We start from the raw sequence: 54,454 nt of genomic DNA, 5'->3' as shown, positions 1-54,454 counted from the left end.
TTGCCGCGTGAAGGGGACGAGCTTGCAGATGCGTTCGATGTCGGGAATGAAACCCATGTCGAGCATGCGGTCGGCTTCGTCGATCACCAGCAGCTCGACGCCGGTGAGCAGCAATCCGCCGCGTTCGGTGTGGTCGAGCAGGCGGCCGGGCGTTGCGATCAGGACGTCGACGCCACGCATCAGCTTGGAGTCCTGGTCGCCGAACGAGACGCCGCCGATCAGCAGCGCCACGTTCAATTTCTGACCGGCGCCGTATTTGTCGAACTGCTCCTTGACCTGCGCGGCAAGCTCGCGGGTCGGCTCGAGGATCAGGGTGCGGGGCATCCGTGCCCGCGCGCGGCCCTTCTCGAGCAGAGTGAGCATCGGGAGAACGAAGGCAGCGGTCTTGCCGGTGCCGGTCTGGGCAATGCCGAGGACGTCGCGCCGGGCGAGGACGTGCGGGATTGCCTGTTCCTGGATGGGAGTGGGGGTGGTGTAACCGGTGGCCGCAACTGCGGCGAGGACCTTATCGGACAGGCCTAGATTGGAAAAAGACATTGAGCCTCTGGTCGAAACCGCCGTTCGGAATCGAAGGTAAAAGGCTGTCGCGTTCGGCCCCGAAACGGCTCGCTTTTCTATAAAGCTCGGGGGCTCTGACTAACGCTGACGGACGGCAAACCTGACGAATCGCGTTTCGATCCGAGGGCCGCGTTGCCTCGCAACATAGGGGCGAAACCGGTAAAGTCAATCTTGGAACCGGCCGGATAGCCCAAAAAGCTTAACGTTTTGACTGAAATAAGCGTCTTTTTCGTCATTTGGCGGTCAAATGAATCACGACCCTCGCCCCGGACGGCGAAGCCGCCGCGGGGGCTTCCACGCTGTTTTTCATCCTGAATTCGCCGGGCGTCAGGCCTTCGGATGCGCCGAATATCCGGTAGAAGGTGGCAAGGCTGCCGAACCCGCAGGTGAGGGCGATGTCGGCGATCGGCCGCGGCGGCTTCTGGCAAAGCAGCCTTCGGCTCTCGCGCAGGCGCTGGGCGGTGACGGTCTGCGAAAAGCTCGTCCCGGTCGCTTCGAACAAAACGTGCAGGTAGCGCACCGAGACGCCGAGCATCTCGGCGACCATGCTTGGCGACAGCGCCGGCTTTGCCAGGTGACGCGTGATCAGGCGGCGCGCGAGGCTGAGCCGGCCGACGCGCAGCGCCTGCTGCGCGCGGCGGCTGCCCGGCCTGATCGCGCCGCGCTCGATCAGCGCAAGGTCCGCCACGATCTTGACCAGCGCAGGAATGCGCGCGGTACCACCGGCCTCTGTCGCTTCCTTGAAGTCGGCGAGGCAGGCTTCGAGCAGCGGCGCCCAGCCGCGATTACCGGTCGCCGGTGATCCCTGACGGCCAGGCCCAGATGCCGGGATTTGATCCGCCCGCAGGTCCGCGGCATCGAGAGGAATGCGCGTCGCGCCTGTAGCTGGCGTTTCCTGGCTGTGATCCCCGTGCTTACCGCGCATCGTGACTGATCCCTCGCTCTGCATGAGAGCGCGCGTCGCCGGTAAGGAAATTTGCGGTGCCGAACCCGGACGAAGCGCCGCAGTGGTTCTGGCGAAATGGCCGGAAAATATCTTCTCAATGCGCGCAGGCTGATCACTTCGGTTCAGCGAAGGTCGGATCGCGCGGCGGTGTGAAGTTCAAGACGGTGAAGGGGGCGCGGCCAAGCTTCGGCAAATTGCGAGCGCGGTGTCCCGGCCAGTCCGGACGGGCGCTCAGGCCGTTTGCGCGCGGTAGTCGCCCGGCGTCATGGACTCGGATGCATTGAACAGGCGGTAGAAGGTCGCAAGGCTCTCGAAGCCGCAGGCAAAGGCGACCTCGGCGATCGTTTGCCTCGGCTGCTCGCGGAGCAGGCGGCGGCTTTGTTCGAGCCGGAGCGTGGTGACGGTCTCCGAGAAGCTCATCTCGGTCTCCTCGAACAGGATGTGCAGGTGACGGACCGAGATGCCGAGCAGGCCAGCAATCAGGGTTGGCGACAGCGCCGCACGCGCCAGATGGCGCCGGATCAGGCGGCGGGCCAGCGACAAATGGGCGGTTCGCAAGGCCTGCTGCGCGAGCCGGCTCTTCGGCCGCATGATGCCGCGCTCGATCAGCGCGATATGGGCAAGCGCCTGCACCATTGGAGCCGTGCCCGCCGCCGCAGCATCGCCGCCTTCGATGAGGTCACGGAAGCATGATTCCAGCAGGGTCCGCAGCGCGGTCTCATCCTGCATGGGCCTGGGGACGAGTTCGCCGAGCTCGGCGCCCGGCGGGACGATGTTCGTCACCGGGACCTTGATGATGCGCAGGTGGAAGCCGTCATCGTGCAGCGGGACAGTGCGATAGGGCAGGTCCGAATAGCTGGTCGCGAACATGCCGTCGCGAACGGCGAATTCATCGAGCCGCGCGCCGCCGAACCAGCCGCCGCCGCCGAGCTGCTGGTAGATGCACAGGCTGTCGCTGGCCGCGTCGGCGATGTCGCCCGTGCGCCGCTCGACGCGGTACGGCGAGGCGCGCAACTCGACCAGCCCGGCATCGCCGAGCTTGCGCAGCGAGAATTCGCCGAAGAAGTCGCGGCGCCGGTCGGCTTCCAGCTCGGCGGTGACGCCGAACAGCCCCTTGGCGCGGACCTCGCGCCAATAGTCGAAGCGATCCTTGGGATCGACTTGATCAGTAGACCATGTGTGCACGGAAAAGCCGTTGCGACGTGCGGAGAGCTCGAGCCGGATGAAAGCACGAATCTATCACGCGGGCCGTAAAAAGAAACTTGACCTAAGACAAATCGGACCCCTCATTTCGGCCTGGCGTGGCCGGCCGGAACGGCCGCCCGCGGTCGGCCTTGAACCGGCCAAACGGCTGCTCCGACTATTAGGCGGCGGTCGTATGGGCGGCGTACTTGTGGTGCAGGCGGGAAAACGGGATGAAGAGTTGGCTTTCGAGAGTTTCGGCGATCCTTTGGGCAGTTGCATTTGTCGCATTGGCCGCGCCCGCCCAGGCCGAAAAGCGCGTCGCGCTCGTGATCGGCAACAATGACTACAGGAACGTGCCCAGGCTGCAGAAGGCGGTCAACGACGCCCGCGCCATGGGCGATACGCTGAAGCAGCTCGGCTTCAGCGTCATGGTGGCCGAGAACCTCAACCGGCAGGCGTTCTCCGAGACGCTGCTCGCGTTCGACCGCGCCGTGGAACCCGGCGACACCGCGTTCTTCTTCTATGCCGGCCACGGCTTCGAGATCGCCGGCCAGAATTTCCTGCTGCCGACCGACGTCCCGGCCGCCACCGAAGGGCAGGAGGAATTGGTGCGCGACGCCTCCGTTCTCGCCGACCGCATCGTCGAGCGTTTGCAGAACAAGAAGGCGCGGACCTCGATCCTGGTGTTCGACGCCTGCCGCAACAATCCGTTCGAGCGCGCCGGCACACGCGCGGTCGCCGGCGGCGGTGGCCTCGCGCCAATGACGCAGCTGCCGGAGGGCGTGTTCTCGGTGTTCTCGGCGGGGCCGCGCCAGACCGCGCTCGATCGTCTTTCGAACGACGACGCCAATCCCAATTCGGTGTTCACGCGGACCTTCGCCAAGGAGTTGCTGCAGCCCGGCGAGAATCTCGTGCAGGTCGCGCAGCGCACGCGGCGCCTGGTCAGCGAGATGGCCGAGACCGTGAAGCACAAGCAGATCCCGGTCTATTTCGACCAGATGGTCGACGACGTCTTCCTGAACGGGATCGCCAAGGGGCAGGCCGAGGCGGCCAAGCCGTCCGCGCCGCCGCAGCAGGTGGCCGCGCTGCCGCCGGTCGCGGTGCCGAAGCTGCCGAAGGAGGATTCGATCAACGCGCCGATCGCGAGCTTCTCGCGGCACAATGGCGGCTGGACCGTGGTGTTCTCGATCGCCGATCCGACGCTCGGGATTTCCTGGCGGATCGGCGATAGCGGCGATTTCCGCGAAACCGGCTTCATCGACACGCTCGATCCGCGCACGCGCAAGCGGATGCCCAATCCGTCGGTCGAGCTGCCGGCCGATGCGCCGGCCGCCACGATCGAGATACGCTATGTCGATACCCAAGGCGTGATGCAGGGGCCGTTCCCGATCAAGTTCGATCCCGACGCCGCGCTGATCCGCGACCAGCGCAAGATCCTCGACATGACCGCGACCAGCTGGCTGTCATTCCGCGAGTTCAACGGGCTGCTGGTCTACTATACGCACCTGATGTCGTATCGCTGCGCGATCCGCGAGGTGCGCATCGGCATCGACACCGCGGTGCCGGACAAGGTCCTGAAGATGCCATCCTGCAATTCGCGCGATCCCAGCGCGATCCCGTCCGACGCGCAGCCCTATCTGAAGCTTGCGCCGCAGACCAAGGCGGTCTCGGTCGAGCTGACCTATCGCGACGGCAGCGTGTCGGAAATCAAGACCTTCAGGCGTTAGCCTTGCATCCTTGCCGCCCGATCCGCGTTACAATCGGGTCCTGAAGGGCGAGGCAGCGGTGAGGACAGCATCATGGACGCAGGCAATCCGGCAGGGCCGAACACGCGTCAGATCAGGGTCCGCTGCTGCGTGGTCGGCGGCGGGCCGGCCGGCATGATGCTTGGCTATCTGCTCGGACGTGCCGGGGTCGATGTCGTGGTGCTGGAGAAGCACGCCGACTTCTTCCGCGATTTCCGCGGCGACACCGTGCATCCGTCGACCCTGCAGGTGATGGACGAACTCGGCCTGATCGACGGCTTCCTGAAGCTGCCGCATCAGGACATTCAGACGCTCGACGGCATGTTCGGCGGCACCTCGGTGCGGATCGCCGACCTCCGCCGCCTCAGCGTCAAATACCCCTTCATCGCGATGATGCCGCAGTGGGACTTCCTCAATTTCCTGCGCGAGAGCGGCAGGCGCTTCCCTTCGCTGAAGGTGCTGATGAAGGCCGAGGCGACCGATCTGATCCGGCGCGGCGACGCTGTCGCGGGCGTGCTTGCAAACACGCCCGATGGCCCGGTTGAGATCGAAGCGGATCTCACCATCGGCTGCGACGGACGTCATTCGATCGTGCGCGAGCGCGCCGGGCTCGACGTCGAGGAGATCGGCGCGCCGATGGACGTCTTGTGGTTTCGCGTCGGGCGGCGTCCGGATGAAACCGAGAATCTGTTCGCGCGCGTCGAGCACGGCAAGATGATGGTGACGTTCGATCGCGGCGACTACTGGCAATGCGCCTATGTGATCGCCAAGGGCCAATATGAGGCCGTGAAGGCGAGGGGATTGCCGGCGCTGCTCGACGACGTGCTGCGGCTGGCGCCGATCCTCAAGGCCGGCATTGCCGACGTGAAGAGCTTTGACGACGTCAAGCTGCTCACGGTCGCGATCAATCGCCTGACGCGCTGGACCCGTCCCGGCCTGCTCTGCATCGGCGACGCCGCGCATGCGATGTCGCCGATCGGCGGCGTCGGCGTCAACCTCGCGGTGCAGGACGCCGTCGCGACCGCCAACATCCTGGCGGCGAAGCTCGTTCACGGCGTGCCGTCGGAAGACGAACTCGATGCGGTGCGGCGGCGCCGCGAACTCCCGGTGCGCGTGACGCAGCGCATGCAGGTGATTGCGCAGAACAACATCATCAGCGCGGCGCTGAAGGCCGGCGATCAGCCGGTGCCGTTGCCGCTGCGGTTGATCACGGCAATGCCCTGGCTGCAGGGTCTCACCGCGCGTCTGGTCGCCATCGGGGTGCGGCCGGAGCACGTGCATTCGCCGGCCGCGGGCTGAAACGCGCGTCGCGCGACCGGAAGAGAGCTCGTCTTTTTCAGGCCATCACCGAATAGCCGCCGTCGACGGGGATCGCGGTGCCGGTGACGAAGTCCGACGCCGGCGAGGCCAGGAACACGGCGATGCCGGCGAAGTCGTCGATCGCGCCCCAGCGTGCCGCCGGCGTGCGCGCAAGCACACGCTCGTGCAGCCCGGCCACCTGCTGGCGCGCGCCCTTGGTCAGGTCGGTATCGATCCAGCCGGGCAGGATGGCGTTGACCTGGACGTTGTCGGGAGCCCAGGCATTGGCGCAGGCGCGGGTGTACTGCACGATGCCGCCCTTGCTCGCGGCATAGGCGGCGGCGAAGCTCGCACCGAATATCGACATCATCGAGCCGATATTGATGATCTTGCCGTGGCCCGACGCCTTGAGCGCCGGATAGGCCGCCTTCGAGCACAGGAATGCGCTGGTGAGGTTGGTGTCGATCACCTTGCTCCATTCCTCGAGCTCGAGCTCGTGCGGAGGCTTGCGGATGCTCATGCCGGCGTTGTTGACGAGGATGTCGATCCGACCGAGCTCACGAACGACCCGTTCGACCATTGCGGCGACGGCGGCCCTGTCGGTCACGTCGGTTGTCACCGCGATCGCCTTGGCGCCGCGCTTGCCGAGATCCTCGACGGCGGCCTTCGACTTCGCCTCGTTGCGGCCGACCACGGCAACCGCCGCGCCGGCGTCCGCCAGGCCGCGCGCCATGCCAAGCCCGATGCCGCCATTGCCGCCGGTGACGATGGCGACCCGGCCCGAGAGATCAAACTGTCCGTTTTTCATTGTTGTTGTCCGCTGAGGTTTGAACCGGGCGCGAGAGTGCCCGATCATCACGGCGCTGACCAGATCGGCCACAGCCGGTCCGCCCTGCGCCGGCGGGCGCGCAGGCCTGTTCGCGAAGCTGTTCGGGCAACAAAAAAGCCCCGGACAATGCCGGGGCTTTTGGTCTGCTATCTCAGCAGGGATCAGTACGCAGCTCAGTACTTGGCGACAACCGGACCGGTCCAGTTGAAGCGGTAGACCAGCGAGGTGCTGATGGTCTGGACAAGCGGCTTGAAGGTGATGTCGCGGCCGTTCGAGATGTTGGTGCCGTCGACCAGCTCGGAGATGTTCTTGTTGTCGTAGTAAGCGGCGCGATATTCGGTCTTCATGAACCAGCCCGGCGCGGTGATGCCGAAGATGTTCAGGTTGTTCTCGACGCCGCCGCCGACGAACCAGCCGCCGCGATCGAAGTCGTTGGTGTGCAGACCCGAGGGAAGCGCGGTCGCGGTGTTGAACAGCGTGGTGCCCTTCCAGTGCGAGCTGGAGTAACCGGCGTTGACGTAGGACAGGACGTTCGGCGCGATCAGGTAGCCGAGGCGCGCACCAGCGGCCCAGCTGTAGTCGTTCTTGATGTTGCCGGCGACGAACGGACCCTGATCCTGGATCGTGCCTTTCAGGCTGCCGAACTGACCGTCGGCGAACACGCCGATGACCCAGCTGTTGGCGGTCTGCCAGTCGTAACCGGCGCCGACGGTGCCGTACCAGCCATCGCCGCCCTGGCGCTGGTTGAAGCCGAGGATCGGCGCGCCCGTGACGGTCGACTGAACGCCGGTGTCAGCGTCCCAGACGCCGCCACCGCCACCGCCGAAGATGTAGAAGCCGGTCCAGCTCGGAGCGACCGGGAGCGGGGCAGGAGCCTTGGTGTAGGGGCGGGCGGCCAGGTCGGCAGCCGACGCCGAGGCCGTCATCGCAGCAACCGCGGTCAGAGCGAGCAAAATCTTCTTCATATCCAAATCCTCGACTTAGCGTTCGATCAGGTCGCTCAGGGGAGTGCGCTGGCACCGATTCCCGAAACTCATGGTCGGACTATACGTGGTTCCACCGGAAATGCTGTTGCTGGTGGGACACAACCGGCCGAAAACGAAGCCGCTGGGGCTCTCCGAACAGGCAAATGGCAACGGCCGCCCCCAATCTGGAAGCGGCCGGAAACTCATTTCAGATCAATGGGGTGGATCTAGACGTCGAGCAGATCGTCGCTGGCGAATTCGGCCTTGTCGGAGATGAAGGCAAAGCGCGCTTCGGCCTTGGTTCCCATCAGCCGTTCGACCGAGTCGGCGGTGCCCTCGCGATCGTCGGCCAGCAGCACCACGCGCAGCAGCGTGCGCTTGGCCGGATCCATCGTGGTTTCCTTCAGCTGCGCCGGCATCATCTCGCCGAGGCCTTTGAAGCGATTCACCTCGACCTTGGCATTGGCATTGAATTCGCTCTTCAGCAGCTCATCCTTGTGCGCGTCGTCGCGGGCGTAGATCGACTTGGTGCCGTGCTTCAGCTTGTAGAGCGGCGGAACCGCCAGATAGAGGTGGCCCTCGTCGATCAGCCGCGGCATCTGCCGGTAGAAGAAGGTGATCAGGAGCGATGCGATATGCGCGCCGTCGACGTCGGCGTCGGTCATGATGATGATGCGCTGGTAGCGCAGATCCTCTTCGCGGTAATGCGCGAGCGTGCCGCAACCGATCGCCTGCACGAGGTCGGAGAGCTGCGCGTTGGCGGTCAGCTTGTCCTTGCCGGCAGAGGCGACGTTGAGGATCTTGCCGCGCAGCGGCAGCACGGCCTGCGTCTTGCGGTCGCGCGCCTGCTTGGCGCTGCCGCCGGCCGAGTCACCTTCAACGATGAAGAGCTCAGAACCTTCGGTACCGGCATCGGAGCAATCGGCGAGCTTGCCGGGCAGACGCAGTTTCTTGCCGGCGGTCTTGCGCGCGGTTTCCTTTTCCTGGCGGCGGCGCAGCCGCTCCTCGGCGCGATCAATCACGAAATCGAGCAGCCGGTTGGCCTGGTTGGGATTGCCTGACAGCCAGTGGTCGAACGGGTCCTTCATCGCCTGTTCGACGATGCGCTGCGCTTCGGCAGTGGCGAGGCGGTCTTTCGTTTGGCCCTGGAATTCAGGCTCGCGCACGAACACCGAGAGCATGACGGCCGCGCCCACCATCACGTCTTCCGAGGTGATGGAGGCCGCACGCTTGCCCTGGCCCGCGCGTTCGGCGTGGTCCTTGAGGCCGCGCAGCAAAGCGCTGCGCAGGCCGGATTCATGCGTACCGCCGTCGGGTGTCGGCACCGTGTTGGTGTAGGACGACAGGAAGCCGTCGGCATCGGCCGTCCAGGCCACGGCCCATTCGCAGGCGCCATGCGCGCCGCTGCGGCCGGATTTGCCGGAGAAGATATCCTGATGCACCAGGGTGTCGGCGTGGATCGCAGCGGCCAGATAATCCTTCAGCCCGCCGGGGAAGTGGAATTTGGCTTCCGCCGGGACGTCTTCGACGCCCTTCAACAGTTCCTGGTCGCAGTGCCAGCGAATCTCGACGCCGCCGAACAGGTAGGCCTTCGAGCGCGTCATCTTGAACAGGCGTTGCGGCTTGAACGCCGCCTTGGCGCCGAAGATGTCGGTGTCCGGCTTGAAGCGAATGCGCGTGCCGCGGCGGTTGTTGACCTTGCCGAGGTCTTCGAGCTTGCCCTTGGGATGGCCGCGCTCGAAGGTCATGCGGTGCAATTGCCCGCTGCGCGCAACCTCGACCTCGAGTCGCGAGGAGAGGGCGTTGACCACGGAGACGCCGACGCCGTGCAGACCGCCCGAGGTCTCGTAGACCTTGGAGTCGAACTTGCCGCCCGAATGCAGCGTGCACATGATGACTTCGAGCGCCGACTTCTTCGGGAATTTCGGATGTGGGTCGACCGGAATGCCGCGGCCATTGTCGGTCACGGTCAGGAAGCCGTCGGCGGTCAGCTCCACGTCGATGAAGGTGGCGTGGCCCGCGAGCGCCTCATCCATGCAGTTGTCGATCACCTCGGCGAACAGGTGGTGCAGGGCCTTCTCGTCGGTGCCGCCGATATACATGCCGGGGCGCCGGCGGACCGGTTCCAGCCCCTCCAGCACCTCGATGTCAGCCGCCGTATAGCCGGCTTCCGCGCCTCCAGCGGATCGCGAAGCAGCCTTCGCCGGGGCGCGGCCCTTCGGCTCCGGGGCTTCGAACAGATCGTCGGCAGATTTGCTTTTGGCGTTCGATTTCAATGATTTGGCCATGGTTCTTCAAGTGGCGCGCCGGTCACGGCGCGGCGAATCGGTTGCTCTGACTATGCCACGGATGGGCTGCCAATGGGGACGGCCGCGCCCTGGAGCCCGGCCATCCCCATAGATAGGAGACCGCGATTACGCCTTCGAGGTACGGAACACAACGACCGTGAACAGGGCCATGGCGGCGACCACCAGCAGTGACCCGACAATCGGCGCGGCCTCGAACGAAGGGCCCTTGAGGAGGACCACGGACACTCCGGCCGGAAACAGGATTCCGCCGACGATATGCAGCCACCCCTGGATCCTGGCGAGCAGCATGCTGCCCGCTTCCGGCGCCAGCCGGTAGTAGAGGCCGAACAGGAACAGCAGCACGCCGCCGACCAGATTGAGATGCGCATGCGCCGGTCCCAACGTGAAGTCGTGCTGGATTCCCATGGCGATGCCCGCGAGCATTCCGAACAGCAGGACGAGAACGCTCACGCACATCATCAGTGACCCGATCATCCAGTATTTCCTTTTTCTTGTGAGGGAGATGCCAGCCAGCCCGGCGGCGGGGCCTTACGGGAAATCACGTTCGATCCCCGCCTTTGTGACTTGATGTCACGCAATCGGCTGGCTTACCTGTTCTTAGGCTGCGTGCCGCTAGAAAGGTTCATTCGAGGTTCAACGGAGCGGGAAGGCACACGACGAGATGGAAGACCTTGCGCGGGCCCTGGCCGAATTCGTGCGCCATCACCAGGCCTGGGCCGCTCCGATCGTCATGCTGCTGGCGTTCGCTGAATCGCTCGCCTTCATTTCATTGCTGGTTCCGGCCTGGGGCGCGCTGGTCGCGATCGGCGCCCTGATCGGCGTCAGCGGGATCAGCTTCTGGCCGATCTGGATCGCGGGCGGCGTCGGCGCTGCACTCGGCGACTGGGTCTCCTACTGGTTCGGCTATCGCTACAAGGAGCAGGTCGCGCAGATGTGGCCGCTGTCGCGCTACCCGGAGATCCTGCCGCGCGGCGAGGCCTTCGTGAAGAGCTGGGGCGTGCCCAGCATCTTCATCGGCCGCTTCTTCGGCCCACTGCGCGCCTCGGTGCCGCTTGCGGCCGGCATTTTCGAGATGTCGTACTGGCAATTCCAGATCGCCAATTTCGTTTCCGCGCTGGTCTGGTCGGCGGCGCTGCTGTTGTTCGGCGACGTCATTGCGCATGCCATCGAGTGGGTGTGGCGGGTGGTGTAGCAAGGTCTGGAATAAGACCAACCTGCAGGGGTTAGGCGGGAGGACAACCGCTCGCGCCGTCGTCATCGCGCGAGCATCGAAACGCTGATACAACCGCGCCCACCAGGCGCGAATTCATCGGGCGCAGCTTCACTGGGAGGACACCACATGGAATTGACACGACGTCATGCTCTCACCGGCGCTGCCGGCATCGCCGCTTCACCGTTGCTATCAGCCGTTCCTGCGGGTGCCGCAGCGCCCGCGGCCGACAAGCAGGCACCGAGCTTCTATCGCTACAAGGTCGGCGACATCCTCGTCACCGTGGTGTCCGACGGCAAGAACGTCTTCAAGCTGGAAGATTCGTTCATCCCCAATGCGAAGCGGGACGACGTCAACGCGGCGCTGGAGAAGGCGTTCATGCCGCGCGACATGATGACGATCTGGTTCGCACCGCTGGTGCTCAACACCGGCGGCAAGCTGGTGGTGATCGACACCGGCAATGGCGCGCTGGCGAAGGCCAGCACGAAGGGCGCCAATGGCCTGTTCGCCGACAATTTCGTCGCCGCCGGCTTCGATCCCAAGAATGTCGACATGGTCGTGATCTCGCACTTCCACGGCGACCACGTGAACGGCCTCTTGACCGCCGAAGGCACGCCGGCATTCCCGAATGCCGAGGTGCTGGTGCCGGCGACCGAGTGGAAGTTCTGGATGGACGACGGCGAGATGAGCCGGGCGCCGGCCGGCCGCATGCAGGGCCTGTTCAAGAACAACCGCAATATCTTCGAGGCCGGCCTGAAGAAGAAGGTCACGCCCTACGAGTGGGGCAAGGAGATCGCGCCGGGCCTGACCTCGGTTGAGACCGTCGGCCACACGCCGGGTCATACCTCCTACGTGCTGGCCTCCGGCTCGGACAAGGTCTTCATCCAGTCCGACGTCACCAACAATCCGAACCTGTTCGCGACCAACCCCGGCTGGCATGCGTTCTTCGACCAGGACGGCGACGTGGCGGAGAAGACCCGCCGCCGCATCTACGACATGGTGGTTGCCGAACGCCTCCAGGTGCAGGGCTTCCACTATCCGTTCCCGGGCCTCGGCCATGTGGTGAAGGACGGCAGCGGCTATCGCGTCGTGCCGGCACCGTGGAATCCGGCGATCTGAACGGTTTTTCTTGACGTCAAGGGGGCGCGGCCTTATAGCCGCGCCCATGATCAACGCCGCGACCATCATCATTGCCCGCCGCCGCCGCCGCATTATCGCGGTATGGGCGGTCGCTCGCGTTTAAGACCATCGCCTCTGCCGCCGGACCTGATCCTGCGGCGCTCTCCTGAAAAAGACACGCGGTTCGATCTGGCGGCTCCTTCGTCATGCAGGAGCTTTGACCATGTATACGCCACCGCCCTTCAAGCCTGACCGCGCCGCGAGCCTTGCCTTCGCGGAAGCGCGCGGTTTCGGCATCGCCTGCGCGTGGGATGGCGGCAAGCCGATCGCCTCCGCGCTCCCGTTCTATCTGACCTATGCCGCCGACGGCACACCGCAGGCGCTGTTTCATGTTGCCCGTCACAATCCGCTGGTAAAGCTGGCGGGTGGCACGTCCTGGCTGCTGGCCGTTACCGGCGCCGACGCCTATGTTTCGCCGGACTGGTACGTGTCACCCGATCAGGTGCCGACTTGTGCATCTGACCGGGCCGGTGCGGACGTTGTCGGATGACGAGCTTGCCGTTCAGATCGACGCACTGAGCGCCAAGTTCGAGGACCGGCTGCTGCCGAAAAAGCCGTGGGTGTCGGGCAAGATGACCGCCGCGAGGCTGGAAACCATGAAGAAGGCCATCGTGGGCCTCGAGATGATGGTGGAAGAGGTGGAGGGCAGCTTCAAGCTGAACCAGCACAAGTCTGAAACCGATTTCGCCGCGGTCGGCAACACGCTCGCTTTGCAGGCCGAAGCCGGTGCCCGGGACATCGCGGCCTTGATGCGCGAGGTGCGCCCGCAGGCTTTCGCGATGATAAAGACCGAGATGACTACGCTTCCGAGGAGCGAGCAATGACGAAGAAGAAAATCGGAATTTTGGGCGCGTCCGGCTACACCGGCGCCGACGCGGTGCGCCTGTTGGCGCGGCACCCGAATGCCGAAATCACCGCGCTTACCGCTAACACCCATGCCGGCAAGACGATGAGCGAGGTGTTTCCTCACTTCTTCATGCTCGACCTGCCAAAACTCGTGGAATGGGAAAAGGTCGACTGGACGCGGCTCGATGCCGTGTTCTGCGGACTGCCGCACGGGACGACGCAAGAGATCATCGCCGCGGTGCTCAAAGCCAATCCCGGAATCAAGATCCTCGATATGTCCGCGGATTTCCGGCTGCGCAACAAGGACAGCTATGCGCAATGGTACGGCCATGAGCACCGGGCGCTCGAATTGCAGGACGAGGCGGTCTATGGGCTGACCGAACTCTACCGGGAGGAGGTCACGGCCGCGCGGCTGGTAGCCTGTCCCGGCTGCTATCCGACGGCGGTGCTGCTGGCGCTTGTTCCGCTGGCGAAGGCAAAGCTGATTGACGTCGACGACATCATCATCGACGCAAAGTCGGGCGTCACCGGCGCCGGACGCGGACTGAAGCAGAACACGCTGTTCAGCGAGGCCGGCGAAGGGTTGTCGCCCTATTCGATCGGAAGCCATCGACACTCGGCGGAGATTGAGCAGGAGATTGGCGCGGCCGCTGGCTCGGCTGTGACGGTGAACTTCACCCCGCATCTCATTCCGATGGCGCGGGGTGAGTTCTGCACATCCTATGTCAAGCTCAACGGGGCTACGCCGGACGATTTGCGCGCCGAGCTGGAAAGGGCCTACGCCAACGAGCCGTTCGTATATGTGACGAAGAAGGATGTGCTGCCACAGACGCAGAACGTGCGTGGTTCGAATTATGTTCAGATCGGCGTCGTCGCCGACCGGATCAAGAACCGCGCCATCGTGCTCTCGACGCTCGATAATCTTGTGAAGGGTTCGGCCGGACAGGCGATCCAGAACATGAACCTGATGTTCGGCTTGCCCGAAACCACCGGACTGGAGCAGATCGCGCTGTTTCCATGAGCGGGGGTTGTTGTCGCTGGCGAGGGGCGCTCAATCTAGGGATAACTGCCCATCCCCGTTGGCGGCGCAGGCGCGGCCAGATGTGTTAAACGAAACGAACGAGCTCGAAAGGAACGTGCCATGACCCTCACCGACACCAACCAACCGAAAACCAAGAGCGGTGCGACCAAGGCCACCGTGTTCGTCGATGGCGCGTCCGGCACGACCGGCCTCGGTATCCAGGAGCGGCTGCTCTCGATCGGCGACGTCGCGGTGAAGCACATCGCCGAGGACAAGCGGAAGGACGCCGGTGCCAAGCGCGCGCTGATGGAGGAGGTGGATCTCGTGATCCTCTGCCTGCCTGACGAGGCTGCCAAGGAGACCGTGGCGCTGATCGACACGATGGGCAATGCCGCGCCGAAAGTGCTCGACGCCTCGACGGCCTATCGCGTTGCGCCCGACTGGGCCTATGGTTTCCCCGAGCTCGCGCCCGACCAGGCCGACAAGATCCGTAACGCGAAGAAGGTCTCCAATCCGGGTTGCTATCCGACCGGCGCGATCGCGCTGCTGCGGCCGATCGTCGACGCCGGCCTGCTACCGGCGGATTATCCCGTCACCGTCAACGCGGTGAGCGGCTATTCGGGCGGCGGCAAGTCGATGATCGCCAGCTTCGAGGACGGCTCCGCGCCGGCCTTCGAGCTTTACGGCCTCGGCTTCGAGCACAAGCATGTCCCGGAGATGCAGCTTTACTCGCATCTGACGCGGCGGCCGATCTTCATCCCGTCGGTCGGCAACTACCGGCAGGGCATGCTGGTCTCGGTGCCGCTGCAGCTCGACGCACTGCCGGGCAAGCCTGATGGTGCCGATCTGCAGGCGGTTCTGGCGAAATGGTACGCCGGCAGCAAATATGTCTCGGTGATGCCGCTGCAGAACGAAGCCGCCAAGGGCGGGCGGCTCGAGCCGGAAGCGCTCAACGAGACCAACCAGCTCGAGCTCTACGTGTTCGCCAGCGACAAGCACCGTCAGGCGGTGCTGGTCGCGCGGCTCGACAATCTGGGCAAGGGCGCCTCGGGTGCCGCGGTCCAGAACATGCGGCTGATGCTCGGGCTGGCCGACAGCTGACGGCGAAGCGGATCGTGGACGACGCCACGCTGCAATTCTATCGGCGCAATGCCGAGGCCTATGCCGGGTGGGCGAAAGCGCCGTCCACCCGGCTGATCGGCTTTCTGAAGCTGCTGCCGCCGGGCGGCGCGATCCTCGAACTCGGCTGCGGCGCGGGCAATCATGCCGCGGTCATGCTCGCCGAAGGCTTCGTGCTGCGTGCGACCGACGGGTCGCCCGAGATGGCCGAGGTCGCGGCGCGCCGCATCAATCACCCCGTCGAGGCGATGCTGTTCGATGAGCTCGAGGACCGCGAAGCCTATGACGGCGTCTGGGCCAGCGCCTGCCTGCTGCACGTGCCGCGCGACGAATTGACCGGCATCATCGGCCGGATCCATCGGGCGCTGAAACCCGGTGGCGTTTTCTACGCGAGCTACAAGATCGGCCATGGCGATGGCCGCGATAGCATCGGCCGTTACTACAATTATCCCGCGGCCGACTGGCTCGCCGCGACCTACGCCGCGTCAGGGGCGTGGACGCAAGTCTCGTCCGACACCAGCGAGATCAAGAGCTTTGACGAGGCGCCCGCGACGATGCTGCATATCGTGGTGCGCAAGAGCGGGTAGTTGGTGCCGCGCCGGCGCGGCTGTCGCCGCAACCGGCGGGAATATCTGGATCAGACGATCTTGAAGATCGCGAGCGCCAGCACCGCCTGGGCGAGGAAGCCGACCGTGAAAGCCAGGGTGCGGAACACCGGCAGACCGAGCGTGTACACGATCAGGTGGGCGACGCGGGCCCAGAAATAGACGGCGCAGGCCAGCACGGTCCATTTGGTGGAATAGTCGGCCGCATTGAGGATCAGGACCAGCGGCGCGAAGATCACGAGGTTCTCGACCGCGTTGTCATGGGCGAACATCAGCCGGTTGGCCCATTCCGCGTGCGGCTTGTCGTTGCGCGAGGGGTTACCCATGGCGCCGGAGAGGCCGCGCACCTGGCAGCGGTTGATGATGTAGGGGATCCACAAGAGCCCGGTCAGGATCACCGTCAGCGACAGCCAGAACAGTTCGCGCGTCATCGTCTCCCCCTCACGTGAATTCGATTCCCGACCGTCGGGACCGTCTGTTTATAGCTGAGCGGGAGACTTGGCGCTACGCGCGGACGCGGACATAGCTGCCCGGGGCGTCCTCGAGCACCTGCGTGCCGTTGGAGCCGACCATGCGCGCCGGGACCGTCTCCGGATCATGGCTTTCCAGCCAGCCGCGCCAGTCGGGCCACCACGAGCCCTTGTGCTCCTCGGCGGCCTTCAGCCAGTCGGCGAGCTTCATGTCCTTGATGTTGTCGTTGGTCCAGTACTGGTACTTCTTCGACGCGGGCGGATTGACCACGCCGGCGATATGGCCGGAGCCGGACAGCACATATCTCACCGGACCGCCGAAGAACTGCGAACCGTAGAGCACCGATTCCGCCGGCGCGATGTGATCCTCGCGGGCGGCGAGGTTGTAGACCGGCACCTTCACCTTCGACAGATCGAGCAGCGTGTTGTCCAGCACCATGGTGCCGGTCGACAGCCGGTTCTCCAGATAGCAGTTGCGCAGGTAGTAGGAGTGGTTCGACGACGGCATCCGCGTCGCATCCGAATTCCAGTGCAGCAGGTCGAACGAGGAGGGCGTCTGGCCCTTCAGATAATTGTTCACGACATACGACCAGATCAGGTCGTTCGAGCGCAGCATGTTGAAGGCCATCGCCATCTTGCTGCCCTCGAGCACGCCGGATTCCTGCATGTCGCGTTCGAGCGCCGAGATCTGGTCCTCGTCGACGAACACCAGCAGATCGCCGGCATGGGTGAAGTCGACCTGCGCGGCAAAGAACGTCGCCGATGTCACACGCTGGCGGCGCTTCTCGGCGAGATAGGCGAGCGTCGAGGCGAGCAGGGTGCCGCCGACGCAATAGCCGGCGGTGTGCACCTTCATCTCGCCGGTGACCTTCTCGATCACGTCCATCGCCGTCAGCGGGCCTTCGGTCATGTAGTCGGCCCAGGTCTTCTTGCCGAGCTCCTTGTCCGGATTGACCCAGGAGATCACGAACACCGTGATGCCCTGGTCGACGCACCATTTGATGTAGGATTTCTCGGGGCGCAGATCGAGGATGTAGAACTTGTTGATCCAGGGCGGCACGATCAGCAGCGGCGTGCGCAGCACGTTCTCGGTCGCCGGCGAATACTGGATCAGCTGCATCAGCTCGTTCTGGAAGATCACCTTGCCCGGCGTCGTCGCCATGTTGACGCCGACCTCGAGATTGCTCGAGTCGGACTGGCGGATCCGCAGCGTGCCGTGGCCGGCCTCGATATCCTCGGCCAGCATCTTCATGCCGCGCACCAGATTGTCGCCATTGGTCTCGACGGTGGCGCGCAGCACCTCCGGATTGGTCAGCACGAAGTTCGACGGCGCCAGCGCGTTGGTGATCTGCTGGACGTAGAATTCGGCCTTCTTGCGCGTGTGGGGATCGATCCCGTCGGCGTCATGGACCAGCTGCTGCGCCCATTTTGAGGTCAGCAGATAGAGCTGCAGGATGAAGTCGAAGAACTGGTTCGACTTCCATTCCGGATCCTGGAAGCGCTTGTCGCGCGGGGCCGGGGCGATCGCCGGCCTGGCATCGGCCTCGCCGGCCATGCGGCGCACCGCTGAGCCCCAGAGGTCGAGGTAGTCCTTGCCGAGCTGCATCTGCAGCGACGAGGCGCGCTCCTTGTCGGACAGCCAGTATTCGGCGATCACGCTGAAGGTCTTGATCACCTCACCGAGCTCATTCGGCGGCTTGTCGCGGACTTCTCCCGTCTGGCGCGGCTTGAGATAGGCTGCCAGCGCCTGGCCGCTGCTCTCCATCGCCCGCGCGATGTTCATGGCGAAGGCTTCCGCGTTGAATTTCGGGGTGGTCTGGGTGTCGATACTAACGTTGCTCATCTGCGGTACATTATCGCGTCGTTTGGAGGGCGTCATCGCGCGGTGCGGCAACGCAAATCAGTCAAAATCCAGCATTTCGCTCTGTTGCGGTGCGAGAAAAAATCTTTGTTCCGTCATATTGAAGCCTCAGGGGTCGCTTTTGGTGTTCCCGCTTTAAGCGTTTCGGGCGACAATGGTTTGAAACGCTAAAGTCGAAATTAACGCAGCGGGGACGCTGCAAGGCTCGTACCAGTGCGACCCGTGTCGGCAACGTGCGACGTGCGCGCTAGCTTGTTGGGGACAATTCGGCGCATGCCGATCGATCGAATGAACAGGGGGCTCGCGGCCGCAGTGCTGCTCGCGTCGTTGGTGGCGCTGAGCGGGTGCTCGAGCACGATCGCCGATATGACGATGCCGGCCGATGCGCCGGCGCGGGAAAAGGATGCCGGCGGCTACCTGCCGGTCCATGATCTTCCGCCCGACCGCGCCGATCCGACGATCAAGCCGGCGGACCAGGCCAAGATCGAGCAGGAGCTGATTGCCGCGCGCGCGCGCCAGGCCTCGACGGCCGCCCAAAGCGGGAAGTAGCGCCCGACAAACGGCCGATCAGCGCTGGCGCCGCCCGGTGTCCGTGCTAAAAGAAACCCAGTTCAACCGCAGATCCGGCCGCAGCCCCCAGATCGTGCGCCTGAATTCGCTCTAAGTCATTGATTCAGTGCGATTTCTGTCAGAGGCCGAGCCGGCTTCCGCAAACTGGACCAAGGGGGTCGATTCTGGCATCGCGGTTGTCGGAGCAAGGGTCCCATGGAAGATTTTTACCGCATTCGCCGTCTGCCGCCTTACGTCTTTGAGAAGGTCAACCAGGCCAAGGCGGCCGCGCGCAACGCCGGGGCCGACATCATCGACATGGGCATGGGGAACCCGGACCTGCCGACCCCGCCGCATGTGATCGAGAAGCTCAAGGAGACGCTGGGCAAGCCGCGGACCGACCGCTACTCGGCCTCGCGCGGCATCAACGGCCTGCGCAAGGCCCAGGCCGCCTATTATGCGCGCCGCTTCGGCGTCAAGCTCAACCCCGACACCCAGGTGGTTGCGACGCTCGGCTCGAAGGAGGGGTTTGCCAACGTCGCACAGGCGATCACGGCGCCCGGCGACGTCGTGCTGTGCCCCAATCCGAGCTACCCGATCCATGCGTTCGGCTTCCTGATGGCGGGCGGCGTGATCCGTTCGGTGCCCTCGGAGCCGACGCCGCAGTTCTTCGAGGCGGTCGAGCGGGCGATCATCCATTCGATCCCGAAGCCGATCGCGCTGATCGTCTGCTATCCGTCGAACCCGACCGCCTATGTCGCGGACCTCGACTTCTACAAGGACCTCGTCGCGTTCGCGAAGAAGCACGACATCTTCATCCTGTCCGATCTCGCCTACGCCGAGGTGTATTTCGACGAGAACAATCCGCCGCCATCGGTGCTGCAGGTGCCAGGTGCGATCGACGTCACCGTCGAGTTCACCTCGATGTCGAAGACGTTCTCGATGGCCGGCTGGCGCATGGGCTTTGCGGTCGGCAATGAGCGGATCATCGCGGCGCTGGCGCGGGTCAAATCCTATCTCGATTACGGTGCCTTCACACCGGTCCAGGTGGCGGCGACCGCGGCGCTGAACGGTCCCGACGACTGCATCCGCGAGATGCGCGACACCTACCGCAAGCGCCGCGATGCGCTGGTCGAGTCATTCGGCCGCGCCGGCTGGGACATTCCGCCGCCGCAGGCCTCGATGTTCGCTTGGGCGCCGCTGCCCAAGGCGTTCGAGGCGGTCGGCAGCATGCAGTTCGCGACCCTGATGGTGGAGAAATCCGGCGTCGTGGTGTCGCCCGGCGTGGCGTTCGGCGAGCATGGCGAGGGCTATGTCCGCATTGCGATGGTGGAGAACGAGCAGCGCATCCGGCAGGCCGCGCGCGGCGTGCGCCGCTTCCTTGAAAGCGGCATCGAAACGTTGCACAACGTCGTTCCTCTCGCCAACCGACGCTAATCCTTCCAGGTTGCTTAATCTCCAGGTCCCTTAAATCCATGGTCGCACCCCTGAACGTGGGCATAGCGGGGCTCGGCACCGTCGGTGCCGATGTCGTCCGCCTCATCGAAACGCAAGGACGGGCGCTGTCCGAGCGCAGCGGCCGCGGCGTTCGCGTCGTCGCGGTCACGGCGCGCTCGAAAGCCAAGAAGCGCGGCCTCGACCTGCGCGGCATCGCCTGGGCGAAGAGCCCCGAGGCGCTCGCCGAAGATCCCAATATCGACTGCTTCGTCGAATTGATGGGCGGCGCCGGCGATCCCGCGCTGTCCGCGATCGAGACCGCGCTGAAGGCCGGCAAGTCGGTCGTGACAGCCAACAAGGCGCTGATCGCCAAGCATGGATTGCGTCTCGCCGCGGCGGCCGAGAAGCACGGCGGCGCGCTGAATTTCGAGGCGGCGGTCGGTGCGGCGATCCCGGTCATCAAGACACTGCGCGAGGGCCTCGCCGGCACCAGTGTCAACCGCGTCTACGGCATCCTCAACGGCACCTGCAACTACATCCTGACCCGGATGGAGCAGGAGGGCCTGTCGTTCGAGGAGTGTCTGAAGGACGCCCAGCGTCTCGGCTATGCCGAAGCCAACCCGTCGTTCGACGTCGATGGTCACGACACCGCGCAGAAGCTCGCAATCCTGGCGAGCCTCGCCTTCGGAACCAAGGTCGCTGAAAGCGCGGTTTATGTCGAAGGCATCTCCTCGATCACGCCGGAAGACCTCAAGGCCGCCGCGGAACTCGGTTACCGCGTCAAGCTGCTCGGCGTCGCAGTGCGCACGGCAAAGGGCATTGAGCAGCGCGTGCATCCGACCATGGTGCCGAAATCATCCTCGATTGCGCAGGTGATGGGCGTCACCAATGCGGTCGCGATCGACGGCGAGGGGATTCCGCCGATTACGCTGGTGGGACCCGGCGCCGGCGGCGGCGCGACGGCTTCGGCCGTGGTCGCCGACATCGCCGATGTCGCCCGCGGTATCCGTGCCAAGCCGTTCGGACGGCCGGTGGAGCGGTTGCGCGACACCACCAAGGCGCCGATGGAACGCCATGAGGGTGGCTATTATATCCGCCTGATGGCGCGCGATCTTGCAGGCACTGCCGCAACAATCGCCACCCGGCTGGCGGAACAGAAGATATCTCTGGAATCCATCGTGCAACGGCACCCGGATGGCGTCGATGTGAACGGTGCGGCCAAAAAACCTTCACCGGTCCCGGTCATTCTGATTACCTATGCGACCAGCGAGGATGCCGTGCATCGCGCGTTGGCCGCAGTGCAGCGCGATAAGGTCATCAGCGGCCGGCCGCAGGTGATCCGGATCGAGAAAAACTAGCGCATGGCCTGAACGGGTCGGGCGTGAGACGATTGATGCGGGCAGGCTGGCCTGTCCCCGAGGCTTAAGGAGTACGCCGATGTCGACCCATATTTCCGTTCCGCCGCAGATGCTGCTCGAGCGCATCCTGACGCTCGAAATCGTGCGCGTGACGGAGCGCGCGGCGGTGTCGGCCGCGCGGCTGCGCGGCCACGGCCAGGAGAAGGCCGCCGACAAGGCCGCGGTCGATGCGATGCGGCGCGAGCTCAACAAGCTGCCGATCGAGGGGACGGTCGTGATCGGCGAGGGCGAGCGCGACGAGGCGCCGATGCTGTTCATCGGCGAGAAGGTCGGCCTCAATGCGGGCCCCAAGGTCGACATCGCAGTCGACCCGCTCGAAGGCACCACGCTGTGCGCCAAGAACATGCCGGGCTCGATCGCCACCATGGCGATGGCCGATGGCGGCACGCTGCTGCACGCGCCTGACGTCTACATGCAGAAGATCGCGATCGGTCCCGGCTTCGCCAAGAACGTGATCGAGCTCGACGCGCCGCCCGCCGACAACGTCCGCCGGCTCGCCAAGGCCAAGGGCGTTGCCCCGACCGCCATCAACGTGCTGGTGCTCGACCGTCCGCGCCATGCCGACATCATCAACAGCGTGCGTTCGACCGGCGCTGCCGTGCAGCTGATCACCGACGGCGACGTCGCCGGCGTCATTCACTGTGCCAAGCCCGATGAGACCGGCGTCGACATGTATATCGGCACCGGCGGCGCGCCCGAGGGCGTGCTCGCGGCGGTGGCGCTGCGCTGCATCGGCGGCCAGATGCAGTGCCGCCTGATCCTCGATACCGAGGAGAAGCGCGAGCGCGCGCACAAGATGGGCGTCACCGATCCGAAGATGATCTACGGCATCGAGGACATGGCCAAGGGCGACTGTCTGTTCGCCGCCACCGGCGTCACCACCGGCTCGCTGCTGACCGGCGTGAAGTTCAAGAAGGACGTGATCGAGACCGAGACGGTCGTGATGCGCTCGGTCACCGGTACCGTGCGCTACATCAAGGCCGAGCATCGGCAGCTCGAGAAATTCCACCTCGACTAAGACATGCGGGCGTTTCAGGGGCTTCCTTCGGACGCCCCTGAATCTCGAGATTCCGGGTTCGCGCTCACGCGCGCCCCGGAATGACAAACCAACAAGAACAACAATGGGAGATGCGCATGTCCGATCTGTCCGGGGTCAAGGCGCTGGTATTCGACGTGTTCGGGACCGTCGTCGACTGGCGCACCAGCCTGATCAACGACTTCACCAGATGGGGCGAGACGCGCGGTATCAAGGCCGATTGGACCGCGCTGGTCGACGGCTGGCGCGCGGTCTATGCGGCCTCGATGGACGAGGTGCGCAAGAACCCGCAGAACGGCTACGTCATCCTGGACCTATTGCACCGCCGCTCGCTGGAAAAACTCGTCGCGCAGTTCGACGTCAAGGGGCTGACCGAGGCCGACCTGCAGCATCTGACGCTGGGCTGGCATCGCCTGCACGCCTGGCCCGACAGCGTCGCCGGCCTGACCCGGCTGAAGACCAAGTACATCATCTCGCCGCTCTCCAACGGCAACGTCGCGCTGCTCACCAATATGGCGAAGTTCGCAGGCCTGCCCTGGGACCTCGTGATGTCGGCCGAGTTGTTCGAGCACTACAAGCCCGACCCTGAAACCTATCTCGGCGCCGCGAAGCTGCTCTGCCTGCCGCCGGAGCAGGTGATGATGGTCGCCGCGCACAATTACGACCTGAAGCACGCGCAGAAGCTCGGCCTGAAGACCGCCTTCGTGGCGCGTCCGACCGAATACGGCCCGCTGCAAAAGGTCGATTTCGAGGCCACCGGCGAGTGGGACATCGTGGCCAAGGATTTCGGGGAAATCGCCGGCCGGATGGGCTGCTAGAACTGGTCCACAAATCATCGAGGCGTTACGATTCCTGCCTGATTGGGAAAGGATCATGACGCTGCACGCATCCGCACTGCCCGTTGAGGCGCCACAGGCGTTCCTCGGTGTGACGCGGTCGCTGACCGGAAAACTCTGGCGCGACCGGCTGGATGCGCGCGGGGCGGCGCGGGCGCTCGCGATCGTGCAGCGTCACAACCTGCCGGAAATGCTGGCTCGCGTTCTGGCGGGGCGCGACGTCGGGATCGACGAGGTCGCCGACTTCCTCGATCCGACCATCCGCAAGCTGATGCCGGACCCCCACACGGTCACCGAGATGGAGCACGCGGCCAAGCGCATCGCGGACGCTGCAATACGCGGCGAGAAGGTCGCGATCTTCGGCGACTATGACGTCGACGGCGCGACCTCGGCCGCGCTCTTGACCTGGCATCTGCGCCATTGCGGGCTGGACCCGCTGATCCACATTCCCGATCGCATTTTCGAGGGCTATGGGCCGAACGTCGACGCCGTGCGCGCGCTGGCGGCGAAGGGCGCGACGCTGCTCGTCACGGTCGATTGCGGCACCACCAGCATCGAGCCGCTGGCGGAAGCCAGGAAGCTCGGGATGTCGGTCGTCGTGATCGATCATCACCAGACCGGCGATGTGTTGCCCGAGGTCGACGCACTGGTGAATCCGAACCGGCCCGACGATCTCTCGGGGCTCGGCCATCTCGCAGCGGTCGGCCTCGTGCTGGTGACCTTGGTCGCGGTGAATCGCGAACTGCGCCAGCGCGGCTTCTGGACCGGCGAGATGCCGGAGCCGGACCTGCTCAGCGTGCTGCATCACGTCGCGCTCGGCACCGTGGCCGACGTCGCGCCGCTGATCGGGCTCAACCGGGCCTTCGTCGCCAAGGGCCTGATCGCGATGCGCCGCCGCGACCATGTCGGCCACACCGCGCTGATGGATGTCGCGCGCCTCAACGGCCCGCCGGAGGCCTGGCATCTCGGCTTCATGCTGGGACCGCGCATCAATGCCGGCGGGCGTATCGGGCGCGCCGATCTCGGCGTGCGGTTGTTGCTCGAAGGCGACGTCTCCGAAGCTGCGCGGATCGCGGCCGAACTCGATCGCCTCAATGCCGAGCGGCGCGTCATCGAGCAGGCCGCCGAGGCACAGGCCGAGGCCGAGGCGCTGGCCTCGCTCGGGCTCGAGGACAAGGGCGCTGTCATCGTCACCGCGGCGGAAGGCTGGCATCCCGGCGTGGTCGGGCTGGTCGCGGCGCGGCTGAAGGAGAAGTTCGCGCGTCCCGCGTTTGCGATCGCGCTGGAGCCCGGCGGCATCGGCACCGGATCGGGCCGCTCGATCGGCGGCGTCGATCTCGGCAAGGCGGTTCGGCAGGCGGTGCATGACGGCCTGTTGATGAAGGGCGGCGGGCACGCGATGGCGGCCGGCGTCACCCTGCGCAAGGAGAAGCTCGCCGAATTCCGCGCCTACATGGAGAGCGCGCTGGCGGCCGACGTCGCCAATTCGCGTCACGAGAACGAGCTGTTGATCGACGGCGCCGTGACCGCGCGCGCGGTGACGCCGGAATTCGCGGCGACGCTCAATCGCGCGGGCCCGTTCGGCAGTGCCAATCCGGAGCCGGTGATCGCGCTGCCGTCGCATCAGCTGGTCTATGCCGACGAAGTCGGGCAGGCGCATCTGCGGCTGCGCTTCAAGTCCGGCGACGGCTCGATCGTCAACGGTATCGCATTCCGTTCCGTCGGACAGAAGCTCGGCAGCGCCTTGACGCAAAATCGCGGGCAACAATTGCACGTGGCGGGCTCTCTTGCGGTCGACCGTTGGCAAGGCACCGAACGTGTGCAATTCCGTGTCCTCGACGTCGCGGTGCCGGATCAGGGCCCGACGGTGATCCGATAAGAAACGTTGGGAGAGGACATGTCAGGACAGGTTGAAGGCAAGGTCGCACTGGTGACCGGCGGCGCATCAGGCATTGGCGAGGCCATCGTTGAATTGCTCGCGCAGGAAGGCGCGACCGTTGTTGCCACCGATATCGATGAGTTGAGGGGACCGGAGCTCGCAGCGCGGCTGAAGAAGGCTGGTCGCGACGTGGTCTTTCTGCCGCAGGATGTCACCAGCGAGGAGCGCTGGATCGAGGTTGTCGCTGATATCGGCAAGCGCTATGGCCGCCTGGATATCATGGTCTCGAACGCCGGTATCGGCATCGGGGCGCCTTCGATTGTCGAGATGTCGCTCGCCGACTGGCGCCGCCAGACCGCCATCAATATCGACGGCGTGTTCCTGTCGGTGAAGCATTCGCTGCCGCTGATGCGTAAAACTGGCGGCGGCTCCATCATCATGATGTCCTCGCTCGCGGGCCTGCGCGGTGCAGCGACGCTCTCCGGCTACAGCGCGACCAAGGGCGCGGTCCGGCTGTTGGCCAAGTCGATCGCGATGGAGTGCGCGCAGATCGGCGACGGCATCCGCGTCAACTCGGTGCATCCCGGCATCATCGACACGCCGATCTGGGGCAAGATCCCGACCGGCGCGACCGGCGCCGGCCAGAACGCGCCGATCGATCCGGAGGAGCGCGCGAGATTCGCCACGCCGCTGGGCCGCGCCGGCCAGGCCATCGAGATCGCGCAAGGCGTGCTCTATCTCGCTTCGGACGCCTCGCGCTACGTCACCGGCAGCGAGCTCGTGATCGACGGCGGCATGAACGCCGGCGGCGTCGTGCGGCAGCCTCCGAGCGGCTAGCAGCAAACTGTCGTAGCCCGCATGAGCGGAGCGACATGCGGGAAATGCGTCCCCGGGTATCGCTTTCGCTCACCCGGGCTACGCAGATCGCGATGACGGTTGTTAGCCGCCTTGCCGTAACCGCGCCAGCACCTTGAGCCCGCCATAACCATCGGCGGGCAACAGGCCCATCTTGATCTGAAAATCCTTGATCGCCTTCATGGTGTCGTTGCCGACGCGGCCGTCGGTGCCGCCGGTGTCGAAGCCGGCCTTGGTCAGCCGCGTTTGCATCTCCTGCACCTCGGCGAGTGTCAGCGCGCGCTCCGAGCCCGGGAAGGGCTGGATGAAGGGCGGCCCGCCGAGGCAGCGATCGCCGAGATGGCAGATCGCCAGTGCGTAGTTCATCGACGGGTTGTAGCTCTTCACCGAATTGAAGTTCGGACCGAGCAGGAAGGCCGGACCACCTGCGACCGGGATCCACAGTTGCGCTGATGCGTTCGGCTGCGGAAACGGCTGGCCGTCGGCGCGCGTCACGCCGGCGCTGGCCCAGGCCGCATAGGTGCGGCTGCCGCTGGCGCCGCCGCCGGGCGCGCGGACCTCGTAGCCCCAATGCTCGCCGCGGTGCCATTTGCCGCGATTGACGAGATATTTCGCGGTCGAGCCCAGCGCGTCGTCGGGCCGGCCGAACGGCGAGACCTTACCGTCGCCGTCATAATCGAAGCCGACATTGAGCCAGACTTCCGGCATCCACTGCGAATGCCCCATCGCGCCGGCCCAGGAGCCGTTCATCTCTTGAGGCGTGCTCCAGCCGCGCTGCACGATCTTCATCGCGTTGATCAGTTCGGTCTCCCAATAGGCCTTGCGGCGCGGCTCGTTCCAGGCGAGCGCCGCCAGCGAGGGAAACACCGGCGTCATGTGGTTCTGCTGCACCAGCGGATCGCCATAGGCGGACTCGACGCCCCACAGCGCGAGCAGCGTGCCGCGCTCGACGCCGAAGTCGCGCTCGATCCGGCCGAACAGCGCCTCGTTCTTCTTCAGTGCCTCCCGGCCGTGGATGATCCGCCAGTCGGAGACGCGGCGGTTGATGTACTGCCAGATCTGCTCGTGGAATTCAGGCTGGTTGCGCATCTGCCTGAACACGCTCATGTCGGGCTCGACCTGTCCCATGCAGCGAGTCCAGGTCGCCTCCGAAATGCCTTTTGCCAGCGCGCGGGCGCGAAAATTGTCGCGCCACTGGTCGAAGCCGGGAGGGGCGGCCGCGAGCGCGTCGATCGGATTGACGAGCACCGCGCCGGCCGCGAGCCCGGCCTTCAGGACGGCGCGGCGGGCAGGGGATTTCGGAGAATCAGGCTGTTTCATCGGGCCAGTGTAGCGGCGCCGATCGGGCGAGCCAAAAGCCACGCCGCCGCAGGAGCCATTGTTTTGAGCATGACCTCCGCGCAAACGCGTTCCGCGTTTGTCGCGAGGGAAAACCGGTTCCCACTTTTCCGGGTCATGCTCTAGCTATCCTGCAAATCTGTGGCGATTTTTGACAGCCACCGGCGCACCACCTGTTCCGACCTGGCATCGAGGCCGGCGGCGAGCCGGCGTTCATGGGCCTGGGCGAACTGCCGGCATTTCTCCAGCAGCGCGGTTCCATGGCCGGTCAGGGTCCATTGCAGCACGCGGCCACGGACGGGGTGCGGCGTCTTGCCGATTGCGCCGTCGCGCTCGAGGTTGCGGATGATCACGCTCACGGTCTGCGGCGTCAGCAGCGCGACGCGAGCCAGATCGGCGCCCGAGAGCCCCGGATAGGCTTTCAGCATCGTCAGCACGACGAATTGCGGCGAGGTGACGCCGAGCCGTCCCAGTTGGCGCTCCATCGACAGCCGCGAGGCCGCGTGGGCCTGGCGCAGCAGATAGGCGAGATAGCCCTGCTCGCCGCGCTTGCCTTCGCCCGGCGCCGGGACGGAAGGGGCGAGCAGGACGTCGCCTGCGGTCGATCCCGCATTCGCTGCGGCCCTTCGGCCGGCGGCCTTTCCGACCGGACGCCGCTCGGCGGTGCCGGATTTGCCTCGTTTCTGCATTGCCGCCATGTCGCCTGCCGTCGCCTTCGCCGATGTCCGCATCTTGCCGATGATATCAGAGCTCTGATAATATATCAGTACACTGATAACATGAGGCCAGGCCAATGTCACATGCCCGCAAGGAATACACCGACTTCGAGAAGCTCGCGCCCGACGTCTTCGCCGCCGTGCGCGCGCTCGGCCAGTTCGCGGCGAAGGCCGGCCTCGACAAGCAGCTGCTCGAGCTGGTCAAGCTGCGCGCCTCGCAGATCAACGGCTGTGCGTTTTGCGTGCAGTATCACATCCTGCAGGGCGAGAGCCTCGGCGTGCCCACCGACAAGCTGAACCTCGTCGTGGTGTGGCGCGAGGCGCCGCAGTTCTCGCCGCGCGAGCGCGCTGCGCTGGCCTGGACCGAAGCGTTGACCACCTTGCCGAACGGCGTCAGCGACGAGGTCTATGCGCAGGCCACCGCCGAATTCTCCGAGCAGGAGCTGACTTACCTGACCTCGGCGATCGCTTCGATCAATGTCTGGAACCGGTTCGGCGCGGCCTATCGCTGGACGCCGCCGCCGCGCCGGTAGCGTGCGGACGCGGCTTCGTAACGTCGAGACGGATCAAACGGCAACTGACAGGGAGAAAAACAATGACCTCGATGGCAATGACTCCATCTCTTTCATTCGCGCGGCCGCCGCGGCCGGTCGCGCTGGCCGTGATCGCGGGGCTGGCCTCCGCCTTCGTGATCGGCAAGGCACTGCCGACCCCGATGGACGCGATCTCCTCCGTCATCGCGCCGCTGTGCGCCAGCGCCAATGCGGCGTCGCCGCTCGACAAGGTCGAGGTCATCACCTCCCACGCGCTACCCAATGTGGCGGGCAAGCGCGTCACGGTGGTGCGCGTGTTCTATGGTCCCGGCGGCTTCACGCCGCCGCACCGCCATTCCGGTTCGGTGACTGCCTACATCACCAAGGGTGAAATCCGCTCCCAGCTTGGCGGCGGGCCGGTCGAAACCTTCAAGGTCGGGCAGTCCTTCTTCGAGCCGCCGGGCTCGACCCACATGGTCTCGGCCAATGCGAGCACCACGGAGCCGGCGGAGCTGATCGCGGTGTTTGTGGCTGATGAGGGCGCGCAGCTGACCACGATGCTCGAATAACGACCGGCCGGAAGCACTGGACCAGTTTGGTGCCCAGTTCGCGTGAAACTGGACCTTGCGCGCGACGGGGCGGGTGGATTGATTGCGCGGCAGGTTACGGCGACAGCCGCCGACGAGGGACGAACCAATGATCAGTCTGAAGGGGCTCTCTGCCTTCCCGATAACGCCTTCGAACCGGGATGGACGGGTCGATGCGGGGGCGCTCCGCGCCTTGCTCGACCCCTTGATTGCGGCGAAGGTGGATTCGGTCGGGCTGCTCGGCAGTACCGGCTCATATCCGTATTTCAGCCGCGATGAGCGGCGGCGCGCCGTGCAGGCGGCCACCGCCTTGGCAGATGGCAACACACCAATACTGGTTGGCATTGGCGCACTGCGCACCGACGATGCGGTGCGGCTGGCCCAGGATGCGCGCGATGCGGGCGCGACGGCAGGCCTGTTGGCGGCGGTTTCCTATACGCCGCTGACCGATGACGAGGTCTTTGAGCATTTTCAAACCGTGGCCCGCGAGAGCGGGTTGCCGATCTGCATCTATGACAATCCCGGAACGACCCATTTTCAATTCACGCCGGCGCTCATCGGCCGGTTGGGTCGTGTGGACGGAATCGTCGCGGTAAAAAGTCCGGTGCTGGATGCTTCGACGGTGGCGGGCCATCTCAGGGAATTGCGGGCTGTCGTTCCGGACAGCGTTGCGTTGGGTTACAGCGCCGACTGGAATTGCACCGAGGCGCTGCTGGCGGGCGCAGATACGTGGTACAGCGTTGTCGCAGGAATCTTCCCGAAGGTCTGCGTTGACATCGTTCGCGCCGCGACCAGCGGCGATGCGGCCCGGGCGCGAGAGCTCAACGCGCGTCTGCAGCCGCTTTGGGATCTGTTCAGGACATATTCCAGTCTGCGCGTCGTCTACGCACTTGCCAATCTCAGAGGGATCTGTGCGGCTGAGCCTCCACGTCCGATATTGCCGCTCCCCGCGGACGCTCAGAGGCGGGTCAAGGAGACGTTGGCTGCGATCGAGATCGATTGATCGCAACCGCGGCGCAAGACGCTAGATGCCGGCGCGCGCCAGTGGGTCGCGGCCGAACCGGTTGTCCCCCTTCGATCCCGGCAGCACGCTCAGCGTTGCGACGAGCGCCAGATAGGGGATCCAATATTTGACGTGCAGCGCGGCGGCGAGGTGAGGAATGGCGAGGATCGTCAGCGCCCACCAGCCCGAGACGTTGAGGTCGTGCAGCCGCTTCACCAGGATCGCGGCGAATGGCCACAATGACAGCATGAGCAGCAAGCGCAGGACGGACAGTTCGTCGGCGGGCGGGCTGCTGTCGTAGTACCGTGGACCAGGGTCGAGCCTCACGCCGATGCGAATGACGAGCATGTCGACCAGCACGAGGCCGAAAAATCCCAGGCCGAATTCCTGCCGGCTGATGCGGCCTTTCACCGAAAGAAAGAACCAGCTGAAGGTCGAGAGCATGCTTGGTTATGGTCCAGCCTGAATGGGCATCTGATAGAGACTTGCGTCCGATGGTCAAAGCGGGACAGGTTCCCGCGGATTGCTGCTTCCATCATGATCATTCAAGCTGGCAATTGTCGCCGCGACATGGCGCGCATCGATGCGATTCCGAATGGAACCTGCGGTGGGCGTTTGCACAATTTCGGAATAATGGAATAGTGCCGCTGATTTGCCCGACGTGTCAAGTTGTCGTGTCGAACGACGGCAGCCGCCGGCTACTTTGCATGGGGTTGTTTTCGATATTTTGGCAGTGCGCCCCGAACCGGTGTCCACTTCGCTCGACAACGCGCTAATTGCCGCCACCCTCCTGGGTGTCGATGCGATGCAAGACGTCGTCGGGCAGGGCATGGGCCACGGCGGCCGCAGGTCCAGGCTCCGGTCCGATCTCGCGGCCGCGGCCGCGGATCAGCCGCTCATAGGCCGACACCAGCGTGGTGTAGGGATTGACCCACAGCCAGCCGTCGCGCGTGAACACCTGAACGTCGAAATGCAGATGCCGCGAGGTGCCGTTGGGATGGTCGAGATAGTTCGATACCACGCCGATCTTCTCGCCCTCGCTGACGCGGCGTCCGTTGAGCAGGCCGTCGCCATCCATCACTGACGGGTTCATGTGCATGTAGCGGAAGCGGACGTGCTCGGTGCGGGTGTTGACCTGCAATGTCGCGGCCTGCTGCTGCGGCGAGCGGATCACGATGCTGTCGCGCACCGCAACGACCGCCTGCTGTTTGGGGTCGCAACCATCCTTGCTGTCGACAGGACATGCGCCGGGGCGGATGTCCTGGCCCTGATGGCCGTAGCCGCTCGCGCATTGGCCGACCTCGAAGCTGCGCGCCTCGCAGAAATTGTCCTGCCAGGGATACACGTCGACGGCCGCGCCGGGCTTGCGCCTGGCGAAGGATTGCGAGTGCGCGAAGGCCGGCGCCTTCTCGAGCGGAAAGCGGATCTGCGAATAGACGGTGAAGTCGGCGTGGCCGCCTTGTTGCCTGCGGCCGCCGCTGCCCGCGACGATGTCGCCGCTCGGGTGGTAGGTGAAGTCGGCGGATTGCGCGGCGGGCCGCTCGGCGATGTCGGAGGGGACGTCACTGCGCGGCCGTGACGGCTGGCCGCCGGCGATGCGCAAAGCCTTCAGAAAGCGCTCGACGACCGGATAGGCCTCGCGGCAGGCCAGCCGCTTCGGCCGCGGCGCGCTGTCGAGGCACTGGATCGACACGACATAGGGAATCCCGAAGCGGGTGAAGGCGTAGCGGACATAGCCCTCGCGAATGAAGCGGCGCAGGTCCGGAAACTGCGCGGCCAGCGTCTTGACCGGATCGCCCTTGCCGCCGAGCCGGTCGGCGAGGTCGTAGACCAGGTTCGAGCCGGAAATCTGCACCTCGACCGGCTTCGCAAATGTTCGCGGCGGCATGCCGTCACCGGCGCCGGGGTCGAGCGAGAACACGGCATCGTAGCCCGACGCACCGGCATGGAAGAAATCGACCGGGCGGAAGTCGGCCTGGTAGCGCGCGATCGACAGGCTGTCCGGCGCACCGTTTTGCCGCGCGTCGAGATAGCTGGCGGGATCGAACGGCAGCAGCACCGGGATCGGGCTCTGCGCGATGCCGGGAAACAGCGGCGACGTCACCGCGTTCAACTGCACCAGCGCAGGCGTCGCCCGCGGATCGGTGGAAGGAACGCGGCGTTGTCCGGCGAAAGTGAAGCCGGCGGAGACGGCCGGGCGGCTGCCGATCTCCTGCCGCAACTGGTCGAGCACGGCACGCCATTCGACCCGCATGGCCGAGATCGATGGCGTTCGGAATTCGTCGGCATGGGCGCCGTGAAGAGGCGAGAGCAGGGCTGCCAGCCAGCAACTGACGAAGCTGACCACCTTCCTGTTCACTGTACTCCCCGGGCTCATGTCTGATCGCCCGAGAGACTAAAGCAAGTTCCGGAAAAGTGTGTAGCGGTTTTCGGTAAAGTTGATGCTTAACCAACAAGTTGAGGCGCGGTGACGATTCATTTCAAATCCCACCGCGCCTCAAGCGCTCAGTCCTTGGCGCGTTCGACGTAGGAACCGTCCTCGGTCATGACCACGATGCGCGTGCCGGTGGAAACGTGCGGCGGCACGCCGGTGCGGATGCCGTTGGAGAGCATCGCGGGCTTGTAGGACGAGGAGGCGGTCTGGCCCTTGGTCACGGGCTCGGTCTCGACCACTTCCAGCGTCACGCGCTGCGGCAGCTGGATCGCGACCGGGTTGCCCTCGTGCATCGAGAGCTTAACGGTCATGTTCTCCTGCAGATACGGCGCAGACGAGCCGACGATTTCCTTGGAGACCTGGACCTGGTCGTAGTTGTCGTTATTCATGAAGTGGAAGCCGTCGCCATCTTCATAGAGGTAGTTGTAGTTGTGGTCCTCGACGGTGGCCTTCTCGACCTGGTCGGTGGTCTTGTAGCGCTCCGAGACCTTCACGCCGTCGCCGATGCGGCGCATTTCGATCTGGCTGACCGGGGTGCCCTTGCCGGGATGAATGTTCTCGGCGGAAAGGACCACATAGAGCTTGCCGTCCTGCTCGATGACGTTGCCCTTGCGGATGGAACTGGCGATGACTTTCAAAGGTGTTTTCCTGAATTTGAGAGCCTAAGGGCGCCAACCGGATCGGCAGCGCCTCGGCCATGGCGGCGATTTCGGGCTGCAACATACTGATTTGTCCCTGAGATGCCAGTCTTTTGCGGCCGAATTCGCAAGGTTGCCAACCGTCCCGGCCGCGCCGATCGGCCCTATTTTCGGGCCGGATCGGGCGTTTTCAGTGCGGTCCGGTTGTGCTTGGCAAAGCTTGCAGGAACCGAGAATGTCCCGGTTATCAGATCGTAAAGGCAGCGCCAGTCCTCGGCCCAAGGGAAAGGCGTTCCTCTCCTTGGATGTCGAGCCGTCGTTCAGGTTCAGCCAGGCGCGCAGATGGACAAGGTGCGCGTCTTTCGACAAGAAGGGACCAGCCTCGCCGCGTTCCGCGAAGGCCGGGGGCTGTGCGGGCTTATGAATTTGTTTGGAATCAATTGGTTGTGCAAGACTCATGAGTGCGGATGGCGGCTCGTTGATGTTGAATCCATGAGGATGCTCTTGCGATGACAGCTCATGACCAGCCGTCGCCCTGGTGGATGCCGCAGCGCTACGCTGACCGCAGGCCGTTCCTGCAGGCGCGGGCCGCGATCACGCGAGCGGTGCGCGCCTGGTTCGAGGAGCAAGGATTTGCCGAGGTCGAGACTGCGATCCTGCAGATATCGCCGGGCAACGAGACCCATCTGCACGCGCCCCGCACCGAGCTCAGGCAGGCCGATGGCTCGCATGCGCCGCGCTATCTGCGCACCTCGCCGGAGTTCGCCTGCAAGAAGCTGCTCGCGGCCGGCGAGCCGAAGATTTACGAGTTCGCGCGGGTGTTCCGCGACCGCGAGCGCGGCGACCTGCATCTGCCCGAATTCACCATGCTGGAATGGTACCGCGCCAATGCCGGCTATGACGCCATCATGGCCGACACGATCGTCGTGATCGCCCATGCGGCGCAGGCGACCGGGATCGGGCGGTTTTCATTCCGTGGCAGGATGGCCGATCCCTTTGCCGATCCGGAATTGCTGACGGTCGCGGCAGCTTTCGAGCGCTTCGCCGGCATCGATCTGTTGGCGACGATCACGGGCGGCGCGGGCGATCGCGAGGCGCTTGCGGCGGCTGCAGCAGCGCGGGTGCGGGTTGCAGATGACGACACCTGGTCCGATATCTTCAGCAAGGTGCTGGTCGAGCATGTCGAGCCCCAACTGGGGCAGGGCCGTCTGACGGTGCTGTTCGAATATCCCTCGCCAGAGGCCGCGCTGGCGCGCACCAAGGCCGGCGATCCTGATGTCGCCGAGCGTTTCGAGGTCTATGCCTGCGGCGTCGAACTCGCCAACGGCTTCGGCGAGCTGACCGATTCGGCCGAGCAGCGCCATCGTTTCACCGCAGCGATGGACGAGAAGGCTCGCCGTTATGGCGAGCGCTATCCGCTCGACGACGATTTCCTTGCCGCGGTCGGCCAGATGCCGGAGGCCAGCGGCGTCGCGCTCGGCTTCGACCGGCTGGTGATGCTGGCGAGCGGCGCGCCACGAATTGATCAGGTGGTCTGGACACCGCCTGCGGGAGAGACATGAACAGGATCGATCCAAAACTGGCGGCGACATTGCGACAGCCGCGCGAGCTGGTCGATGCCGGGCTCGCGCCGGTCGCAGCACTTGCCGGGCTCGAGCGGGTCGCTGCGCGCTACGCGGTCGCGGTGACGCCGGAGCTCGCCGCGCTGATTGATCCGGCCGATCCCGCCGACCCGATCGCGCGGCAGTTCATCCCGAGCGCCGACGAACTCGTCGAGCAGCCGGGCGAGAACGCCGATCCGATCGGCGACGATGCGCATTCGCCGGTCGCCGGAATCGTGCATCGCTATCCCGATCGGGTGTTGTTCAAGCTCGTCCATGTCTGCGCGGTGTATTGCCGGTTCTGTTTCCGGCGCGAAATGGTCGGGCCGGGAAAGGCCTCGGCCTTGTCCGATGACGCCTACCGTGCGGCGCTGGATTACATCCGCAGCCATTCGGAGATCTGGGAAGTCATCCTGACCGGCGGCGATCCCTTGATGCTGTCGCCACGCAGGCTGACCGAGATCATGGCCGATCTCGCCGGGATCGATCATGTGAAGATCGTTCGTCTCCACACCCGTGTTCCGATCGCCGATCCGGGCCGTATCAATCCCGAGATGGTCGCTGCATTGCGGGTCGAAGGCGCGACGACCTGGATTGCGATCCACGCCAACCATCCGCGTGAGCTGAGCACCAATGCCCGCGCGGCGTGCGCGCGCCTTGCCGACGCCGGCATTCCCCTGGTGAGCCAGTCCGTCCTGCTGCGCGGCGTCAATGACGATGCTGCGACGCTCGAGGCGCTGATGCGCGGCTTCGTGGAGTGCCGGATCAAGCCCTATTATCTGCATCACGGCGACCTTGCGCCCGGCACTGCGCATTTGCGCACCACGATCGAAGCCGGGCAGGAATTGATGCGGGCGTTGCGCGGGCGTGTGTCCGGACTTTGTCAGCCGGATTATGTGCTCGACATCCCCGGCGGCCACGGCAAGGCGCCGATCGGCCCGAGCTATTTGTCGCAGCCGGCTTCCCGCGAACGTGAAGATCCGGTGGAACAGCACTACCGTATCGTCGATTATTGCGGCGACGTTCATCTTTACCCGCCACAATCCTGAGGCGGCGATGAGCGGGGCCAGGGACGGACGGCAGGAGCCGCCCGAGGACGAGGGCAACCGCAGCATCGAAAATGCTGTGATGTTCGGCTTCTTTGTGGTGCTGGCCGCCGCGGGAATCTGGCTCCTTGGCACGATGGCCGATATACGGAAGGTACAGGATTGCGCAGCGCAGGGGCGACGCAACTGTGCTACCGTCGAGGTCCCGGAACGGGCGCGATAGGGTTGAGAAGCGGAGACGCGAGATGCGGAAGACAGTTTTGTTGATGGCTCTGATGATGGTTGCGGCCGGAGCGCCCCAGCTTGGCACGTCCCAGGCATGGGCGCAGCAGCAGGGCGGATCGTCCTCCATGCAGAAGGGCGGAACGGTCCCGGAGGCGCCGATCGGACATCGTCAGCCGCGCCGCGGCGACGTTGGCAGCGAGAAGAACATCAGCGATCCGAACAGTCAGGCCAACAAGGAAGACGCGGCGCTCGACAAGAAGATCAAGAGCATCTGCCGCGGCTGCTAAGCCACGGAAGAGACCGGCGGAGCGCGATGTACGCCCCGCCGGCAATGCTCAATCCGTCCGGCCGCTTCAGGCCGAACGCTCCTGCAGGCCGTCACGCCGCACGCTGCGCCTTGCGTCGACGGCATCGGCCAGCTGCTTCAGCACGTCAGCCGTCGTCCCGAGGTCGATGCAGCCATCCGTGATGCTCTGGCCGTAGGTCAGCGCCTTGCCCGGCACGACGTCCTGGCGTCCCGCAACAAGATTGCTCTCGATCATCACGCCGATGATGCGCTGTTCGCCGCCTGCGACCTGGCGCGCGATGTCGGCGGCAACCGCCGGCTGGTTCTCCGGCTTCTTGCTGCTGTTGGCGTGGCTGGTGTCGATCATCAGCCGCGCTGCGACACCGGCGCGGCCGAGCTCGCCGGCGGCAGCATCGACGCTCGCGGCATCATAGTTCGGCGCCCGGCCGCCACGCAGGATGACGTGGCAGTCTTCGTTGCCGCTGGTGGCGGCGATCGCCGAACGGCCGCCCTTGGTGACCGCCATGAAGTGATGCGGGTGCGAGGCCGACTTCACCGCGTCCGCCGCGATCCGCACGCCGCCGTCGGTGCTGTTCTTGAAGCCGACCGGGCAGGACAGCCCGGAAGCCAGCTCGCGATGGATCTGGCTCTCGGTGGTGCGTGCGCCGATCGCGGCCCAGGAGACCAGATCTGCGATGTACTGCGGCGTCGTCATGTCGAGGAATTCGGTGCCGGCCGGTAGGCCGAGATTGTTCACCGCCGACAGCACGTTGCGGGCGAGCCGCAGGCCCTTGTTGATGTCGAAGCTGCCGTCGAGATCGGGATCGTTGATCAGCCCCTTCCAGCCGACGGTGGTGCGGGGCTTCTCGAAATAGACCCGCATCACGATCTCGAGGCGGTCGGCGAGCTGTTCGCGCAGGCTGGCGAGGCGCTCGGCGTAATCGACGGCCGCCGCGGGATCGTGGATGGAGCAGGGGCCGACGACGACCAGCAGGCGGTCATCGGTGCCGTTCAGGATCGCGTGGACGGCGTTGCGGGCGCCCATCACCACCCGGGTCGCCGTCAGGGTGCGCGGGACCTCCCGCATCACCTCTTCGGGCGTACTGAGCTCTTTCAATTCCTTGATGCGAAGATCGTCTGTCGTACTCAACACGGCTGGCTCCTTTGGAGTTCGGGACCTGCCGGCACACAAAAAAGCCGCCAGGTCTGGCGGCTTGTTTTGGACGTTTGCTGCAATTCTTCAGATTGAGCGCGATCCTCCTGCCGCCAGCGAGCTGTCGTAGCTAAAGTACCAAAAATAGCTGGTGGCGGATGTGATCATGGGGCGGCTCTATAGCGCAGGGATTTGGGGCTGTCACCCCCCAAAAGCAAGCCCCCCGCGGTTCGGCGTCAGGTGTTGCGCGCCGCCAACGCCATGCCGATCAGGGTCGCACCGCCGAACATCAGGTTGAGGCCGACGAGGAGGCCGATCGCCCATCCTGCGGATTCCGGCAAGCCGGCGATGATGAAGAAGGCGATCACGACGTCCATCAGGCCGGCGATCAGCAGCCAGGACCAGCGTCCCGACAATTCGCGGCGGTGCTCCAGCGCGTACATGATGGTGGCGACGCCCTCGGCGACGAAATAGGCGCCGACCACGATGGTCAGCGTCAGCACGCCCTGCATCGGACGGGCGAGCAGCACCATGCCGGCCAGCACGGCGAGCGCGGCCGAAATCAGCGACCACCAGAAGCCCGGCATGTTGCGCGCCCAGAACGTCACGATCAGCCCGCCGATCCCTGAGATCAGGAACATCCAGCCGAGGAAGATGGTGACGGCGAGGCTCGCGAAGGTCGGCACGATCATCGCGGCGATGCCGAGGATCACCAGCAGGATGCCCTCGAACAGGAAGGCCTTCCAATGCGCCTTCACCGCGGCCTGCATTTCCGATCGCAGCTTGTCGAGGTCGTTGGACAGGATCATCGCGGCTCTCCGGATCTGCGAACGTAAAGGCTGCGCGCGTGCGGCGTTATCCTAACTCTGGCTCGGTGCGGACGGAAAGCCCTCCGAGGCGGTCCGCATCCGGTTGCGGCCGAGGAAGTAGACGGCGGTGGTCGCGATCAGCAGCGCCAGTCCGATCAGGATCGAGGTGAAGCCGATCGGGACCAGGATGAACGATGCATTGCGCTCGGGATTGACGTACCAATGATGCAGCGAGGTGAGCAGGAAGGAGACGCCGGCAAAGCCGGCGCCGCCGCCGATCAGCAGCAGCGCCCACATCCGCCGCAACTGGCTGAGCCGCTCGCGCGCAACGTCGGTGCGCGGCGCATGATGCTTGCCGAGGCGTCGCACCAGGCGGATTGCAAAGCCGATCGAGGAGAAGCCGATCAGCACGCTGGCCGAGCCGAGCAGCAGCCGCGTGGTCGAGCCGAGATCGGGGATGCGCTGGAGCGCGAGCAGCGGAAAATCGAACGCCGCGTGCAGCGCGACCGGTGCGACCAGCACCAGCGCCCAGTTCGTCATGCGCGCCCAGTCGCGGTGACCCCGGTAGGCGCCGAGCGCGCCGCCGGAGCGCGCGATCGCAAGATAGGCGCCGGCGATGATACCGAGCGCGCCGTGGAACGGCACCGTGAGCACGCTGCGCAACGCCGCGAGCGCGCGCCACATGTCCTTGTGCTGGACCAGATAGGCGAGGTTCTCATAGGCGGCAAATCCAAGTCCGGCGGCCGCGCCATAGACCACCGTATCCATCGGATCGGCGAAGGCGCGGCGCCGCGTCGAGATCGCGACGATGACGAGAACCTTGACGATCTCCTCCGGTGCCGCGACCCCGAAGACTGCACGCATCGCCTGCGTCGCCCAGGGATTGTCGGGAATGGCGAGCAGCGCATTGAACGGAATTCGCGCCAGGCCGAGCAGCGAGATGCTGGCCGCGCCGAGCACGAAGGCGAGCCACACCTGCACCGGCGGTCCGGGGCGCTCGTCGGCGGCGATGACGAGCCACAACACCAACAATGCGGGGGCAATGGCGGCGGCGCCGATGACGGTTGGAAGCGACTCAAGCAACAACATGAGCCGGACGGGCCCCTTTGATGGCACCAAAGCGATGCGTGCCGAAGAAATGGCAGCAAGTTCAGCGGATTGCAAATCGGTCTGATGCCGTTCTCGTGACCAATATGCCACGGTGCCTTACGAAAGCGGGTTGGAAAGGTGCCGTTGCGGGCCTTGATCAGCTCAGGGCCGAGGGCGGCTCCCGGACAGGTTCCTGACGGCGGCAGGCCCATGGCCTTTCCGGGCGCAGGAGCTTTGGTAGCCCGACGATGGATGGGATCGCGGCCTGCGGGTCCAATCAGCTTTCGGCACCGCGTTCCCTTCGTTGGGCTATAATGCCGTGGGCAAGGCGACTGATCCGGTAAAAGCCAGAGATGCTTTCGATTGATTCTGCTGTGATCGTTCTTGCCGTGATCGCGCTGTTTGCGGCGTTTGTGAATGGCGCGCTTGGTTACGGGTTTTCCTCGCTCACGGTGCCGGTCGCACTCGTCTTCTACACCAACCGCGTCCTCAATCCCGCGGTGGTCATCGTCGAAGTCTTCGTCAATCTGTATGTTCTGTGTATCAACCTGAGCGGTGTTCCGGCAGTGTGGCGGCGTGTGCTGCCCATTCTCGTCGGCATGCTGCCCGGCATCGCGGTCGGAGCCTTTGCGCTGACGTCGCTTCAGCCCGGCTGGACCAAGTTCGCCACCTACTCGATCATTCTGCCGCTCATTCTGCTGCAGGCGGCCGGTTGGCGGAGGCCGATCCAGTCGAAATGGCTGGTCGGTCTGCCTTTTGGAACGATGCTCGGGGTCTTGTACTCGGTCACGACCATTTCGGGCCCGCCGCTGGCGATCCTTTTCAACAATCAGGGCCTCGTCAAAGATGAGTTTCGGGCCGGTCTCGCACTGGTTCGGGTGACGGAGTCCAGCCTGACTGCAATCGCGTACTACAAGCTCGGTCTGTTCATCGACGAGAGCCGGAGCCTCTTGTTCGTGCTGGTTCCCTGCGTTGTCCTCGGCATACCGCTCGGTGCCTGGCTGATCCGGCGGCTGGACGCCGAGACGTTTCGCCGGATCTGCATGAGCTTTGATGCGTGGGTCGTGGGATTCGGCCTGTCGCGCGTGTTGATCGAAGTGAAGCTGATGGAAAGCCCGTGGGCCTACAGCGTCATGGCCGGCACGATCCTGATCGACGTCTGCTTATTGTACGTCTTCTTCACCGCGAGGCGAGGCACCGTGCAGAACTCGCAGGCGCTGGCTTCGCTGAAATCCGGCAACCGGGGCGGTCCGACCTGAAGCTGCTCTAACCTGCGAGCAGGCGCTGGCAGGTTTCGACAAACACCTCGGCCCCCGTGACGATATCGGCGTCGTCGGTGTTCTCACTCCAGTGATGACTGATGCCGCCGATCGACGGCACGAACAGCATCGCCGCCGGCATGATGGTGGCGAGGACCTGGGCGTCATGGCCGGCGCCGCTCGGCATGCGGATCGATTTGCCGCCGGCGCAGGCTGCGCTCGCGGCTTCGATCGCATTCTGGAATGCGGGCGTCATCATCGCGGGCACCCCGGTGCGGATGCGCTCAACCTTCACGCCGCAACGGCCCTGAGCGGTGGCCTCGGCCGCCAGGCGGTGCAACTGCTCCTCGAGACGTGCGATCACCTCGGGATTGTCGTCACGAATCTGAAATAGCATCTCGGCGCCGCCTGGGATGATGCTCGGCGCGCCCGGGTCCAGCGTGATGCGGCCGGTGGTCCACACCGTGCGCGGACCCGACAGGGCAGGGAAGCTGTCGTCGATCGCGACGCAGAACCGCGCCAGCGCCAGGCCGGCGTCCCTGCGCACCGCCATCCGCGTGGTGCCGGCATGGTTCTGCTCGCCGGTGAACGTGATGCGATACTGCCAGATGCCGACGATCGAGGTGACGACGCCGATCTTGAGCCCGCTGCTTTCCAGCGTATCGCCTTGCTCGATATGCGCTTCGAGATAGCCGATGTGGCGGCCGGCCTCGGCGTTGAGGCGCGGGCGGCCGGCGAAGCCTGCGTCGCGCAATGCATCGCGCATGGTGCGATCGCTGGAGCGGTCGCGGGCTGCATCGATGTCGGCTTCGGTCACCGCGCCGACAAACGACCGGCTGCCGAGGAAACTGCCGAAATGTCCTTCCTCGTCGCACCACGCGGCGACCTCGACCGCGCCGTTCGCATCCGGATCCGTATTGATGACGCGCGCCGCCTCCAGCGCGTAGATCACGCCGAGCGGCCCATCGAGCCAGCCCGCATGGTTCTGGCTCTCCAGATGTGAGCCGGCAAGCAGCTTTGGTCCCGCCTTTGCGCTGGAGCCGAGCACATTGCCGATGCCGTCGATCGTTGCGGTGAGATTGGCGTCGGGCAAACGCGCCGCGAGCCAGTCGAGCGAGCGCAGATGCGGTTCGGAGAATGTCGGCTTGTGCACGCCGGTCTTGTAGGCGCCGATCGCGCGCAGCGCGTTGAGATCGGCGAGCACGCGCTTGCCGTCGAAGCGGCCGTTGATGCCTGGCATGACTGGACTCCGGATTGCCGTCTTGATTTCGCGTCTTGATTTGCGCCTCGATTTGCTCCTTGGCGCCTCAATCCCGTCTTGATGCCGTCGTGGTTGGGTGCGACGGAACAATCAGGGCAAACGATTTCTTAGCGGTTCTGCTCTTAGGTCGCAGTACGAATAGCGTGAGAGTGTGATCATGTCTGCATTCCGGGACTGGGCTCGCAAGGCCGCTGTGCTGTTTTTTCCGATCGCGCTCGGCGCCTGCGCGCAGGTTTCGCAGCAATACAGCATGACCACGCCGCCGCCGGGGACAGGTCCGCTGGCCTGGGACGGTGCCGGACAGGACCCCAATCTTCCGCAGCCGCGGCGCCATGCGCGAAATGCGTCGCCCGCGGTGGCGGACACATCACCTGAGCAACTGTCGGAAGCGGATGCCGACGAGCGGCTGGCGCGCAAGCTCGTGATCTGCAGCACCTGCATCAAGCGGACGCCTGTGGCGGCGGCGCAGCCGAATAATCGTCAGGATGTTGCCAGCAATCACTAGCGGCTGGCGCTGAGCGCTGTTGGCGGACATCCAGCCCGCTCGCAGGCCTTAGTTAGGCCACGATGTCGGTCGATGCGCAGGCCCATGTCGATCCGAAGATTCATTGTTCCCGTCGTCGTCGCGCTTGCCGCCGCAATCCTGATTCACGTCGGCGGCTCGCGGGCGCATGCACATGTGCCGACGCATTGCGGCTTCTGGACCTCGATCGAGGCCGGATTGTCCTGCAGGTGATCTCCAGTGACCTGCAATCCGGGAAAAGCGCTCTGAACGCTTGCCCGCCCGGCCAATCGCCACTATACGTTCGCCCGTCGCGGCTTGAGGGCTGTGGCCTGTCCGGCGCATCTCACGTCTAACGTATTGATTTGCCGGGAGTTTTGCTCCCTTCGTCTATCGGTTAGGACGCCACCCTTTCACGGTGGAGAGAGCGGTTCGATTCCGCTAGGGAGCGCCATCACGGCCAAGCTGAAGACTCCACAAAATCAGACGTTTAAGTGTCTGGATTGACATTTTCGGCGCATCACCCGGTCGATCTCGCGACAGTTCAGCACCTACGGGACGTGCGCCCCCAAGCGCGGCGATCGCCGCACCTGGGGCCGGAACGGTTTTGGTAAACTGGCGGCGCTTGTCTCTGCTCTGCCGTCAGACCAGCAATTGCCGCAAGCTGCTTCTTGATTGGGGCTTACGATTGCGATTGGCGCTGCTCGGAGCATGACGTCAGGCCAGACTTTTCGGGCTGCTGCGCGACTGTGAGAACCGCTGGATCAATTTCGTCTGGAAATAATCCACACGACGATGGGCCAGCTCGGCTCATTTCGTAATGCCAATTGGTAAATTGGATTGGCAGGATCGTCCGGGATGGGTTTCATCCGAAGCGGGGATGCCATCAACCCGATCACCTCGCGGTTGCCCCATCCCCCACAAGCGATCGACTCGGCGTTCGCCTTGTCAGATAACAGCCTTAGCGATTCCGGAGTGAAGCGCCAAAAGTCCTTCGGCGCCGCGTGAATGCCATTGACGAAACAGGTCGTGTGACAGACGTAGCCGCCCGGCTTCACAACTCTGATTGATTCAGAGAATGCTTTTTGGGGATCTCCCTCGACGTGTTCGAGAACCTGGTCCGAGACACAGAAGTCAAAAGTGCCGCTTTCGAATGGCAAATCTATGAAGTTGGCATCGGGATAGCTGACCTCTGTGTATTTCGTTTTGGTCAGCCCGAGCTCAACACCGAGTCCCTTCGATCCGGAGATCGAAAGGCAGGTTTTTTCGTTTCCGTCATATTCCGATAGAGCGCGATGGAGCGCTTTGTACATCGCGAGGCGCGTGATCCACCACGTCTTTGGACCGGGCGCATCGAGAGCGTGTTCGTAAAGTTGCCGAATGGTGGTTGGCGAGAGACCGTCCATTGTTTTTCCTTTGAAGGTGGCACACTACCGTATTGCAAATATCGAACTGAGCCCCAGCAAATGGAAATGAGATGTGCAGCAGTCGCCCGCTCCCTTCAATTAAAGAGAAGAGCATACGCACCACGATCAATCCGATCAAGTGCGGCATTTATCGATCGAGATTTGCTGTGGCCCAAGCCGCGCGGACTCGCCACCAAACGGAGAAGGCCAAGGTCGCTTCATCAATTGTGTTCGGTGCCAAGCCCGCGTTCCTGATGAGCGACGATGTGAGTATCGCGTGAACGCTGGCGGGCATTTACGGCAACGACGTCACCGCAGCACTTGGCAGCAGTCAGGCAGCCGCGCTCCGCTTGGTACCAAGCCATGCAGCAGATCAGCCAAGTCAGCCAGGATGTCACTTGCGGAGTCCGAACCGACTTCGAAATCCGGATTTGCAACGGCGCCGTGCCGCGCTGGCAGGTGTGAACAATCCGAGATCGCTGCAATCCGCTTCTCTTTCGCAACCCTTTGTAAAGCCAACGGCGATACGGCTGGGCCCGGGATGACGTGATGGCTCCAGGGACCAGGAAGCGCGAAACGCGCAAATCGCTGCGGCAATCCGGCTGGATCACGCTCGACGGCGGATTCGCCGCGCGGCCCTGCGTGGTCGAGGACATGTCTTCATCGGGCGCCAAGATCACGGTCCAGGACAACAACACGCTGCCGGCCAAGCTGCGGCTGGCGTTCTCGCGCGACGCCCGCACCGGGCGCGCCTGCGAAGTGGTGTGGCGCGAGGGCAGGACGTTCGGCGTCAAGTTCGTGCGGTAGAGTACGATCCGGAAAAGTGGATCCGGTTTTCCGAACGGATCATGCTCAAGAAAGAAGCAAGCTCATGCCGCAATTCTTCCCGATCGCATCATGAGCTAGCCTCATCCGGTGGGGCAGGATAGAAGGGCGGATGCGCAAGACCTGCTTCGCCATCGTCGCCGTCCTGCTTCCCGCCGCTGCGTTCGCGCAGCAGGGCGACCGCCGCAATTTCCAGACGCCCACCGACGCCGGCAAAACCTTGCCGTCGAAATCCGCGACGCGAAGCAATCCTTGCGCGTCGTACGGACCGGGCTTCGTCAAGGTCGAGGGCGCCGACACGTGCGTGAAGCTCGGCGGCGGCATCAGCGTCGATGGCGGGATGTCCGGCCGCGGACGGTAAGCGGTTTGCCGCCCGCGTTCACGACATCGGCGGCGCGATGAAGCGCACGAAGGCCGGCCGCCCCGCGATCTCACCGAACCAGCGTTCGAGATTGGGCAGCTTCGGCTTGCTGACGCCCTCGACGCCGAGCCAGCGCCGCGCAAAGGCGCCGAGCGCGATGTCGGCGATCGTGAAATGGTCGCCTTCGATGAAGCGGCGCCTTGCAAGCTGCGCCTCGACCACGCGCCACACCACGCCCTCGGCATCGGCGTCCTTCTGGATCTGCACCATGTCGCGCTTCTCCGGCGGCGTGCGCACCAGGCCCCAGAACACCGGCCGGTCGACCGGCTGCAGCGTCGACAGCGTCCAGTCGAGCCAGCGGTCGACGGCGGCGCGCGCCTTCGGCGCTTGCGGATAGAGCAGCGCGCCCTGGCCATAGGCCATGCAGAGATAGCGCATCACCGAATTGGATTCCCACAGCACATAGTCGCCGTCGACCAGCGTCGGGACGCGGCCATTCGGATTCATCGCGAGATAGTCGGGCTGATCGTTCTTGCCGAACTGCATGCCGGCATCGATGCGCTGATAGGAGAGGTCGAGCTCGGCGAGACACCAGAGCACCTTCTGCACATTAACCGAATTGGCCCGGCCCCAGATCGTCAGTTGCGGCTTGCTGTCCATCACGCGTTTCTTCCCGCTGTTGTGCTTTGCGCGCGTTCATAGCTGAAGCGTCAGGGAAAAGCGCGGGGTGAATTGTACCGAGAGCAAAAAAAGAGGCTCCGCCGCATCGCGGCAGAGCCTCGCCGATAACTATGCATCAAGACGCCGTCAGTGACCGAACAACAACCACAACACAATGATCACCGGGATCGGCACACCCAACAGCCAAAGCAAAATTCCTCTTCCCATCGTTGCCTCCTCGCATGCTTGTAAGGAGGCAACGTCAACGATCGTGTCGCGTTCCTCGCGATCGCGCCACGCTTCAGCAAAAGCGAAATGCCGACAGGAACGTGGGTGCGGGCGCGGTGTTTACCAGTGGCCGGTGTTCGGCATCGACGCCCACGGCTCGGCCGGCGCCTTCGGCTCGCCCTTTTGCAGGATCTCGATCGAGTGCAGGTCGGGCGAACGCACGAACGCCATGTTGCCGTCGCGCGGCGGACGATTGATGGTGACGCCCATCTTCATCAGCTTCTCGCAGGTCGCGTAGATGTCGTCGACCTCGTAGGCGAGATGGCCGAAATGGCGGTCCTCGCCGTATTTCTCCTCGTCCCAATTGTAGGTCAGCTCGACCAGCGGCGCGCCGCGGGTCTGCGGCAGCGACTTGAGCAGATGGAGATCTTCCTCCGCGCAGAGAAACAACAGCGTGAAGCGGCCCTTCTCATTGTCGATGCGGCGCACTTCCTTCAGCCCCAGCGCGTCCTGATAGAATTTCATTGCGACATCGAGATTGCGGACGCGCAGCATGGTGTGCAGATAGCGCATTTTTTTATCCTCCTGCAGATTCAGAGATTTTGTTTGGGCTCGGGCGAGACGGGGCAAGAAATAGCAGCAAAACGCGGCGCGGGGCAGGGGTTTGCGCGACTTTTGCCGACCGCATTTCGCCTTTGCATGCTCACGCCTTCGCGAGCGCTGGCTCCCGTTGCGCCGCGCGATCACGCAGCCAGGTATGGACGGAACGCGCCGCGACACGCTTGCGCAGCGACGGATGCAAGAAAGCCCCGCCCAGCAAAATTTCTGGGACGGGGCTTGTGGTCGAGCCTTGGAGGCGCGGCCTCTATCGCACCGATTGCCGATCACGGCCAATCAAGGACGCGCGAGGTTGGACGTCCTCTAAAGCGCAAAACCCCGCGAGTGGGCTCGCGAGGTCTGATGCCGACCGGCCTTGGGGAGATCGTGCCGGCAACCGGGCATACAATGTCGCTGCGCGCGGAAAGTTCCTGGGTCCGGAAAATAGAAAGCCCCGCAGGCTGGATGCGGGGCTTTCCCAGCTGACGGACTGGGGATCTCTCAGGGCGTGAGCCGTCAACTGTCGGAGACCAAACTTAAGGTTGAATTTGTAAAATGCAACAGCGCCGCGTAGACGGAGTATGTTCGTCCCACAGCGCTGCGCCGGATGCTGGGCCCTGAAATCCCCAGCGCCTTTTATGTCCTCGCGCCGTGCAAAAGGTTCAAAAGAAAGACCCCGCGAGGGGGATTCGCGGGGTCCTTCCAAAGCCGACAGGGCGGTGAGCTGCCGGCACCACGCGTGATGTGCCGTTGCGCTTGTTCAATGCGGACTGGTCCGCCAGCTGGCCGACCGGCTCCAGAAACCAAAACCCCGCCAGTTACCGAAGTAAGCTGACGGGGCTTGTTGAGCTGATATTTCCGGTGGATTTCTCCCTCGTTGTACCGCTCACCAGACCAACGGCGGAACGAGAGACTCGTTCCCTATTTTTTTAAGGGCGCCTCCTTTTTTTGAAGTCGCCAAGGACGCAGCTCCCGGACGTTGGTCGTGGGAACCTACTTTTTTGCGTCGTTCCCTTTCGCCGCACCCTTTGCTGTGTCTTTCATCTCGGACTTGTTGGCCCGCCTCACATCCATCCCCGTGGTGTCCATCGCGCCGCTCTGAGTGGCTCCGTTGGTGTTTTCAGGCCGTTCCATGCCGCTCTGCGGTGCGGGACCTGTATCCTGGGCAAAGGCCGCGCCGCATACCAGGGTGAGGACGGTGACCGCGATGAGCTTGCACATGGGCGCCTCCTGGCGTCACCAGGATGACCCGCGCGCAGTCGAGAGGTTCCTGTCGGCTGGCGCCGCTCTCACACCTTGATGTCGAGGATGGTCTCGACCGCTTCACGGTCGGCCTGGTTCTTCGCGGCGAAGACATCCAGCACATCCTCATTGATGATGCGCGGCTGCTCCTTCGCCGTCTGGTCGACGACGAGCTGCACTCTGGCTTGCGTCACTTCGACAGGTACGGGGTATACGAGCATGGCTCTCTCCCTCCGGAGGATCGAACCTTGTCAGGGCTTTCTTAACGATTTGTAAGCGCCCGGGAGCCCGCGTTTTGCGCCGATTCGGACGGCCGGACGGCATCGGCCTGCTCGCACGCCGGCCGGATTGGAGCCATACTGCGGGCCGCCAGGACCGGGCGGCGCGATCGATGAAGAACGGGCTCTATTCGATCCACATCCACATGACCGACGGCGTGAGGGGCCGCGACAGCGGCATCCTGATCCTGCGCGACGGTCTCTTGATCGGCGGCGGGCCGTATTTCTGGTCGATCGGGGCCTACACGGTCGGCGAGGGCACCTGGAAGGGACATCTCAGCACCAACCAGCATTCGCCGTTCGCCGACCCGTTCACCCGTCCGCTGTTCGCCGGACAGGAAGTGACGAGCGGGTTTTCCGGCACGTTCAGCGGCGACGAGGCCGAGGTGTTCGGGACCGTGCTGGTTGGAACCCGCAGCCTGGGTTTCCGGGCCACCCTGAAACGGCTGGCGAATGCCTGATTGCGCGCACGCGGCGTGAGGCTGTGGACGAGGGTGCAGCAAGATCCGTATTTTGTTGGATAATTGGAGCCGTCGTCGCTGTGAATTTGCTGCGGACAAGCGGGGGATATCGCTGTGAATCCCGCCGCGGCGGCTGATCGGAACTTCCCTGACGAGGCATTACCCGGCCACCGCTAACCCTACCTGGTTAGGTTAAGGGCAGCATCGTGTTGTCACCACCTGCGATTGCGATTGGGATGGCTGCGGGTGATCGCCATGATGCCATCGTTCCACAGTGCTGATCGACCGACCCACCGGCGCGTGATGGTGGTGGGGCTGCTGTTCTGCTCGGCTTTTGTCGCGATCAGCTTCTGGCTTCGGCCGTTGCCGGAGAGCGGCAAAGTGCTTGTGAAATCGGACCGGCTGGTCCGGACCGCGGGAGAGGCTCGGAAGACAAACTGAAGGGCAAGCCGGGGAGCGGCCAGTTGACACGAGCCGCCGGCGCTCAGTCCGGCAGCTTCCCGTTCGGATGCTTGTGATACATCGCGATGCCGATGAAACCGGCAAAGCCCATCACGTTAAGCAGCAGTTCCATCCATGCCGGCATCGACGCCAACCTCGTTCTCCGTCAAGCTAATCTCTGAGGTTGTATTTTTGTTCCAGCGCTATCCGATGGTAGCTTTGCGCTATCGCATGGCTGGCGCGTTTTCGAGCGATCCGATCGGAAAGGAAAACGCTCAAGGGAACCGGAACCATCGCACAGCGGCACTGGCAATAGCCACAAGCCCGGAGCACGCCGCTCCGGGCTTTCTCACTTGCGCCTCATGGCGCAATCGCGGTGCCCGGACCATGACCGCGGTCGCCCGGCAGGGCATCAAGCGGCCTTTCGTTAAGCGGTCTTGCGTTGAAATCCACTCCAGGCATTGCCGAGCGTGTTGTCGTAGTATTCCTGGCGATCGCGCTCGAACTTCTGCTGCGTCGCCCTGAAGCTGGCGACACGTGCGACGATCTCCTCGCGCTCGCGCGCGACGCGGTCTTCCTGATCGGTCATGCCCATCCTCCTGGCCGTGGTCCTATCCCGGGCGCATTGGCGTCGGCGAATTGGGCGTCAATGCGGAGCAGCCAGTGCAGGAATGTGATGATGCTGAGGCGGTGGAAGAGCGACGAAGCGGATGCGCCGAGGCGGCTGGTCGCAAGCCGATCGATCAAGGCACCTCGATGGCAGCCGATCGCTCGCGCGACGGTTGAGCTCGCAATCGGTCTGGCCGTGCTATAGTCGCTGCGGCCAACCGGATTGTTTTCAGTGATCGCAAAAGACTTGCGCAGCGGCGTCGAGCAGCTCGGCAACATGATTGCTGAGGCGTCGTCCATCGTGCCGTTCACCGGGGCGGGCATCTCCACCGAGTGCGGCATTCCCGATTTCCGCTCGCCCGGCGGGCTGTGGACCCGCAACCGGCCGATTCCGTTCGACGAGTTCGTCGCCAGCCAGGACGCGCGCGACGAGTCCTGGCGGCGCCGCTTTGCGATGGAACAGACCTTTGCGGCGGCCAAGCCCGGTCGCGGCCATCGCGCGCTTGCGTCGCTCTACCGGGCCGGCAAGGTTCCCGGCATCATCACGCAAAACATCGACAACCTGCATCAGACGTCGGGCTTCAAGGCCGAGGACGTGATCGAACTGCACGGCAACACGACCTATGGCCGCTGCATCGGCTGCGGCAAGGACTACGAGCTGTCGTGGGTGAAGCAGCAGTTCGACAACACGGGCAGCGCGCCCGACTGCGCGGACTGCGGCGATCCGGTGAAGACCGCGACGATCTCGTTCGGGCAATCGATGCCTGAGGATGCGATGCGCCGCGCGGCGGAACTCTCCAGGCACTGCGACCTGTTTCTGGCGATCGGCTCATCGCTTGTGGTGTGGCCCGCCGCGGGCTTTCCGATGATGGCGAAGGAGAGCGGCGCGCGGCTCGTGATCATCAACAACGAGCCGACCGATCAGGACGACATCGCCGATCTGGTGATCCGCCACGACATCGGCGACACGCTTGGTCCTTTCGTAGGCAATTGATGCCCGATTGATTCGCGGCTGTGCAAGCCTGTTCATAGTTCCCGCAAGAATCGTTTTTTAGCTATGCCCCGCAAGCGGGAGTGTTATCTTTTGGTTGAGAGATTCGCGCCGCGTCCAAAATCAGTCCGAGTGAGTTGGTCATGGAGAGCAGCGTGTACAGGGTGCGCCGCAACGACGGCGATCTGCATTTGATGTGTGGGGTCCGGGGTCATGGGGTCGGACGGATTTGAGTCCAAGAAGCTCGGCGGACCGCCGATGGGCGGAGTTGGGCAAAGCAGGATTGGTCAAGGCGAGTATGGAAGCGCGCCGCGCGATCCGGCGATGGATGCCTTCTCCGGTCTCGGCGACACCGCGGCCAACCTCGTCGAGGTTTCCGGCGTCATCAAATGGTTCGACGCCTCGAAGGGATACGGCTTCATCGTCCCCGACAATGGCTGGCCCGACATCCTCCTGCATGTGACCGTGCTGCGGCGCGACGGCTATCAGACCGCCTATGAGGGCGCGCGGCTGGTCGTCGAATGCGTGCAGCGCGCGAAGGGCTACCAGGCTTTCCGCATCGTCTCGATGGACGAATCGACGGCGATCCATCCGGCGCAGATGTTGCCGCCGCGAACCCATGTCACGGTGACCGCAACCAGCGGGCTCGAGCGCGCGCAGGTCAAGTGGTTCAACCGGCTGCGCGGTTTCGGCTTCGTGACCTGCGGCGAGGGCACACCCGACATCTTCGTACACATGGAGACGCTGCGCCGCTTCGGCATGACCGAACTGCGCCCCGGCCAGTATGTGCTGGTGCGGTTTGGGCCCGGCTCCAAGGGCATGATGGCCGCCGAGATCCACCCGGAGACCGGTCCGTCGGCGCTGTCGTCGCATTAGCGCCTGAACGGACTCCCTGACGGAAACGTGAGCCGCCGGCGAGTCTTCTCGGCTCTGGCATTTGCCGCAATCGTCGGGTTAGGGTCCGCCGGAAAATTGTCTCCGGTGTGGGTATTTGTCGATGGATTTCGTTCGCATTGTTGAGCGGCTTCGCCCCTGGCTGATGGCCTCGCTCGTCATCATGTTCGGCGCGCTGCTGATCCCGGCCGCGCATTCTGCCAGCGTCCAGCCGCTCGAGATCGTCACCAAATCGGGCGTGCACGTCTTCTCGGTCGAAATGGCGACCACCGAGCAGGAGAAGGAGACCGGCCTGATGTACCGGAAGGAGCTCGCGGACGGCAAAGGCATGCTGTTCGACTTCTCGCCGGAGCAGGAAGTGTCGATGTGGATGAAGAACACCTACATCTCGCTCGACATGATCTTCATCCGCGCCGACGGGCGCATCCTTCGGATCGCCGAAAACACCGAGCCGCTTTCGACCAGGATCATTCCGTCGCGCGGGCTCGCCAAGGGCGTGCTCGAGGTGATTGCCGGGACCGCGCAGAAATACGGCATCCAGCCCGGCGACCGGATTGCCCATCCGCTGTTCGGCGGCCGTTAGCATCCGGTTTTGACGCGATTTCCGGGCGGAAACTGGTGCCGGATTCGCCGCACGAAGCCCCCATCCGTGCCTTGCTGGCGCTGACTGAAGCGTGTATCCACGGGGCTTCTCGGAAATGTCGGGGTATAGCGCAGCCTGGTAGCGCGGCAGTTTTGGGTACTGCAGGTCGTTGGTTCGAATCCAGCTGCCCCGACCATCCAAATCAAAGACTTAACAGAGACGCTCCGTCGGTAGATGAGGCGGACGCGATGCTTATGATCGGCGCGTGCTCGGCATTCGTGTCTGACTTGGTCCACAAATCGCGGTCAGTTGGTACCCTGAGATAGCAAGCGCGGGACCGAAGCCCCGCGCTCCACGCAACTTCAGCCGCCCGGGCGTTGACGAGATCAACGAGTCGGCGGGTTGTAGCGATCGAGGATCACGGTTCTTGAGCCACTCTCCGGCGGTCGAGAGATGGGGTCGTCGAATTTGTGATAGCGGTCGAACTGCTGCTGCTCATCGCGCAGATGTGGCGCTTCTACGGACGAGTAAGCTCTATCTGCACCGTTCCAGTGATCAAATCCCGACACGACGCAACCCCGTCTTGATTCAGATGCAGGTTGGTTAGCATCGTTGTGGGGGTATCTCTGTATCGCCGTGGCAACACCACCGGCAATCCGCGCGACATGAGCACACGGATTGTTTCTGTGGCGCTCTGTGCGTGAACAGCGTTCTGGCACGGGTAACCAGGCTTCGGCCGAGATTGTCTCGCCCGATGCAACAACGCCGCCTGGACGGAATATGCTCGTCCAGACGGCGCCGTCGAAATACTGGGCCCTGAAATCCCCAGTGCCAATGGGTCGTACGGGCGGGGGATAGGTTCAACGTTGCGCCGCCTTGCCGCAGTCCAAGCCACGACATCGTGAGCTGCGATCTCGAGCGGATGTGGCTTGCCGATAACGCGCGCGCGCTGGCAGGGTGGTTCGACCCGACAAGACCAATCCCGCGAGAAAAGCACCATGGCGCGCAGACTGATCGATATCTCCGTTCCCCTGCAGAACGACGTTCCGGCCGATCCGCCCGGCAATCATCCGACCATCCAGTATATCGATCACCAGCAGGGTCTGCCGCGCATGCTGCAGTTCTTCGATGGACTGAAGGCCGATGATTTGCCCGACGGGCAGGGCTGGGCCGTCGAGCAGGTCTCGCTCTCCACCCACAACGGCACGCATCTCGACGCGCCTTGGCATTTCCATCCGACCATGAACCGCGGCGAGCGGTCCTGGACCATCGACGAGGTGCCGCTGGAATGGTGCTTCCAGCCGGGCGTGAAGCTCGACTTCCGGCATCTGCCTGATGGCTACGTCGCGACCGCCAAGGATGTCGAAGCCGAACTGAAGCGCATCGGCCACGCGCTGTCGCCGCTCGAGATCGTCGTCGTCAACACCAGCGCGGGCGCGAAATATGGCCAGCCCGACTACGTCAATTCGGGCTGCGGCATGGGCTACGAGGCGACGATGTATCTGCTCGAGCGCGGCGTGCGGCTGACCGGCATCGACGGCTGGAGCTGGGACGCGCCGTTCGTCTTCACCGCGAAGAGATACGCCGAGACCAGGGACGCCAGCCTGATCTGGGAAGGCCACAAGGCCGGGCGCCACATCGGCTACTGCCACATCGAAAAGCTGCACAATCTCGAGCAGCTGCCGTCGACCGGGTTCATGGTGTCGTGCTTCCCGGTGAAGATCGAGCGCGCGTCGGCGGGCTGGACGAGGGCGGTCGCCATCCTCGACGGCTAGGCGCGCCGGGGTTGTGATCGGCCAGCTTCGGGAACCGGTGGACAGGCTGTGCATTACGGCGGGTTGTTGCGGCACGGCTACAGCTTGAGGCAGCCGAATCTGCTTTCATGCACGCAGTAGATGCATTGGGTGATCGGGCCGCCGGCTCGTCCTCGCGTCCCGATTTCGGAAGCGTTCTCTCCCGTGACTAGAGCCCCGGCGTCTCCGGGGCTCTTTCTTGCGTGCCGCAGCTGAGCCAAGCCCGGCAGGCGAACCAACCCCCAAAAAGCAAATCAGGTGCGTCGGGACCGACGCACCTGATTTCATGTTTTTAATATCGCTTGTGTCGACCGGCCGGTTGTTACCACCGGCAAACGCGAACGCCACGCGGGGTCCACCAGCAACGGGGACCGGCGTAACCGCCGTAGTAGCCATAGCCACGGCCATATCCATATCCGCGGCCATAGCCCCACCCGCGACCGCGACC

The 54,454-nt window shown here is 64.4% G+C and carries 56 protein-coding genes, 2 tRNA genes and 1 pseudogene (1 of these 59 cut by a window edge); 35 read left to right on the top strand and 24 right to left on the bottom strand.

The annotated features are described in order from the left end of the window. The 3 genes from AC1VNY_RS15250 to AC1VNY_RS15240 form a co-directional block, all read right to left on the bottom strand. Nucleotides 1–537, bottom strand: the 5' end (the start) of a protein-coding gene (locus tag AC1VNY_RS15250; protein ID WP_482405759.1) for a DEAD/DEAH box helicase. Its footprint begins 957 nt before the window's first position; only the first 537 of its 1,494 coding nucleotides appear in the window; it begins with the start codon at nt 535–537; its stop codon lies off the left edge, out of view. A gap of 253 nt (nt 538–790) precedes the next feature. Continuing rightward, on the bottom strand, nt 791–1,483 hold the full coding sequence (locus tag AC1VNY_RS15245; RefSeq protein WP_482405758.1) for a helix-turn-helix transcriptional regulator: 693 nt from the start codon (nt 1,481–1,483) through the stop codon (nt 791–793). Nucleotides 1,484–1,735: 252 nt separating this feature from the next. Next, on the bottom strand, nt 1,736–2,689 hold the full coding sequence (locus tag AC1VNY_RS15240; RefSeq protein WP_482405757.1) for a helix-turn-helix transcriptional regulator: 954 nt from the start codon (nt 2,687–2,689) through the stop codon (nt 1,736–1,738). Between the two features lie 230 nt (nt 2,690–2,919). Between AC1VNY_RS15240 and AC1VNY_RS15235 the strand changes: the two genes are divergently transcribed. Further along, nucleotides 2,920–4,416: a caspase family protein gene (locus AC1VNY_RS15235; protein ID WP_482405756.1), complete on the top strand. Its 1,497-nt coding sequence runs from the start codon at nt 2,920–2,922 to the stop codon at nt 4,414–4,416. 72 nt (nt 4,417–4,488) lie between these two features. After that, a complete protein-coding gene (locus AC1VNY_RS15230) occupies nt 4,489–5,733 on the top strand; it encodes an FAD-dependent oxidoreductase (protein WP_482405755.1) in 1,245 nt (414 codons plus the stop codon). 37 nt (nt 5,734–5,770) lie between these two features. Here AC1VNY_RS15230 and AC1VNY_RS15225 read toward each other — a convergent pair whose 3' ends face one another. The 4 genes from AC1VNY_RS15225 to AC1VNY_RS15210 form a co-directional block, all read right to left on the bottom strand. Beyond that, nucleotides 5,771–6,541, bottom strand: coding sequence for an SDR family NAD(P)-dependent oxidoreductase (locus AC1VNY_RS15225; protein ID WP_482405754.1), 771 nt, complete (start codon nt 6,539–6,541; stop codon nt 5,771–5,773). A gap of 194 nt (nt 6,542–6,735) precedes the next feature. Next, entirely contained in the window at nt 6,736–7,527 is a 792-nt protein-coding gene (locus tag AC1VNY_RS15220) for an outer membrane protein (RefSeq protein WP_482405753.1), read from the bottom strand. Nucleotides 7,528–7,754: 227 nt separating this feature from the next. Next, nucleotides 7,755–9,815 carry a DNA topoisomerase IV subunit B gene (gene parE / locus AC1VNY_RS15215; protein WP_028342134.1) on the bottom strand — a complete coding sequence of 687 codons (2,061 nt, stop codon included), beginning with the start codon at nt 9,813–9,815 and terminating at the stop codon, nt 7,755–7,757. Nucleotides 9,816–9,941: 126 nt separating this feature from the next. Next, complete coding sequence (locus AC1VNY_RS15210; protein WP_482405752.1) at nt 9,942–10,310, bottom strand: hypothetical protein; 369 nt, start codon at nt 10,308–10,310, stop codon at nt 9,942–9,944. 187 nt (nt 10,311–10,497) lie between these two features. Here AC1VNY_RS15210 and AC1VNY_RS15205 point away from each other — a divergent pair, with 187 nt between their 5' ends. The 6 genes and pseudogenes from AC1VNY_RS15205 (at nt 10,498) to AC1VNY_RS15180 (ending at nt 15,798) form a co-directional block, all read left to right on the top strand. Continuing rightward, complete coding sequence (locus tag AC1VNY_RS15205) at nt 10,498–11,028, top strand: DedA family protein (protein WP_028332199.1); 531 nt, start codon at nt 10,498–10,500, stop codon at nt 11,026–11,028. A gap of 147 nt (nt 11,029–11,175) precedes the next feature. Further along, nucleotides 11,176–12,165, top strand: coding sequence for an MBL fold metallo-hydrolase (locus AC1VNY_RS15200; protein WP_482405751.1), 990 nt, complete (start codon nt 11,176–11,178; stop codon nt 12,163–12,165). Nucleotides 12,166–12,388: 223 nt separating this feature from the next. Further along, a pseudogene (locus AC1VNY_RS15195) lies at nt 12,389–13,049 on the top strand (FMN-binding negative transcriptional regulator). Further along, entirely contained in the window at nt 13,046–14,092 is a 1,047-nt protein-coding gene (gene argC / locus AC1VNY_RS15190) for an N-acetyl-gamma-glutamyl-phosphate reductase (RefSeq protein ID WP_482405750.1), read from the top strand. The pseudogene AC1VNY_RS15195 and the gene argC (AC1VNY_RS15190) overlap by 4 nt, the downstream one beginning before the upstream one ends. Nucleotides 14,093–14,212: 120 nt before the next feature. Continuing rightward, nucleotides 14,213–15,193 (top strand): N-acetyl-gamma-glutamyl-phosphate reductase, encoded by a 981-nt coding sequence (gene argC / locus AC1VNY_RS15185; protein WP_482405749.1) that lies wholly within the window; start codon nt 14,213–14,215, stop codon nt 15,191–15,193. A gap of 14 nt (nt 15,194–15,207) precedes the next feature. Then, a complete protein-coding gene (locus AC1VNY_RS15180; RefSeq protein WP_482405748.1) occupies nt 15,208–15,798 on the top strand; it encodes a class I SAM-dependent methyltransferase in 591 nt (196 codons plus the stop codon). A gap of 50 nt (nt 15,799–15,848) precedes the next feature. On the opposite strand, the gene AC1VNY_RS15175 is transcribed toward AC1VNY_RS15180, so the two are convergent. Continuing rightward, nucleotides 15,849–16,247 (bottom strand): MAPEG family protein, encoded by a 399-nt coding sequence (locus AC1VNY_RS15175; protein ID WP_038386775.1) that lies wholly within the window; start codon nt 16,245–16,247, stop codon nt 15,849–15,851. Nucleotides 16,248–16,320: 73 nt separating this feature from the next. Further along, the gene (locus AC1VNY_RS15170) at nt 16,321–18,129 is read right to left on the bottom strand and encodes a PHA/PHB synthase family protein (protein WP_482405747.1); all 1,809 of its coding nucleotides are present in this window, start codon (nt 18,127–18,129) and stop codon (nt 16,321–16,323) included. A 291-nt stretch (nt 18,130–18,420) separates the two neighbouring features. On the opposite strand from AC1VNY_RS15170, the gene AC1VNY_RS15165 reads away from it, so the two are divergent. From AC1VNY_RS15165 to AC1VNY_RS15135, 7 genes are all read left to right on the top strand, one after another. Beyond that, the gene (locus AC1VNY_RS15165) at nt 18,421–18,696 is read left to right on the top strand and encodes a hypothetical protein (RefSeq protein ID WP_016842954.1); all 276 of its coding nucleotides are present in this window, start codon (nt 18,421–18,423) and stop codon (nt 18,694–18,696) included. Nucleotides 18,697–18,912: 216 nt separating this feature from the next. Next, nucleotides 18,913–20,133, top strand: a complete 1,221-nt coding sequence (locus AC1VNY_RS15160; protein WP_016842955.1) for an LL-diaminopimelate aminotransferase — start codon at nt 18,913–18,915, stop codon at nt 20,131–20,133. A gap of 38 nt (nt 20,134–20,171) precedes the next feature. Further along, a complete protein-coding gene (locus AC1VNY_RS15155) occupies nt 20,172–21,491 on the top strand; it encodes a homoserine dehydrogenase (protein ID WP_482405746.1) in 1,320 nt (439 codons plus the stop codon). Nucleotides 21,492–21,570: 79 nt separating this feature from the next. Then, nucleotides 21,571–22,569, top strand: a complete 999-nt coding sequence (glpX, locus tag AC1VNY_RS15150; RefSeq protein WP_482405745.1) for a class II fructose-bisphosphatase — start codon at nt 21,571–21,573, stop codon at nt 22,567–22,569. Between the two features lie 116 nt (nt 22,570–22,685). Next, nucleotides 22,686–23,405 carry a haloacid dehalogenase type II gene (locus AC1VNY_RS15145; protein WP_482405744.1) on the top strand — a complete coding sequence of 240 codons (720 nt, stop codon included), beginning with the start codon at nt 22,686–22,688 and terminating at the stop codon, nt 23,403–23,405. A 55-nt stretch (nt 23,406–23,460) separates the two neighbouring features. Next, a complete protein-coding gene (gene recJ / locus AC1VNY_RS15140; protein ID WP_482405743.1) occupies nt 23,461–25,302 on the top strand; it encodes a single-stranded-DNA-specific exonuclease RecJ in 1,842 nt (613 codons plus the stop codon). Between the two features lie 18 nt (nt 25,303–25,320). Beyond that, nucleotides 25,321–26,139, top strand: a complete 819-nt coding sequence (locus tag AC1VNY_RS15135; RefSeq protein ID WP_482405742.1) for an SDR family NAD(P)-dependent oxidoreductase — start codon at nt 25,321–25,323, stop codon at nt 26,137–26,139. A 102-nt stretch (nt 26,140–26,241) separates the two neighbouring features. Here the strand turns inward: AC1VNY_RS15135 and AC1VNY_RS15130 are convergent, their stop codons facing one another. Further along, nucleotides 26,242–27,477, bottom strand: a complete 1,236-nt coding sequence (locus tag AC1VNY_RS15130) for a lytic murein transglycosylase (protein ID WP_482405741.1) — start codon at nt 27,475–27,477, stop codon at nt 26,242–26,244. Between the two features lie 140 nt (nt 27,478–27,617). Then, a complete protein-coding gene (locus tag AC1VNY_RS15125; RefSeq protein WP_482405799.1) occupies nt 27,618–28,193 on the bottom strand; it encodes a MarR family winged helix-turn-helix transcriptional regulator in 576 nt (191 codons plus the stop codon). Nucleotides 28,194–28,288: 95 nt separating this feature from the next. Here AC1VNY_RS15125 and AC1VNY_RS15120 point away from each other — a divergent pair, with 95 nt between their 5' ends. From AC1VNY_RS15120 to AC1VNY_RS15110, 3 genes are all read left to right on the top strand, one after another. Further along, nucleotides 28,289–28,744 carry a carboxymuconolactone decarboxylase family protein gene (locus AC1VNY_RS15120; protein WP_482405740.1) on the top strand — a complete coding sequence of 152 codons (456 nt, stop codon included), beginning with the start codon at nt 28,289–28,291 and terminating at the stop codon, nt 28,742–28,744. Nucleotides 28,745–28,806: 62 nt separating this feature from the next. Further along, nucleotides 28,807–29,313, top strand: a complete 507-nt coding sequence (locus AC1VNY_RS15115) for a cupin domain-containing protein (RefSeq protein WP_482405739.1) — start codon at nt 28,807–28,809, stop codon at nt 29,311–29,313. Nucleotides 29,314–29,440: 127 nt separating this feature from the next. Then, nucleotides 29,441–30,334 carry a dihydrodipicolinate synthase family protein gene (locus AC1VNY_RS15110; RefSeq protein ID WP_482405738.1) on the top strand — a complete coding sequence of 298 codons (894 nt, stop codon included), beginning with the start codon at nt 29,441–29,443 and terminating at the stop codon, nt 30,332–30,334. Between the two features lie 21 nt (nt 30,335–30,355). Here AC1VNY_RS15110 and AC1VNY_RS15105 read toward each other — a convergent pair whose 3' ends face one another. The 3 genes from AC1VNY_RS15105 to efp form a co-directional block, all read right to left on the bottom strand. Continuing rightward, entirely contained in the window at nt 30,356–30,778 is a 423-nt protein-coding gene (locus tag AC1VNY_RS15105) for a DUF805 domain-containing protein (RefSeq protein WP_482405737.1), read from the bottom strand. A 328-nt stretch (nt 30,779–31,106) separates the two neighbouring features. Then, entirely contained in the window at nt 31,107–32,711 is a 1,605-nt protein-coding gene (locus AC1VNY_RS15100; protein ID WP_482405736.1) for a M23 family metallopeptidase, read from the bottom strand. A 128-nt stretch (nt 32,712–32,839) separates the two neighbouring features. After that, a complete protein-coding gene (gene efp, locus AC1VNY_RS15095; RefSeq protein ID WP_482405735.1) occupies nt 32,840–33,406 on the bottom strand; it encodes an elongation factor P in 567 nt (188 codons plus the stop codon). Between the two features lie 509 nt (nt 33,407–33,915). On the opposite strand from efp, the gene epmA reads away from it, so the two are divergent. Genes epmA through AC1VNY_RS15075 form a run of 4 tightly spaced genes read left to right on the top strand, consistent with a single transcriptional unit; the run spans nt 33,916 to nt 36,565 of the window. Next, a complete protein-coding gene (gene epmA, locus AC1VNY_RS15090) occupies nt 33,916–34,968 on the top strand; it encodes an EF-P lysine aminoacylase EpmA (protein WP_482405734.1) in 1,053 nt (350 codons plus the stop codon). Continuing rightward, nucleotides 34,965–36,056: a lysine-2,3-aminomutase-like protein gene (locus AC1VNY_RS15085; RefSeq protein ID WP_482405733.1), complete on the top strand. Its 1,092-nt coding sequence runs from the start codon at nt 34,965–34,967 to the stop codon at nt 36,054–36,056. Before epmA ends, AC1VNY_RS15085 begins: the two co-directional genes overlap by 4 nt. A gap of 7 nt (nt 36,057–36,063) precedes the next feature. Next, on the top strand, nt 36,064–36,276 hold the full coding sequence (locus tag AC1VNY_RS15080; RefSeq protein ID WP_482405732.1) for a hypothetical protein: 213 nt from the start codon (nt 36,064–36,066) through the stop codon (nt 36,274–36,276). Nucleotides 36,277–36,298: 22 nt separating this feature from the next. Next, nucleotides 36,299–36,565, top strand: coding sequence for a hypothetical protein (locus AC1VNY_RS15075; RefSeq protein WP_212058234.1), 267 nt, complete (start codon nt 36,299–36,301; stop codon nt 36,563–36,565). A 66-nt stretch (nt 36,566–36,631) separates the two neighbouring features. Here AC1VNY_RS15075 and AC1VNY_RS15070 read toward each other — a convergent pair whose 3' ends face one another. From AC1VNY_RS15070 to AC1VNY_RS15060, 3 genes are all read right to left on the bottom strand, one after another. Next, nucleotides 36,632–37,717 (bottom strand): 3-deoxy-7-phosphoheptulonate synthase, encoded by a 1,086-nt coding sequence (locus AC1VNY_RS15070; RefSeq protein ID WP_482405731.1) that lies wholly within the window; start codon nt 37,715–37,717, stop codon nt 36,632–36,634. A 236-nt stretch (nt 37,718–37,953) separates the two neighbouring features. After that, on the bottom strand, nt 37,954–38,526 hold the full coding sequence (locus AC1VNY_RS15065) for an HdeD family acid-resistance protein (protein WP_482405730.1): 573 nt from the start codon (nt 38,524–38,526) through the stop codon (nt 37,954–37,956). Nucleotides 38,527–38,577: 51 nt separating this feature from the next. Further along, a complete protein-coding gene (locus AC1VNY_RS15060) occupies nt 38,578–39,615 on the bottom strand; it encodes a PrsW family glutamic-type intramembrane protease (RefSeq protein WP_482405729.1) in 1,038 nt (345 codons plus the stop codon). 389 nt (nt 39,616–40,004) lie between these two features. Here AC1VNY_RS15060 and AC1VNY_RS15055 point away from each other — a divergent pair, with 389 nt between their 5' ends. Next, nucleotides 40,005–40,874, top strand: a complete 870-nt coding sequence (locus AC1VNY_RS15055) for a sulfite exporter TauE/SafE family protein (RefSeq protein ID WP_482405728.1) — start codon at nt 40,005–40,007, stop codon at nt 40,872–40,874. Nucleotides 40,875–40,881: 7 nt separating this feature from the next. Here the strand turns inward: AC1VNY_RS15055 and AC1VNY_RS15050 are convergent, their stop codons facing one another. Continuing rightward, nucleotides 40,882–42,114 carry a hydantoinase/carbamoylase family amidase gene (locus AC1VNY_RS15050; protein WP_482405727.1) on the bottom strand — a complete coding sequence of 411 codons (1,233 nt, stop codon included), beginning with the start codon at nt 42,112–42,114 and terminating at the stop codon, nt 40,882–40,884. 178 nt (nt 42,115–42,292) lie between these two features. Here AC1VNY_RS15050 and AC1VNY_RS15045 point away from each other — a divergent pair, with 178 nt between their 5' ends. The 3 genes from AC1VNY_RS15045 to AC1VNY_RS15035 all read left to right on the top strand — a co-directional run bounded on the left by AC1VNY_RS15045 (nt 42,293) and on the right by AC1VNY_RS15035 (nt 43,091). Then, entirely contained in the window at nt 42,293–42,640 is a 348-nt protein-coding gene (locus AC1VNY_RS15045; RefSeq protein WP_482405726.1) for a hypothetical protein, read from the top strand. A gap of 84 nt (nt 42,641–42,724) precedes the next feature. After that, the gene (locus tag AC1VNY_RS15040) at nt 42,725–42,871 is read left to right on the top strand and encodes a hypothetical protein (protein ID WP_482405725.1); all 147 of its coding nucleotides are present in this window, start codon (nt 42,725–42,727) and stop codon (nt 42,869–42,871) included. 145 nt (nt 42,872–43,016) lie between these two features. Beyond that, nucleotides 43,017–43,091: transfer RNA gene (locus tag AC1VNY_RS15035), tRNA-Glu, on the top strand. A gap of 310 nt (nt 43,092–43,401) precedes the next feature. Here the strand turns inward: AC1VNY_RS15035 and AC1VNY_RS15030 are convergent. Next, on the bottom strand, nt 43,402–44,043 hold the full coding sequence (locus AC1VNY_RS15030) for a methyltransferase domain-containing protein (protein ID WP_482405724.1): 642 nt from the start codon (nt 44,041–44,043) through the stop codon (nt 43,402–43,404). 549 nt (nt 44,044–44,592) lie between these two features. Between AC1VNY_RS15030 and AC1VNY_RS15025 the strand changes: the two genes are divergently transcribed. Continuing rightward, on the top strand, nt 44,593–44,850 hold the full coding sequence (locus tag AC1VNY_RS15025; RefSeq protein WP_018271493.1) for a PilZ domain-containing protein: 258 nt from the start codon (nt 44,593–44,595) through the stop codon (nt 44,848–44,850). A 130-nt stretch (nt 44,851–44,980) separates the two neighbouring features. After that, nucleotides 44,981–45,229 (top strand): hypothetical protein, encoded by a 249-nt coding sequence (locus AC1VNY_RS15020; RefSeq protein WP_482405723.1) that lies wholly within the window; start codon nt 44,981–44,983, stop codon nt 45,227–45,229. Nucleotides 45,230–45,247: 18 nt separating this feature from the next. On the opposite strand, the gene AC1VNY_RS15015 is transcribed toward AC1VNY_RS15020, so the two are convergent. From AC1VNY_RS15015 to AC1VNY_RS15000, 4 genes are all read right to left on the bottom strand, one after another. After that, the gene (locus AC1VNY_RS15015; RefSeq protein WP_482405798.1) at nt 45,248–45,889 is read right to left on the bottom strand and encodes a glutathione S-transferase family protein; all 642 of its coding nucleotides are present in this window, start codon (nt 45,887–45,889) and stop codon (nt 45,248–45,250) included. A gap of 348 nt (nt 45,890–46,237) precedes the next feature. After that, entirely contained in the window at nt 46,238–46,690 is a 453-nt protein-coding gene (locus AC1VNY_RS15010) for a VOC family protein (RefSeq protein ID WP_028342102.1), read from the bottom strand. A gap of 1,017 nt (nt 46,691–47,707) precedes the next feature. Then, entirely contained in the window at nt 47,708–47,935 is a 228-nt protein-coding gene (locus AC1VNY_RS15005; RefSeq protein ID WP_482405722.1) for a hypothetical protein, read from the bottom strand. A 68-nt stretch (nt 47,936–48,003) separates the two neighbouring features. Further along, on the bottom strand, nt 48,004–48,177 hold the full coding sequence (locus AC1VNY_RS15000; RefSeq protein WP_018271496.1) for a hypothetical protein: 174 nt from the start codon (nt 48,175–48,177) through the stop codon (nt 48,004–48,006). A 74-nt stretch (nt 48,178–48,251) separates the two neighbouring features. On the opposite strand from AC1VNY_RS15000, the gene AC1VNY_RS14995 reads away from it, so the two are divergent. Together AC1VNY_RS14995 and AC1VNY_RS14990 are read left to right on the top strand one after the other, a co-directional pair. Then, a complete protein-coding gene (locus tag AC1VNY_RS14995; protein WP_482405721.1) occupies nt 48,252–48,695 on the top strand; it encodes a GrlR family regulatory protein in 444 nt (147 codons plus the stop codon). Between the two features lie 255 nt (nt 48,696–48,950). Further along, nucleotides 48,951–49,136, top strand: coding sequence for a hypothetical protein (locus tag AC1VNY_RS14990; RefSeq protein WP_482405797.1), 186 nt, complete (start codon nt 48,951–48,953; stop codon nt 49,134–49,136). A gap of 427 nt (nt 49,137–49,563) precedes the next feature. Here the strand turns inward: AC1VNY_RS14990 and AC1VNY_RS14985 are convergent, their stop codons facing one another. Further along, entirely contained in the window at nt 49,564–49,725 is a 162-nt protein-coding gene (locus AC1VNY_RS14985; RefSeq protein WP_162832435.1) for a hypothetical protein, read from the bottom strand. 252 nt (nt 49,726–49,977) lie between these two features. On the opposite strand from AC1VNY_RS14985, the gene AC1VNY_RS14980 reads away from it, so the two are divergent. The 5 genes from AC1VNY_RS14980 (at nt 49,978) to AC1VNY_RS14960 (ending at nt 53,988) form a co-directional block, all read left to right on the top strand. Then, complete coding sequence (locus AC1VNY_RS14980; protein ID WP_482405720.1) at nt 49,978–50,739, top strand: SIR2 family NAD-dependent protein deacylase; 762 nt, start codon at nt 49,978–49,980, stop codon at nt 50,737–50,739. A gap of 210 nt (nt 50,740–50,949) precedes the next feature. Next, on the top strand, nt 50,950–51,612 hold the full coding sequence (locus AC1VNY_RS14975; RefSeq protein WP_028332158.1) for a cold-shock protein: 663 nt from the start codon (nt 50,950–50,952) through the stop codon (nt 51,610–51,612). A gap of 163 nt (nt 51,613–51,775) precedes the next feature. Beyond that, entirely contained in the window at nt 51,776–52,213 is a 438-nt protein-coding gene (locus AC1VNY_RS14970) for a DUF192 domain-containing protein (RefSeq protein ID WP_482405796.1), read from the top strand. 119 nt (nt 52,214–52,332) lie between these two features. Continuing rightward, nucleotides 52,333–52,409, top strand: a tRNA-Pro gene (locus AC1VNY_RS14965). Nucleotides 52,410–53,211: 802 nt separating this feature from the next. Beyond that, entirely contained in the window at nt 53,212–53,988 is a 777-nt protein-coding gene (locus AC1VNY_RS14960; protein ID WP_028342096.1) for a cyclase family protein, read from the top strand. The last annotated feature ends 466 nt before the right edge of the window (nt 53,989–54,454 follow it).

Source organism: Bradyrhizobium ferriligni (genome assembly GCF_056837965.1).
The sequence above is the reverse complement of the archived record's forward strand: the minus strand, read 5'-3'. Positions and strand labels throughout refer to the sequence as shown.

What these genes read in the sequence shown, in the direction of transcription:
- AC1VNY_RS14960 (WP_028342096.1), top strand. Translation starts at nt 53,212, where the DNA reads ATGGCGCGCAGACTGATCGATATCTCCGTTCCCCTGCAGAACGACGTT.
- AC1VNY_RS15125 (WP_482405799.1), bottom strand. Translation starts at nt 28,193, where the DNA reads ATGGCGGCAATGCAGAAACGAGGCAAATCCGGCACCGCCGAGCGGCGT.
- AC1VNY_RS15010 (WP_028342102.1), bottom strand. Translation starts at nt 46,690, where the DNA reads ATGCGCTATCTGCACACCATGCTGCGCGTCCGCAATCTCGATGTCGCA.
- AC1VNY_RS15175 (WP_038386775.1), bottom strand. Translation starts at nt 16,247, where the DNA reads ATGACGCGCGAACTGTTCTGGCTGTCGCTGACGGTGATCCTGACCGGG.
- AC1VNY_RS15245 (WP_482405758.1), bottom strand. Translation starts at nt 1,483, where the DNA reads ATGCGCGGTAAGCACGGGGATCACAGCCAGGAAACGCCAGCTACAGGC.
- argC (WP_482405750.1), top strand. Translation starts at nt 13,046, where the DNA reads ATGACGAAGAAGAAAATCGGAATTTTGGGCGCGTCCGGCTACACCGGC.
- AC1VNY_RS14985 (WP_162832435.1), bottom strand. Translation starts at nt 49,725, where the DNA reads ATGACCGATCAGGAAGACCGCGTCGCGCGCGAGCGCGAGGAGATCGTC.
- AC1VNY_RS15115 (WP_482405739.1), top strand. Translation starts at nt 28,807, where the DNA reads ATGACCTCGATGGCAATGACTCCATCTCTTTCATTCGCGCGGCCGCCG.
- AC1VNY_RS15030 (WP_482405724.1), bottom strand. Translation starts at nt 44,043, where the DNA reads ATGGACGGTCTCTCGCCAACCACCATTCGGCAACTTTACGAACACGCT.
- AC1VNY_RS15000 (WP_018271496.1), bottom strand. Translation starts at nt 48,177, where the DNA reads ATGCTCGTATACCCCGTACCTGTCGAAGTGACGCAAGCCAGAGTGCAG.
- recJ (WP_482405743.1), top strand. Translation starts at nt 23,461, where the DNA reads ATGACGCTGCACGCATCCGCACTGCCCGTTGAGGCGCCACAGGCGTTC.
- parE (WP_028342134.1), bottom strand. Translation starts at nt 9,815, where the DNA reads ATGGCCAAATCATTGAAATCGAACGCCAAAAGCAAATCTGCCGACGAT.
- AC1VNY_RS15135 (WP_482405742.1), top strand. Translation starts at nt 25,321, where the DNA reads ATGTCAGGACAGGTTGAAGGCAAGGTCGCACTGGTGACCGGCGGCGCA.
- AC1VNY_RS15110 (WP_482405738.1), top strand. Translation starts at nt 29,441, where the DNA reads ATGATCAGTCTGAAGGGGCTCTCTGCCTTCCCGATAACGCCTTCGAAC.
- AC1VNY_RS15105 (WP_482405737.1), bottom strand. Translation starts at nt 30,778, where the DNA reads ATGCTCTCGACCTTCAGCTGGTTCTTTCTTTCGGTGAAAGGCCGCATC.
- AC1VNY_RS15225 (WP_482405754.1), bottom strand. Translation starts at nt 6,541, where the DNA reads ATGAAAAACGGACAGTTTGATCTCTCGGGCCGGGTCGCCATCGTCACC.
- epmA (WP_482405734.1), top strand. Translation starts at nt 33,916, where the DNA reads ATGACAGCTCATGACCAGCCGTCGCCCTGGTGGATGCCGCAGCGCTAC.
- AC1VNY_RS15170 (WP_482405747.1), bottom strand. Translation starts at nt 18,129, where the DNA reads ATGAGCAACGTTAGTATCGACACCCAGACCACCCCGAAATTCAACGCG.
- AC1VNY_RS15080 (WP_482405732.1), top strand. Translation starts at nt 36,064, where the DNA reads ATGAGCGGGGCCAGGGACGGACGGCAGGAGCCGCCCGAGGACGAGGGC.
- AC1VNY_RS15130 (WP_482405741.1), bottom strand. Translation starts at nt 27,477, where the DNA reads ATGAAACAGCCTGATTCTCCGAAATCCCCTGCCCGCCGCGCCGTCCTG.
- AC1VNY_RS15065 (WP_482405730.1), bottom strand. Translation starts at nt 38,526, where the DNA reads ATGATCCTGTCCAACGACCTCGACAAGCTGCGATCGGAAATGCAGGCC.
- AC1VNY_RS14990 (WP_482405797.1), top strand. Translation starts at nt 48,951, where the DNA reads ATGATGCCATCGTTCCACAGTGCTGATCGACCGACCCACCGGCGCGTG.
- AC1VNY_RS15050 (WP_482405727.1), bottom strand. Translation starts at nt 42,114, where the DNA reads ATGCCAGGCATCAACGGCCGCTTCGACGGCAAGCGCGTGCTCGCCGAT.
- AC1VNY_RS15085 (WP_482405733.1), top strand. Translation starts at nt 34,965, where the DNA reads ATGAACAGGATCGATCCAAAACTGGCGGCGACATTGCGACAGCCGCGC.
- AC1VNY_RS15160 (WP_016842955.1), top strand. Translation starts at nt 18,913, where the DNA reads ATGGAAGATTTTTACCGCATTCGCCGTCTGCCGCCTTACGTCTTTGAG.
- AC1VNY_RS15155 (WP_482405746.1), top strand. Translation starts at nt 20,172, where the DNA reads ATGGTCGCACCCCTGAACGTGGGCATAGCGGGGCTCGGCACCGTCGGT.
- argC (WP_482405749.1), top strand. Translation starts at nt 14,213, where the DNA reads ATGACCCTCACCGACACCAACCAACCGAAAACCAAGAGCGGTGCGACC.
- AC1VNY_RS15060 (WP_482405729.1), bottom strand. Translation starts at nt 39,615, where the DNA reads ATGTTGTTGCTTGAGTCGCTTCCAACCGTCATCGGCGCCGCCGCCATT.
- glpX (WP_482405745.1), top strand. Translation starts at nt 21,571, where the DNA reads ATGTCGACCCATATTTCCGTTCCGCCGCAGATGCTGCTCGAGCGCATC.
- AC1VNY_RS15025 (WP_018271493.1), top strand. Translation starts at nt 44,593, where the DNA reads ATGGCTCCAGGGACCAGGAAGCGCGAAACGCGCAAATCGCTGCGGCAA.
- AC1VNY_RS15020 (WP_482405723.1), top strand. Translation starts at nt 44,981, where the DNA reads ATGCGCAAGACCTGCTTCGCCATCGTCGCCGTCCTGCTTCCCGCCGCT.
- AC1VNY_RS15205 (WP_028332199.1), top strand. Translation starts at nt 10,498, where the DNA reads ATGGAAGACCTTGCGCGGGCCCTGGCCGAATTCGTGCGCCATCACCAG.
- AC1VNY_RS15005 (WP_482405722.1), bottom strand. Translation starts at nt 47,935, where the DNA reads ATGTGCAAGCTCATCGCGGTCACCGTCCTCACCCTGGTATGCGGCGCG.
- AC1VNY_RS15210 (WP_482405752.1), bottom strand. Translation starts at nt 10,310, where the DNA reads ATGATCGGGTCACTGATGATGTGCGTGAGCGTTCTCGTCCTGCTGTTC.
- AC1VNY_RS15230 (WP_482405755.1), top strand. Translation starts at nt 4,489, where the DNA reads ATGGACGCAGGCAATCCGGCAGGGCCGAACACGCGTCAGATCAGGGTC.
- AC1VNY_RS15235 (WP_482405756.1), top strand. Translation starts at nt 2,920, where the DNA reads ATGAAGAGTTGGCTTTCGAGAGTTTCGGCGATCCTTTGGGCAGTTGCA.
- AC1VNY_RS15200 (WP_482405751.1), top strand. Translation starts at nt 11,176, where the DNA reads ATGGAATTGACACGACGTCATGCTCTCACCGGCGCTGCCGGCATCGCC.
- AC1VNY_RS15120 (WP_482405740.1), top strand. Translation starts at nt 28,289, where the DNA reads ATGTCACATGCCCGCAAGGAATACACCGACTTCGAGAAGCTCGCGCCC.
- AC1VNY_RS15145 (WP_482405744.1), top strand. Translation starts at nt 22,686, where the DNA reads ATGTCCGATCTGTCCGGGGTCAAGGCGCTGGTATTCGACGTGTTCGGG.
- AC1VNY_RS15220 (WP_482405753.1), bottom strand. Translation starts at nt 7,527, where the DNA reads ATGAAGAAGATTTTGCTCGCTCTGACCGCGGTTGCTGCGATGACGGCC.
- AC1VNY_RS15075 (WP_212058234.1), top strand. Translation starts at nt 36,299, where the DNA reads ATGCGGAAGACAGTTTTGTTGATGGCTCTGATGATGGTTGCGGCCGGA.
- AC1VNY_RS14970 (WP_482405796.1), top strand. Translation starts at nt 51,776, where the DNA reads ATGGCCTCGCTCGTCATCATGTTCGGCGCGCTGCTGATCCCGGCCGCG.
- AC1VNY_RS14975 (WP_028332158.1), top strand. Translation starts at nt 50,950, where the DNA reads ATGGGGTCGGACGGATTTGAGTCCAAGAAGCTCGGCGGACCGCCGATG.
- AC1VNY_RS15045 (WP_482405726.1), top strand. Translation starts at nt 42,293, where the DNA reads ATGTCTGCATTCCGGGACTGGGCTCGCAAGGCCGCTGTGCTGTTTTTT.
- AC1VNY_RS15015 (WP_482405798.1), bottom strand. Translation starts at nt 45,889, where the DNA reads ATGGACAGCAAGCCGCAACTGACGATCTGGGGCCGGGCCAATTCGGTT.
- AC1VNY_RS15100 (WP_482405736.1), bottom strand. Translation starts at nt 32,711, where the DNA reads ATGAGCCCGGGGAGTACAGTGAACAGGAAGGTGGTCAGCTTCGTCAGT.
- AC1VNY_RS15165 (WP_016842954.1), top strand. Translation starts at nt 18,421, where the DNA reads ATGCCGATCGATCGAATGAACAGGGGGCTCGCGGCCGCAGTGCTGCTC.
- AC1VNY_RS15040 (WP_482405725.1), top strand. Translation starts at nt 42,725, where the DNA reads ATGTCGATCCGAAGATTCATTGTTCCCGTCGTCGTCGCGCTTGCCGCC.